The sequence below is a fragment of the Ensifer sp. LBL genome (assembly GCF_050435225.1).
Taxonomy (GTDB): domain Bacteria; phylum Pseudomonadota; class Alphaproteobacteria; order Rhizobiales; family Rhizobiaceae; genus Ensifer.
This window is the reverse complement of the sequence record NZ_JBNDJY010000006.1, coordinates 337893-394603: the sequence shown is the minus strand read 5'-3', so window position 1 is coordinate 394603 and position 56711 is coordinate 337893. Positions and strand designations below refer to the sequence as shown.

Here is a 56711-nt window from a genome sequence, read left to right as displayed (position 1 = left end):
CGAAAAGCGCGTCGCCATCGCGAAAGCACGCACCCAGGCCGGCGTGATCGATGAGAGCGACTTCGACGAAACGCGGCTCGGCCGCACGGCGGCGGATCTCTTTGCCGAACTGCAGGCGCGCATGCCCCAAGCCGGCAAGCTCGTCGTCACCCATGGCGACGCCTGCCTGCCGAACATCATCGAGAAGAACGGCCGGTTTTCCGGCTTCATCGATTGCAGCCGGTTGGGCGTCGCCGACCCCTATCAGGACATCGCACTCGCCTGCCGCAGCGTCGCCTACAATCTCGGCGAGGAATGGGTTCAGCCGTTTCTGACCCGCTACGGTATCGACAAGGACGATCCCGAGAAACGCGACTTCTACTGCCTGCTCGACGAGTTCTTCTGATCGCGTAGATGCGCAGATAGCGAAAGGCCCGCAACGCCTCAGGCGGCGTTGCGGGCCTCGATGCTCAGGTCGACGATATCGGCATCTTCCATGGCATTGAACAACGCCCAGATATGGCCGAACGGATCGATGAAGGCGCCGACGCGGTCGCCCGTCGACAGGGTTTCGGCCGCATTGCGAAGGCTTGCTCCGGCGCCGATCGCCCGGCCGATGACGCGATCGACGTCGCGCACATGCAGTTCCAGGATCACCGCCGTGGTGCCGAGCGCATGCGGCGAGCGCGGCCCGCCAAGCTTGGGCTCGGCATCGCGGCGCGGGTTGGCCCCGGCAATCCGAAACACCGATTCCCCGATCCTCAAGTCCGCACTCGTCAGAATGCCGCTCGGCCATTCATGCCGCTGCAGCAGTTCGGCACCGAGCGCTTCGCGATAGAAGGCGATGGCGCGGTCTTCGTCGCCATGCCTGACGAACAGCTTCACACAGATCTGCCGATCGGCAAGCCTGCCGCCATTGGCAACCATGACATCCTCCATCTTGGGTGAGGCGGCCATCATAGCGGAACATGAGAACAAAGCAAGAACAATTCGACTCCGAGAGGCATTTTCCTCGCCGGTTCGAGCCGCCCGAAACCTTCAGAAGGCGCCGGTCATCTTGCTGGTTTTCAACAGAATATTCGTCTCCGTGACGGTGATGCCGTCGATCAGACGGATGCGCCGCAGCGTCTCGTCGAAGGAGACGAGATCGCGATCCTGAAGCTCGGCGATAAAGTCCCAGCGGCCATTGGTGCTGTGCAGCGCCCGCACCTGCGGCAGGCCGCGCAACTGCTCGGCGACACGGTCGGCCATCTTGCCGTGCACCTCGATCATGACCACGGCACGAACCCCCGAAGCCGGGATTTCCGCACCGGTGCGGATGGTAAAGGCGGCGATCGTGCCGTTGGCCACCAGCCTGTCGATGCGGGCAGCGACCGTCGCCCGCGACACGCCCGTCATTTCCGATAGCGTCGAAACGGGAATGCGCGCATTCTGGCGCAGCGCGCTGATGAGCGCCTGGTCGAGATCATCCATTACCTGTCACTTTGTAAAATGGGGCTTATCAATTTGTCGAATTTAGCTCACTAATCGGCAGTTTTCCATCTTTTTGCTGACGCCCATTTTCGCCATAATCCACGCATCCCGAACGGGATCAGATGAGAATTATCTTGAGAAGGAATCGGGCGGACATGACGACCATCACGCTGATCGGCGCACCCATCGAGGAAGGTTCTGGACGGCGCGGCGCGGCCATGGGCCCGACGGCCCTGCGCATCGCCGGCATCGACACGGTGCTGCGCGACCTCGGCCATACCGTTCACGACGAAGGCGACGTCAAGCCGCTGCCGGCCCGCGACCTTGCCAACCATCCGGGCGCCAACAACCTGCAGATCGTCGCAGCCTTCGCCCGTGCGCTGCACGATTCGGTGCACGACACGGTACGCAAGGGCCACTTCCCGATCATCCTGGGTGGCGACCACGCGCTCTCCATGGGCAGCGTCTCCGGCATGGCGCGCTACGCCGCCGACGTCGGCCGGCCGCTCTTCGTGCTCTGGCTCGACGCCCATGCCGACTTCAACTCGCCGTCGACCTCGCCCTCCGGAAACATGCACGGCATGCCGGTCGCCTTCTTCTGCGGCCAGGCGGAATTCGCCCCGATCCTGCCGTCCGACCGTCCGCTCGTCGATCCGACCAAGGTCTTCCAGGTCGGCATCCGCTCGGTCGACGACCGCGAGCGTGAAGAGATCGCCGAGCATGGCGTCCGCGTTTATGACATGCGCGCCGTCGACGAACTCGGAATGGCCCATATCATGCGCCAGATCCTCGAAGAGGTTCGCGCCGCCAACGGCCTGCTGCATGTCAGCCTCGACGTCGATTTCATGGATCCAGACCTTGCGCCCGGCGTTGGCACCACCGTTCCCGGCGGCGCCACCTTCCGCGAAGCGCACCTGATCATGGAAATGCTCTGGGAAAGCGGGCTCGTTTCCTCGCTCGACGTCGTCGAGCTCAACCCCTTCCTCGACGACCGCGGCAAGAGCGCGCGCGTCCTGGTCGAACTGACGGCAAGCCTCTTCGGCCGCCGCGTTCTCGACCGGCCGACCCGCAGCGCCTGAGAAAAAAAGACAAACGGAGGACGATGTATGAACACGACGGCAGCCCTGATCGAAACCGAATACCGGCTCGGCGCCCATAACTACAAGCCGCTCGACGTGGTGCTCTCGCGTGGAGAAGGCGTCTATGTCTGGGACATGGAGGGCAATCGCTATCTCGATTGTCTCTCGGCCTATTCCGCCGTGAACCAGGGCCATTGCCACCCGAAGATCCTGCAGGCGATGATGGAGCAGGCGCAGAAGCTGACGCTGACCTCCCGCGCCTTCCGCAACGACCAGCTGGCGCATTTCTACGAAGAGATCGCAGCGCTCACCGGCTCGCACAAGGTGCTGCCGATGAACTCCGGCGCGGAAGCCGTCGAGACCGCCGTCAAGGCGGTGCGCAAGTGGGGCTATGAGGTCAAGGGCGTTGCCGAGAACAAGGCCGAGATCATCGTCTGCTCCAACAACTTCCACGGCCGCACCATGGGCATCGTCGGCTTCTCCACCGACCCGGACGCCCGTACCGGCTTCGGCCCGTTCGCGCCCGGCTTCCGCGTCGTGCCTTTCGGTGACATCGACGCCTTCCGCGCGGCGATCAACGAAAACACCGTCGCCTTCCTCGTCGAACCGATCCAGGGCGAAGCCGGCGTCATCGTACCGCCGGTCGGCTACTTCACGACGGTGCGCGAACTCTGCACCAAGCACGGCATCACGCTGATCCTCGACGAGATCCAGACCGGTCTCGGCCGCACCGGCAAGCTGCTTGCCGAAGAGCATGAGGCGATCGAAGCCGACGTGACGCTGATCGGCAAGGCTCTATCCGGCGGTTTCTACCCGGTCTCGGCCGTGCTTTCGAATTCCGAAGTGCTCGGTGTCCTGAAGCCCGGCCAGCACGGCTCGACCTTCGGCGGCAATCCGCTCGCCTGCGCCATTGCCCGCGCGGCGCTGAAGGCGCTGACGGAAGAAGGCATGATCGAGAATTCGGCCAAGATGGGCGAACGCTTCCAGAAGGGCCTCACCGACATCCGTTCCAACATCATCAAGGAAGTGCGCGGTCGCGGCCTGATGCTGGCGGTGGAACTGGTGCCGGAAGCCGGTGGCGCCCGCAAGTATTGCGAAGCGCTGAAAGGGCTCGGCATCCTCGCCAAGGACACCCACGGCGACACCATCCGCATCGCGCCGCCGCTCGTCATCACTGCCGAGCAGGTGGATTGGGCGGTCGAGCAGTTCGCCAAGGTTCTCGCTTCCGCCTGATCGTCGTGGTTCCGACGCCTTCAATCGCGCCCCGGCTTCAACCGGGGCGCAATGTCTTTAAGCTCTTGCAAAAGCAAGTCTTAACGAATCCCGGCCTATAGTCCTTTCCCAAAGCGCAAAGCGGTTCCTCCGCGCATGATGCAGCTGCGCCCTGCCGGATGTGATCGGCGGACTGGAAGGATCTCTCCTTTACGGATCATTGGCCGCGCCTCACGCGCCGTCAGCCATGCGGAGAGATCTGGAGTTTGGCGGTGTCGCGCCCAGAGGCGTCGACCGGAAAGCTGGAAGGACCTTCGATGACAAGCACACTCAGGACGGCCGGGTTCGACGGCGAGACGCTGGAAATCATTGCGTTCCGCCTCCACGATCAGGAATTCTGCGTCAAGACGACGACGATCCGTGAAATCCGCGGCTGGGCGCCCTCGACGCCCATCCCGCATTCGCCGCCGGAAGTGATCGGCGTCATGAACCTGCGCGGCACGGTGATCCCGATCATCGACCTTGCCCACAAGCTCGGCATGAAATCGACCACCGCCAACGAGCGCAGCGCCATCGTCGTCGCCGAAGTGCACAACATGGTGATCGGCCTCGTCGTCGACCGCGTGTCGGACATCCTCACGGTCCAGGGCAGCCAGGTGCAGCCGGTGCCGGAAGTCACGGCCTCCTTCGACAAGAGCTTCGCCGAAGGCATCATTGCCAACGAAACCGGCATGATCTGCTTCCTGAACCTCGCCCGCATGTTCAAGGAACGCGAGGTCGAGGAACTGGCCGCCTAAAGCAACAGGTCAAGCGACATTCAAGGCCGTCCGACGTCTCGTCGGGCGGCTTTTTTGTTGGTTATTTGCTCAGCCAGAGAGCAATACTTTAGAAAAACAGGAGAAACTAATTCAACTAAAATTGGGATCTATGAGTTCTTACAACTGAAATTTGATAGTTGCTATTTTAACACCTGCTTAATAGTCATATCACTAACCTAGATTGCATAAGCACGGCGCCTTGGGCATGAAGCCCGACAGTTCGAACTCCCCTCACGAAGCACGAAATCGCTGACCCTGCGGGCCGGCGCGGGACGACCAGACATTTTTCGGCAGGCCGGCATTTGTCTTAGTCCGGGCGTTGCGCCGCTTCGGCCCCGCAAGCCCTGTCAAAGAAGGCACGAAGCCCCCGGCTTGAGCCAACAAACGAGAAGAGGGTTACAATGTTCGCTCTCGGAAAAATTGCAGACGCGAACCAGATCATCGCCGCGCTCTCGAAGTCGCAGGCCATCATCCAGTTCGACCTGACCGGCAAGATCCTGACTGCCAATGAGAATTTCTGCCAGGCCCTTGGTTACAGCCTCAGCGAAATCGTCGGCCAGCACCACCGCATGTTCTGCTCCGCCGACTACGCCCAGACGCAGGAATACCGCGACTTCTGGGCCCGGCTCGGCCGCGGCGAATTCGACGCCAACGCCTACAAGCGCGTCGCCAAGGGCGGCCGCGAAATCTGGATCCAGGCGACCTACAACCCGGTGCTTCGCAATGGCAAGCCCTACAAGGTGGTCAAGTTCGCCAGCGACATCACCGCCGCCAAGGCAAGGGCCACGGAAGATGCCGGCAAGCTGGATGCGATCTCCCGCTCCCAGGCAGTGATCGAGTTCACGCCATCGGGCGAGATCCTGACCGCCAACGAAAACTTCTGCGCCGCGCTCGGCTACAGCCTCCAGGAAATCCAGGGCAAGCACCACAGCATGTTCTGCGAGCCGAACTATGCCCGCACCACCGAATATGCCGACTTCTGGAAGCGGCTCGCCGCCGGCGAGTTCTTCTCCAACGAGTTCGTGCGCTACGGCAAGGGTGGCAAGGAAATCTGGATCCAGGCAGCCTATAACCCGATCCGCGACTTCAGCGGCAAGGTCTACAAGGTCGTCAAGTTCGCGACCGATGTCAGCGAGCGCATGAGTGCCATCAACAGCCTCGGAGCCGGCCTGCGGGCGCTCGCCGAAGGCGATCTGACGCGAAACCTCGACACGCCCTTCGTGCCGAGCATGGAAGCGGTGCGCACAGACTTCAACGACGCGACCGCCAAGCTGCGCGGGGCGATGCGGACCGTCGGCGACAATGCCAGCGCGATCGCCTCCGGCGCCCGCGAAATCCGGGCCGCCGCCGACGACCTGTCGAAACGCACCGAACAGCAGGCCGCGTCCGTGGAAGAGACCGCCGCGGCGCTCGACGAGATCACCACGACCGTCTCGGACTCCAGCCGCCGCGCCGAGGAGGCGGGAGGCCTGGTCGCCAAGACCAAGGCCGGCGCCGAACGCTCCGGCAACGTGGTCAAGAGCGCGATCGGCGCCATGGACCAGATCGAACAGTCGTCCCGCGAAATCTCCAACATCATCGGCGTGATCGACGACATCGCCTTCCAGACGAACCTCTTGGCGCTGAACGCCGGCGTCGAAGCGGCGCGGGCTGGTGAAGCCGGTAAGGGCTTCGCGGTTGTCGCCCAGGAAGTGCGCGAACTGGCGCAGCGCTCGGCGAGTGCCGCCAAGGACATCAAGGCGCTGATCGGCACCTCCACCGAGCACGTCAAGAACGGCGTGTCGCTGGTCGGCCAGACCGGGGCGGCGCTCGAGGAAATCCTCGTCCAGGTTCAGGAGATCAACGCCAACGTATCGGCGATCGTCGAAGCCGCCCGCGAACAGTCGACCGGCCTCAAGGAGATCAACCAGGCGGTCAACTCGATGGACCAGGCGACCCAGCAGAACGCCGCGATGGTCGAGGAAAGCACGGCGGCCAGCCACGCCATGGCCCGCGAGGCGGAAGCGCTGCACGAATTGCTCCGCCAGTTCCGCTACGGCGAGCAGGCCCAGGTCGTCGACGCAAACCGCCATATCGAAGATCGCGCGCAACCGTCACGCCTGCACGCCACCGCCCGCGCCTTGCGCGGCGGCCAACGAACGAGCCTCGCTGCGGCACCGGCCGCGGATGGCTGGCAGAATTTCTGAGCGCACATCCCTGCACCCCGCGCTCGGGAATGGGGAAGGCGGCGACCGGTAGCCGCCTTCCCTTAGATCTTTTCGGAAGAGTACCCGCTTAAGAAAACGCGCTGCCGATGAGCGCGCAGCTCTGGCGGGTAAAGGAGACAGTCTAAGCCGCTTCCGGACGCTTGATCTTTGCGGCCGCCTCCAACACCAGCGGCGTCAGGCCCTCGCCGCCCTTGTCGATGTGCTCGAACAATTTGCGCCGCATGCGCGGCTCCCAGTACCTGTTGATATGGGTGGCAACGCCCTGCGCCGCCTCGCTCGACGGCTGGCTCTTGAAGAAGGTGGCGATCTGGTTCGCCATGTAGATCAGCTTGGCGTTGGTATTGTCATGCGACATCGACGGCAGCTCCGGACTTGATGCGTTCGGCATGGGTGAAAATCTCGAACTCGTCGCCGCGCACGAGCGCAATCAGCGTCATGCCTGCAGCTTCGGCCGTGCGGATGGCAAGCGCCGTCGGCGCCGAGATGGCAATGATCACGGGGCTACCGACGACCGCCGTCTTCTGCACCATCTCGACGGAGACTCGGCTGGTGACGACGACGGCGCCCTCGCTGCCCTTGAAACCGGCGCGTGCCGAAGCACCGATCAACTTGTCGAGCGCATTGTGGCGGCCGACATCCTCGCGCACCGCAATCAGCCCGCGGCCAGGCACATAGAAAGCGGCACCGTGCACGGCCCGCGTCTCGAAATGCAGCGGCTGCTGACCATTAAGCAGCGACACGGCCGAAACCACATCCTCCTGCGACAGCGTCAATCTCGAACGGGACACGTCCGGCGTCGGCCGCACCGCCTGTTCGATCGATTCGATGCCGCAAAGACCGCAGCCGACTGGCCCCGCCATGTGCCGTCGGCGCCGGCGCAGCATGTCGTTCTCTTCGTCCTGAAGCACGATCTGCAGGTCGATGCCGAGATTGCCGGCGACCGTCTCCGAGACGATCTCCACCGTTTCGATCTGGCCGGGATCGGTGATAATGCCCTCGGTCAGGCTGAAGCCGACGGCGAAATCCTCGAGATCGCCGGGTGTCGCCATCATCACCGCATGGGTCGAGCCGCCATAGCTGAACGCGACCGGCGTCTCCTCCGGCACAGCGCGCGCACCGTCCTGAAGCGCGCCGTTGCGGCGGGCGGCCTCGGGAACGGTCTTGGATGTCTTAAATGTCGCCATGATCGATCGCAGTGCGGGCCATCACTCCGCCGCCTCCAGCTTGCCGGAAATCCGGCGCGACTGGCGGGCCTGCTCGTCATAGTCCACCTGCCAGTCCGAAGGACCGTTCGACGGCATCACCTGCACTGCCGTCACCTTGTATTCCGGGCAGTTGGTCGCCCAGTCGGAGAAGTCGGTCGTGATGACGTTTGCCTGCGTCGATGGATGGTGGAAGGTGGTGTAGACGACGCCGGGCGCGACGCGATCGGTGATCAGCGAGCGCAGCGTCGTCTCGCCAGCGCGGCTTGCCAGCCGGATCCAGTCGCCGTCACGGATGCCGCGCTGTTCGGCGTCGTGCGGATGGATCTCCAGCCGGTCTTCCGCATGCCAGACGACGTTGTCGGTGCGCCGCGTCTGGGCGCCGACATTGTACTGGCTGAGGATACGGCCGGTGGTCAAAAGCAGCGGGAAGCGCGGGCCGGTGCGTTCGTCGGTCGCAACATATTCGGTGCGGATGAATTTGCCCTTGCCGCGCACGAAGCCGTCGACATGCATGATCGGCGAACCCTCGGGATGCGCCTCGTTGCAGGGCCACTGCACAGAGCCCATCTTTTCGAGATAGTCGTAGGAGACGAGCGCGAAGCTCGGCGTCGTCGCGGCGATCTCGTCCATGATCTGCGAGGGGTGGCGGTAGTTCCAGTTGAGCCCCATGGCCTGGGCGAGCTTCTGCGTGACCTCCCAGTCGGCATAGCCGTTCTTCGGCGTCATCACCTTGCGCACGCGGTTGATGCGGCGCTCGGCATTGGTGAATGTGCCGTCCTTTTCGAGGAAAGTCGAGCCCGGCAGGAAGACATGCGCGTAGTTGGCAGTCTCGTTGAGGAAGAGGTCGTGCACGACGACGCATTCCATCGCGGCGAGACCGGCTGCCACGTGCTTGGTATCCGGGTCGGACTGCAGGATGTCCTCGCCCTGGATGTAGATGCCCTTGAAGGTGCCGTCGACGGCGGCATCGAGCATGTTGGGGATGCGAAGGCCCGGCTCGTTGGAAATCTCGACGCCCCAGAGCTTTTCGAAGGTCTCGCGCGTCGCATCGTCCGACACGTGGCGATAGCCCGGCAGTTCGTGCGGGAACGAGCCCATGTCGCAGGAGCCCTGGACGTTGTTCTGGCCGCGCAGCGGGTTCACGCCGACGCCCGGCCGGCCGATATTGCCGGTGACCATGGCGAGGTTGGCAATCGCCATGACCGTGGTCGAGCCCTGGCTGTGCTCGGTAACGCCGAGACCGTAATAGATCGCGCCATTGCCGCCGGTGGCGTAGAGCCTTGCGGCACCACGCACCAGGTCGGCCGGTACGCCGGTATAGGCCTCGGTCGCCTCGGGGCTATGGTAGGGCTCGGCGACGAAGCTCGCCCAATCCTCGTATTCCGACCAGTCGCAGCGCTCGCGGATGAACTTCTCGTTGGCGAGGCCTTCGGTGACGATCACATGGGCGATCGAAGTCAGGATCGCGACATTGGTGCCGGGCTGCAGCGGCAGGTGATAGGCCGCCTCCACATGCGGCGAGCGCACGATGTCGGTGCGGCGCGGATCGATGACGATCAGCTTGGCGCCTTCGCGTAAGCGCTTCTTCAGCCGCGAACCGAAGACCGGATGGCCGTCGGTCGGGTTGGCGCCGATGATGACGGCGACGTCGGTGAACTCGACCGAATCGAAGTTCTGCGTACCGGCAGAGGTGCCGAAAGCCTGGCCGAGGCCGTAGCCTGTCGGCGAGTGGCAGACGCGAGCGCAGGTATCGACGTTGTTGTTGCCGAAGCCGGCGCGCACCAGCTTCTGCACCAGGTAGGTCTCTTCATTGGTGCAGCGCGACGAGGTGATGCCGCCAACGGAATCGCGGCCGTACTGATACTGGATGCGCCGGAACTCGGAGGCCACATGCGCATAGGCCTCTTCCCAGGTGACCTCGCGCCAGGGATCGGAGATCTTCTCGCGGATCATCGGATTGAGGATGCGGTCCTTGTGGTTGGAATAGCCATAGGCGAAGCGGCCCTTGACGCAGGAATGGCCGCGATTCGCCTGGCCGTCCTTCCACGGCACCATGCGGACCAGCTCTTCGCCGCGCATTTCCGCCTTGAACGAGCAGCCGACGCCGCAATAGGCGCAGGTCGTCACCTCGGAATGCTCCGGCTGGCCAATCTCGATCACCGACTTTTCGGTCAGCGTCGCCGTCGGACAGGCCTGCACACAGGCGCCGCAGGAGACGCATTCCGACGACAGGAAGTCTTCCGCCATGCCGGCCGAAACGCGGCTGTCGAAGCCACGGCCGCCGATCGTCAGCGCAAACGTGCCCTGCACTTCCTCGCAGGCACGCACGCAGCGCGAGCAGACGATGCACTTCGCCGGATCATAGGTGAAATAAGGATTGGACTCGTCCTTCGGCATCCACTTGGCGTTGATCTCGCCATTGTTGCGCGCCGTGACGTGGTTCTCGCCCTCATAGCCATAGCGCACGTCGCGCAGGCCGACGGCACCGGCCATGTCCTGCAGCTCGCAATCGCCATTGGCAGCGCAGGTCAGACAGTCGAGCGGATGGTCGGAAATATAGAGCTCCATCACCCCGCGCCGCACATCCTTCAACCGCGGCGTCTGGGTGGAGACCTCGATGCCAGCCGCAACCGGCGTCGTACATGACGCCGGCATGCCGTTGCGCCCCTTGATCTCGACGAGACAGAGCCGGCAGGAGCCGAAGGCATCCATCATGTCCGACGCGCAGAGCTTCGGCACCTCGATGCCGGCATCCATCGCCGCGCGCATGATCGAGGTACCCTCGGGCACCGTGACCTCGCGGCCGTCGATCGTAAGCGTCACCAGCTTTTCGGATTTCGAAGCGGGAGTGCCGTAGTCGATTTCATGAATGAGAGACATGTCAGCCCTCCTGAGAATTCTTGTTCAAGGGGGCGGTGTTACCCCCCTCTGGCCTGCGCGACACAAACAACGGCCCCTCATCCGGCTGCCGCCACCTTCTCCCCGCCAGCGGGGAGAAGGGATATGCCGCACCCGTCCCCCATGCGTCAGAGACAGCGTGAGCCGCGTCCCCTCTCCCCGCCAGCGGGGAGAGGGTTAGGGTGAGGGGCAATTGCCGATGTACAGCAAGCATCATTCCGCAGCCTCCACCACTGGTGCCGGCTGAAAATCATCCGGGAAATGGGTCATGGCGCTCAAGACCGGATAGGGTGTGAAGCCGCCCAGCGCACAGAGCGAACCGAACTTCATCGTGTTGCAGAGATCGGCGAGGAGCTCGCGGTTCTTCTCCGGCTCGATGCCGGCGGCGATCTTGTCGGCGACCTCGACACCGCGGGTCGAACCGATGCGGCACGGCGTGCACTTGCCGCAGCTTTCAACCGCACAGAACTCCATCGCGAAACGCGCCTGGTTGAGCATGTCGACCGTATCGTCGAAAACGACGATGCCGGCGTGGCCGATGAGGCCGTCGCGCGCCGCAAAGGCCTCATAGTCGAACGGCGTATCGAACAGCGCCCTGGGGAAATAGGCGCCGAGCGGGCCGCCGACCTGCACGGCCTTGACCGGCCGGCCGCTTGCCGTGCCGCCGCCGATGTGGTCGATGATCTCGCCAAGCGCCAGGCCGAAGGCGGTCTCAAAGAGGCCGGCATGTTTGACGTTGCCGGCGATCTGGATCGGGATCGTGCCGCGCGACCGGCCCATGCCGAAGTCGCGGTAATAGGCAGCGCCCTTGTCCATGATGATCGGGACGGAGGCAAGCGATATCACGTTGTTGATCACGGTCGGACAGTCGAACAGGCCCTTATGGGCCGGAAGCGGCGGCTTGGCGCGCACGATACCGCGCTTGCCTTCGAGGCTGTTGAGAAGCGCCGTTTCCTCGCCGCAGACATAGGCGCCGGCACCCTCGCGCACTTCCATATCGAAAGCCCTGCCGGAGCCGAGCACCGAAGGCCCGAGTACGCCGGCCTTGCGGGCGATCTCGATCGCTTCGGCCATCGCCGCGATCGCATGCGGGTATTCGGAGCGGGTATAGATGAAGCCCTTGGTGGCGCCGGTCGCGATGCCGGCGATCGCCATGCCCTCGATCAAGACGAAGGGATCGCCTTCCATGATCATCCGGTCGGCAAAGGTGCCGCTGTCGCCTTCGTCGGCGTTGCAGACGATGTATTTGCGCGCGCCCGCCGCATCGAGAACGGTCTTCCATTTGATGCCGGTCGGAAAGCCCGCGCCGCCACGGCCGCGAAGGCCGCTTTCGGTCACCTGCGCGACGATGTCCTGCGCCGCCATGGCAATGGCGTTGCGCAGGCCTGCGAGCCCGCCATGGGCCTGGTAATCGTCGAGCGACAGCGGATCGATGATGCCGCAGCGCGCAAAGGTCAGACGCGTCTGCTGCTTGAGGAAGGGGATCTCCTCGGTCTTGCCGAGACAGAGTGCATGATCGCCGCCCTCGAGCAGGCCTGCATCGAGCAGAGAGGGAACGTCACGTGCCTTGACCGGGCCATAGGCCACGCGGCCGCCAGCGGTTTCCACCTCGACCAAGGGTTCCAGCCAATGCATGCCACGCGAACCGTTGCGAACGATCACGGCGTCAAGGCCGCGGGCTGTGACCGCCTCGGTCATCGCCTTTACGACCTTCTCGGCGCCGAGCGCGATCGCTGCCGCATCGCGCGGGATGTAGATCTTCACCGTCATCGCCGCGCCTCCTGAACGAGTGCTTCGAGATCAGTGGCGTCGACCCGGGCATGCACCTCTCCGTCCAGCATGGCGGAGGGTGCGCAGGAACAGAGCCCGAGACAGTAGACCGGCTCCAGCGTCACGGCTCCGTCAGGCGTCGTCTGGTGAAAATCGATGCCGAGCAGCCGCTTGGCGCGTTCGGCAAGCGCGTCGCCGCCCATCGACTGGCAAGCCTCGGCGCGACAGAGCTTCAGCACGTGGCGCCCGGCCGGATGCTCGCGGAAGTCATGGTAGAAGCTCATCACGCCGTAGACTTCGGCGCGAGAGAGGTTGAGTTCGCGGGCAATCACCGGAAGACATTCCTGCGGCACATAGCCGAACTCTTCCTGCAGCTCGTGCAGGATCGGCAGCAAGGGCCCTTCGAGCCTCTTCAGCTCCTCGACGATGGCGAGCGTAGTCTCCGCGATATCGGCACGCGGCTGATGGATGTTCAACGGGAGCCCTCCCGGCTCGTGGGCGAGACGGCGGCACCCGATACGGGCGACCGGCCCAGCCGACATTTCACCTCTGGCGAAGGCCGTTCCTCGGCGGTCTCCGGCCATGATCAAAAAGCTTCGCGCTTATGGCCGCATGGGTCAATAAGGCTGTTCCGTCGGTCGATAGAAAAAATCTATTGAACCTGATTTCGCTCGCCGAGAATGCGTGCTTCGTGCAGCAAGGCCGAGACCAGCGGCGTAAACGGCTCACGATGCGTCGCAACCAGACCGACGGTGTGACGGGCGTCCGGATCGACGATCGGGATCATCCGGATATCTTCGTGAAAACCGAATGATTTCGCGACGTTGAACGGCATGATGCTGGCCCAGCGACCGGTGCGCACATGGGAAAAAAGCACGATCATCGAGTTCGATTCGAGCGTCGGCTTGGCGACAGCACCCGCTTCGGAGAAATGCTGGTTGATGATGCGGCGGTTCTGCATATCGGCCGTCAATAGACAAAGCCGAACGTCGCTAACCTCTTTCCACGTCACGCTTTCCCGCTCCGAAAGCGGCGTTCCGGCGGCGGTGACGAGGTGATAGCGCTCGACCTGGAGCGGAACGCTGGTCACCCGGCCGAGCGGCTCGTTCTCCAGATAGGTGAGCCCCGCATCGATCTCGAGATTTTCGAGCAGTGCCAGGATCTGCACCGATGTCGTCGACAGCACGGAAAAGGTAACATCAGGGTGCTTTTCCTGGAACGGCGCGGTGATCATCGGCACCATGGCAAGCGTCGTCGGTACCGCTGCCAGTCGGATATGCCCGGAAAGACCCTTGCGTGCCGCCCGCATCTCCTCGCGCATGGTGCGGGCATCGCCGACGATGCGGCGCGCCCATTCGAGCACGCGCTGCCCCTCGGGCGTCAGGCCCTGAAAGCGCGATCCGCGGCTGACGAGCATGACGCCGAGCTGATCCTCGAGCTGACGAATGGCCGCCGACAGCGTCGGCTGCGTCACGCCGCACTCCTCCGCCGCCCGGCCAAAGTGCCGTTCGCGTGCAAGGACGAGGAACATTTCCAGCTTGTCGATCATGCGTAGCCTTCGTTGTTGTGGCTCTTCCCCTCACCCTAGCCCTCTCCCCGCTCGCGGGGCGAGGGGACTTGGCGCTTCGCGAGATCGCCTCTTTATGACGTAGGTCCCGAATGGAGTGGGGGACGCGAACGGGCGCGGCATCGTCCCTTCTCCCCGCCTGCGGGGAGAAGGTGCCGGCAGGCGGATGAGGGGCGACGCTGAACACGCACTCATGCAATCAGCTGCCCGCCATTCACTTCCAGCACCTGACCGGTGATGTAGCCCGACAAGGCATACGAGGCGAGGAAGAGATAGACCGGCGCGCAGTCTTCCGCAGTCCCGAGCCGCCCGAGCGGAATGGTCTTGCGGGTCGCCTCCAGCTTCTCCGGCGACGAGTAGCGCTCGTGGAAGTCGGTGGTGATCGTGCCCGGCGAAACACAATTGACCCGGATGCCCTCGGGCGCAAGTTCCCGCGCCAAGGCCTTGGAATAGGTGGAGACGAAGGCCTTCGTCGCCGAATAGATCGACGACCCGGCGCTGCCGCCGGTCAGTGCCGAGATCGACACCGTGTTGACGATCGCCGGGTGCGTACCCTTGCGCAACAGCGGCAGCATCGCCCGCGTCATCTCGACGACGGCGGTCTGGTTGAGCTGGACGACGGTCTGGTACTGCTCGTCGGTCAGTTCCGCCGCCGGGAAGCGGCCGACCATCGTGCCGGCATTGTTGATCAGGATATCGACACTCTCGAACCGGCTGCGCACGACATCGGCGAGCCCCTCGACACCATCCGGCGCGAGAAAGTCCGCTGTCGCCACATAGGCCCGCCCTTCCGTCGCCGCCGTTTCGAGAAAATCGGGCAGGTCGCCGATCGACCGGCCGGCATGGACGAGCACATGCGCGCCGCAATCCAGGAACTGGCGGGCAACCTCCAGCCCGATGCCGCGCCCGGCACCGGTGATTACGACGGTCATGCCCTTGAACAAGGCCGGATGAAACATGTCTTTCCCCTCTTCACTCCTGAGGCAGGGTCGCCTATCGCCGTAGCGAATGCAACGCGCGCCGACACCCTGGCCTCGCTGCGAAAGCGATTTCGCCGCAAACGCCGATTCTGAAATTGCACGGCTTTCGTTTTTGCATATTATGAAACAAAACGAAAATGGGGAGGACGGAATGTATTTGACCGGTCGGCAGGAGGAGATCCTGGAACTGGCAAAAAGCGAGGGTCGGGTGCTGGTCGAGGAGCTGGCGCAGCGCTTTTCCGTCACGCCGCAAACCATCCGAAAGGACCTGAACGATCTCTGCGACGCCAAGATCCTGAACCGCATTCATGGCGGTGCCATCTTCCCGAGCGGCAAGGAAAACGTCAAATACGACGCCCGCCGCCAGATCGCGGCACCGGAGAAACAGGCAATCGGCAAGGCCGCCGCCGAGCTCATCCCCGACAACGCGTCGCTCTTCATCAACATCGGCACGACGACCGAAGCCGTGGGTGAGGCTCTGCTCGACCACAAGGAACTGATGGTCATCACCAACAACATCAATGTCGCCAACCGCTTACGCGTCTTCCCCTCGATCGAGGTGGTGATCACCGGCGGCGTCGTGCGCGGTTCGGACGGCGGCATCGTCGGCGAGGCCGCCGTCGACTTCATCAAGCAGTTCAAGGTCGACTTCGCTGTCATTGGCGCGTCGGCGATCGACCATGACGGCGCCCTGCTCGATTTCGATTTTCGCGAAGTGAAAGTCGCCCAGGCGATCATCGCCAATGCCCGCCATGTCATCCTGGTTTCCGACTCGACAAAGTTCGAAAGAACCGCGCCTGTTCGCATCGGCCATATATCGCAGGTTCAGACCTTCATCACCGATCGCTGTACGCTCGAAAATGTCAGGAAAATCTGTGCCGAACAGGATGTTCGGCTGATCGAAACCGACGCCTGAAACCGGAGATTTAGACACCCCTTAAGATTCGCAGTGCATTCGTTTGACATTCGATATGTTTTCGTTTTAACTGATTTCACTTTCGCTGATGCATCAATTTGTGCATCGCGAAATGTGGAGGGGAAACAGCAGTGTCAGAGCAGGCAATCTACGACGTCTTCGTCATCGGCGGCGGCATCAACGGATGCGGCATCGCGCGCGACGCGGTCGGCCGTGGATACTCGGTCGCCTTGGCCGAAATGAACGATTTCGCCTCCGGCACGTCCTCCGGCTCCACCAAGCTCATTCACGGCGGCTTGCGCTACCTCGAACATTACGAATTCCGCCTCGTGCGCGAAGCGCTGATGGAGCGCGAAGTGCTCTGGGCGATGGCGCCGCACGTCATCTGGCCGATGCGCTTCGTACTGCCCTATCACAAGGGCGGCCTGCGCCCGGCTTGGCTGATCCGCCTCGGCCTCTTCCTTTATGACCATATTGGCGGCCGCAAGCTGCTGCCGGCAACGGCGACGCTGGACATGAACCGCGATCCCGCCGGCAAGCCGCTGAAGCGCCTGTTCAACAAGGCGTTCGAATATTCCGACGGCTGGGTCAACGACGCTCGCCTCGTGGTCTTGAATGCCCGCGACGCCGCCGATCGCGGCGCCGTCATCATGGCCCGCACCCGCGTCGTCGCCGCGCGTCGCGACGACGCTCTCTGGACGATCGAAACCGAAAACCAGGCAACCGGCGAACGCAAGACGCTCAAGGCCCGCATGCTCATCAACGCTGCCGGCCCCTGGGTCGACGCGGTTCTCTCGGGCGCACTCGGCAAGAACGATGTGCACAATGTCCGCCTCGTGCAGGGCAGCCATATCGTCGTGAAGAAGAAGTTCGACGATCCGCGCGCCTACTTCTTCCAGAACCCGGATGGCCGCATCATGTTCGCCATCCCTTACGAAGAAGATTTCACGCTGATCGGCACCACCGACCGCGACTATACCGGCAACCCGGCCGATGTGCGCATCAGCGACACCGAGGTCGATTATCTCTGCCAGGCAGCAAGCGAATATTTCCTCGAGCCGGTGACGAAGGACGATATCGTCTGGACCTATTCGGCCGTTCGCCCGCTCTACGACGACGGCGCCAGCAAGGCGCAGGAAGCAACGCGCGACTACGTGCTTCGGGTCGAGGGCGACAAGGGAGCGGCACCGCTGCTCAACGTCTTCGGCGGCAAGCTCACGACCTATCGCCGTCTCGGCGAGTCCGCCCTCGAAAAGATCGGCGAGGCGATCGGCGTCAAGGGGTCGAAATGGACGGCCGGCTCCAGGCTTCCGGGCGGTGACTTTCCTGCCCAGGGCTACGGCGACGAAGTCGCAAGACTGCAGAAGCAATATCCCTTCCTTGCGCCCCAGCATGCGCGTCGCCTCGTGCGCCTCTATGGCACGCGCGCCGCAGCGCTGCTCGGTTCGGCGTCGAACGAGGCCGCTCTTGGCCACCATTTCGGCGCCGATCTCTATGAGGCCGAGGTCAAGTGGCTGATGACGCAGGAATGGGCACGGCACGCCGAGGACGTGCTGTGGCGGCGCACGAAACTGGGATTGAAGCTGACGCCGGGCGAGGCGGTAGCGCTGGAGGAATACATGCGGGGCGCGGCCAACGCAGCCGCCTGAGGACGCTCGCATGCAATGCATTTCCAGAACGGGCGCGCGCGTCCGGAAATGCAGAAGACCGATGAGATAGAGCGTTTCCGCGCTGGGGTGGAAAACGCTCGGACTGCCTTAGGGCTGGGTGGAGAATTCAATGCTTGAAATGAAGAAGATATCCAAGGTCGTGGGCGGGGAGACGCATATCTACCCGACCGACCTGGTGCTGGAGAGGGGGTCGCTGAACGTTCTGCTCGGCCCGACCCTTTCCGGCAAAACGTCGCTGATGCGGCTGATGGCTGGCCTCGACAAGCCCGCCTCCGGTTCGCTCATTTTCGACGGTGCCGACGTCACCGGCCTGCCGGTGCAGAAGCGCTCGGTCGCCATGGTCTACCAGCAGTTCATCAACTATCCGGCGATGACGGTCTATGAGAACATTGCCTCGCCGATGCGCATCAGCGGCGCCGACGCCGCCACGATCGACCGCGAAGTGCGCAAGGCCGCCGATCTCTTGAAGCTGACGCCCTACCTCGACCGCACGCCCCTGAACCTCTCGGGCGGCCAGCAGCAGCGTACGGCACTTGCGCGCGCCATCGTCAAGAATGCCGATCTCGTGCTACTCGACGAACCGCTCGCCAACCTCGATTACAAGCTGCGCGAGGAACTGCGTGAAGAACTGCCGAAGATCTTCGCCGCCTCCGGCGCGATCTTCGTCTACGCCACCACCGAGCCCTCGGAAGCGCTGCTGCTCGGCGGCAATACGGCTGCCATGAGCCAGGGCCGCATCACCCAGTTCGGCAGGACGATCGACGTCTATCGTCGCCCGGTTGACCTGATCACCGCCCGCACCTTTGCCGATCCGCCGCTCAACTGCATCGAACTGGTCAAGTCGGGCGCGGCCTTCACGCTCGACGGCAAGCCGGTGCTGACGGTGCCTTCGCACCTTGCCGGCATCGCCGACGGCCCCTGCACCGTCGCCTTCCAGCCGCACCATATTTCGTTCGACCGCCCGCATGGCGGCGGCGATGCGCTCACCGTCAAGACCGCAATCTCCGAGATCGCCGGCTCGGAAAGCTTCATTCACGTCGGCTTTGCCAATGCGCGCTGGGTGATGCTGGCGCCGGGCATTCACGACATCGAACCCGACGCGACCCTGGATGTCTTCGTCGATACCCGCCACCTCATGGCCTTCGGGCCGGACGGACGCGCCATCGGCGGCGCGGCCTAAAGGGGGCGCTGGGAGGAAAACATGGCACGCATCAATCTCAACCATATCCGCCACGCCTATGGCGCCAAGCCGAAGTCGGAAAACGACTACGCGCTGAAGGAAGTGCACCACGAGTGGAACGACGGCGGCGCCTATGCGCTGCTCGGTCCCTCCGGCTGCGGCAAGACCACCCTGCTCAATATCATCTCCGGCCTGATCAATCCGTCCGAAGGAGAGATCCTCTTCGACGGCAAGGACGTGACGCATCTGTCGACCCAGGAACGCAACATCGCCCAGGTGTTCCAGTTCCCGGTCATCTACGACACGATGACGGTCTACGACAATCTCGCCTTCCCCCTGCGCAACCGGCATGTGCCGGAGGCCGAGGTCGACCGCCGCGTCAAGGAAACGATCGAAATGATCGGCCTTGGCGGCTGGGCGAAGAAGACGGCTCGCGGACTTACCGCCGACCAGAAGCAGAAGATCTCGCTCGGTCGCGGCCTCGTGCGCAACGACGTCAGCGCCATCCTGTTCGACGAGCCGCTGACCGTCATCGACCCGGAAATGAAATGGGTGCTGCGCTCGCAGATCAAGCGGCTGCACAAGCAGTTCGGCTTCACCATGGTCTACGTCACCCACGACCAGACCGAGGCACTGACCTTCGCCGACAAGGTCGTCGTCATGTATGACGGCCAGATCGTGCAGATCGGCACGCCTGCAGAGCTCTTCGAGCGCCCGCGCCACACCTTTGTCGGCTACTTCATCGGCTCGCCGGGCATGAACGTGTTGCCGGTCAAGCTCGACGGCGGCACGGCGACGATCGGCGGCGAGAAATTGGGCCTCACCTTCCAGCCCAAGGTCAAGGCCGGCGCCAAGACCGAGCTCGGTATCCGCCCGGAATTCGTCTCGCTCGGTCGCGAAGGCATGCCGGTCGCGATCACCAAGGTCGAGGATATCGGCCGCCACAAGATCGTGCGCGCCCGTTTTGCCGACCAGCCGATCTCGATCATCGTCGATGAAGACGGTGAGATCCCCGCCGAACCGCGCGTCACCTTCGATCCGAAAGCCATCAACATCTACGCCGATTCCTGGCGCGTCGGCGAGGAGGCCTGACCATGGAGAAAACCTGGAACAACAAGGCCTGGTTCATGGTGCTGCCGGTCCTCGTGCTGGTCGCCTTCTCGGCCGTCATCCCGCTGATGACCGTCGTCAACTATTCGGTCCAGGACACCTTCGGCAACAACCAGTTCTTCTGGGCCGGCACCGACTGGTACGTCCAGGTGCTGACCTCCGACCGCTTCTGGGACGCGCTCAGCCGCAACCTGATCTTCTCGGCGATCATTCTCGCCATCGAAATCCCGCTCGGCATCATCATCGCGCTCAACATGCCGAAGAAGGGTCTCGGCGTGCCGGTGTGCCTCGTCCTGATGGCGCTCCCGCTCCTGATCCCGTGGAACGTCGTCGGCACCATCTGGCAGGTCTTCGGCCGCGTCGACATCGGCCTGCTCGGCCGCACGCTCGAAGCGATCGGCATCAACTACAACTACGTGCAGAACCCCGTTGCCGCCTGGGTCACGCTGATCGTCATGGACGTCTGGCACTGGACGAGCCTCGTCGTGCTGCTCTGCTATGCCGGCCTCGTCTCGATCCCCGACGCCTATTACCAGGCGGCCAAGATCGACGGCGCTTCGCGCTGGTCGGTGTTCCGCTACATCCAGTTGCCGAAGATGAAGCGCGTTCTGCTGATCGCCTTCCTGCTGCGTTTCATGGACAGCTTCATGATCTACACCGAGCCCTTCGTCGTCACCGGCGGCGGCCCGGGCAACTCGACCACCTTCCTGTCGATCGACCTCGTCAAGACGGCCATCGGCCAGTTCGACCTCGGTCCGGCGGCAGCGCTATCGATCATCTACTTCCTCATCATCCTGCTGCTCTCGTGGATCTTCTACACCGTGATGACCACGAGCGACGCGCAGGGCTGACAAAGGCGGGAGGAGAAACAAAATGCAAAAACAACCGCTTACCGAACGCCTTTCCTGGCTGGTGCCGACGATCTACATCGTCTTCCTGCTCCTGCCGATCTATTGGCTCGTCAACATGAGCTTCAAGGAAACGAGCGAGATCCTGAGCACCTTCTCGCTCTGGCCGGTCAATCCGACGCTCCGGAACTATGAGGTGATCTTCACCGATCCCTCCTGGTACAACGGCTACATCAACTCGATCATCTACGTGGTCATGAACACGGTGATCTCGGTGACGGCAGCGCTGCCGGCGGCCTATGCCTTCTCGCGCTACCGCTTCCTCGGCGACAAGCACCTGTTCTTCTGGCTCTTGACCAACCGCATGGCGCCGCCGGCCGTCTTCGCGCTGCCCTTCTTCCAGCTCTATTCGGCCTTCGGCCTGATCGACACGCACATCGCAGTGGCGCTTGCACACTGCCTGTTCAACGTGCCGCTCGCCGTCTGGATCCTGGAAGGCTTCATGTCGGGCGTGCCGAAGGAGATCGACGAAACCGCCTACATCGACGGTTACTCGTTCCCGCGCTTCTTCGTGAAGATCTTCATGCCGCTGATCGCCTCCGGCATCGGTGTCGCCGCCTTCTTCTGCTTCATGTTCTCGTGGGTCGAACTCTTGCTTGCCCGCACGCTGACGACCACGGACGCCAAGCCGATCGCCGCCACCATGACCCGCACGGTTTCCGCCTCCGGTCTCGACTGGGGTGTGCTCGCCGCGGCCGGTGTGCTCACCATCATCCCGGGGGCATTGGTGATCTATTTCGTTCGCAACTACATCGCCAAGGGCTTTGCCCTGGGGAGGGTATGATGACCGCTCAACCCGTTCGCAAGGCCCGCTGGCAGCTGCCGTTTGCCGCCGTTCTCGTCGTCTACGCCACCGTTGCGGGGCTGCTCTTCAGCATGCTGCCGATCAAGGACGGCGCGCGCGACTGGTTCGCGCCGCTCATCCCCGGTGGCTGGATGGCCTGGTCGTTTCCGTCGGCCATGTTCTTCCTGACGATCTTCGCACTGCTGTCGATGATGGCGGTCTGGGAATATGCCTCGCCCGGTGGCAACCCGCGCGTCGGCATCCTGCGCTTCGAGACGACACGGGGCGATCGCCTCTTCGTGTCGCTGCTCGGCAGCGCCTTCATTCACCTCGCATGGCTCGGCTTCGTCGGTGGGCAGAACCTGTGGTGGGCGCTCGCGCTCTCCCTGGTCTATGCCGTCGGCGTCTTCCGCTACGTCTGAGGCGAACCGATTTGAGGGGCCGCTAAACCAGCGACCCCTCGAAAGCCAAAGAACCGCATTCGCAAACCTAAGGGAGGGAATTATGCGACGGCATCTTTTGACTACGACGGCAGCTATGCTGCTGGCATTCACCGGCAGCGCTTTTGCCGGCATGGACGAAGCCAAGAAGTTCCTCGACAGCGAGATCGGCGACATGTCCTCGCTCGACCGCGCGGCCCAGGAAGCCGAAATGCAGTGGTTCGTCGATGCGGCGAAGCCCTTTGCCGGCATGGAAATCAAGGTCGTTTCCGAAACGATCACCACCCATGAATACGAATCGAAGACGCTGGCCAAGGCCTTCTCCGACATCACCGGCATCAAGATCACCCACGACCTGATCGGCGAAGGCGACGTCGTCGAAAAGCTGCAGACGCAGATGCAGTCGGGCGAGAACGTCTATGACGCCTATATCAACGACTCGGATCTGATCGGTACCCATTGGCGCTACCAGCAGGCCCGCAGCCTGACCGACTTCATGGCCAATGAAGGCAAGGACGTCACCAACCCGAACCTCGACATCGACGACTTCATCGGCAAGTCCTTCACGACAGCACCGGACGGTAAGCTCTACCAGCTGCCCGACCAGCAGTTCGCGAACCTCTACTGGTTCCGCTACGACTGGTTCAACGACGAGAAGAACAAGGCGGACTTCAAGGCGAAGTACGGCTACGACCTCGGCGTTCCGGTCAACTGGTCCGCTTACGAAGACATCGCCGAGTTCTTCACCGGCCGCGAAGTCGACGGCAAGAAGGTCTATGGCCACATGGACTACGGCAAGAAGGACCCGTCGCTCGGCTGGCGCTTCACCGACGCCTGGCTGTCGATGGCCGGCAACGGCGACAAGGGCATCCCGAACGGCAAGCCGGTCGACGAGTGGGGCATCAAGGTCGACGAGAACTCGCGTCCGGTCGGTTCCTGCGTTGCCCGCGGTGGCGACACCAACGGCCCGGCTGCCGTCTACTCCATCCAGAAGTACCTCGACTGGATGAAGGCTTACGCTCCGGCTGCCGCCCAGGGCATGACCTTCTCGGAATCCGGCCCGGTTCCGTCGCAGGGCGAAGTCGCCCAGCAGATGTTCACCTACACGGCGTTCACCGCCGACTTCGTGAAGCCGGGTCTTCCTGTTGTCAACGAGGACGGCACGCCGAAGTGGCGTTTTGCTCCGAGCCCGCATGGCGTCTACTGGAAGGACGGCATGAAGCTCGGTTACCAGGACGCCGGTTCCTGGACGCTGCTGAAGTCCACGCCTGACGACCGCGCCAAGGCCGCCTGGCTCTATGCGCAGTTCGTCACCTCGAAGACTGTCGACGTGAAGAAGAGCCATGTCGGCCTCACCTTCATCCGCCAGTCGACGCTCGACCACAAGAGCTTCACGGACCGCGCGCCGAAGCTCGGCGGTCTGATCGAGTTCTACCGTTCGCCGGCCCGCCTGCAGTGGTCGCCGACCGGTACGAACGTTCCTGACTATCCGAAGCTGGCTCAGCTGTGGTGGCAGGCGATCGGCGATGCATCCTCGGGTGCCAAGACCGCTCAGGAAGCCATGGACTCGCTGTGCGCGGAGCAGGAGAAGGTTCTCTCCCGTCTCGAACGCTCGGGCGTTCAGGGCGACATCGGTCCGAAGCTCGCCGAAGAGCACGATCTCGAGTACTGGAACAAGGACGCCGTTTCCAAGGGCAACCTCGCTCCGCAGCTGAAGATCGAGAACGAGAAGGAAAAGCCGCAGACCGTCAACTACGACGATCTGGTCAAGAGCTGGCAGAAGTAACAGGAAGGCCGCCCCAAACCGGGCGGCCTTTTCCTTTCAGGAGATGCGGCACCGGGGTCGGCAACGGCCCCGGTATTTCTTTGCCGGCATGCGCGAGAGCCCGACCACGCCTACATGTGGGCAAGCCGCAGGCGCCCGGACTTCTCTAACCGGCGCTTGTCGAAGATTGCCCTGATGGCCTGCGTCGAGCCGTCATCCATCCGCACGCTCATGTCCATGTAGAGATGCTCGTCGACGATCGTGATGCGGATGTCGAAAGGCTTGCCGCGATAAAGGCTGGCGCCATCCTCGTTCCAGCGACCGATGCCTTCGGCACTCGAACCCTCGACCCGGCCGAGATGGGTCACCGCGAACCATCCGTCCCTGCCCGTCACCTTGAGCACGGGGCCGTTCCGCCGGATCTCGACCGAGCAGCTCTCGCAGTCACCGGCGCCGGAGACCACCTGCTGCCATTGCCCCTGGAAGCTCACGCCGCTCGCCCCGGCAACCGCCGGCCAGAGAACGATCAGCAGCGCGAGAAGCGCACGACCGGGAGACGAAAAGGCCAATCTGCAAGATTTCATCGACATGATCCCAAACGAGCCGTGGCGGAACCTTCGCACCCGGCGCGACGAACCATCGTCGTTTCGCATTGCAGCAACGTTGCATCGTTGCTAGGATCACCTCGTTCTTCGCCACGCCTTGGGGCTTTCTTCGGCAAGACCTGCCCGGTCAGAGCCGTTCGACGGTCAAATCCGGACCTTCCCCCCCAATCATCCCTCGACAATTCCCCCCGGAATCCGGAAAGTGTTTTCGTTCCGGCAAGACTTGCGACATTCTGTCTCGACAACCGAAGATAGCGGTTCCCCTGTTGGAGGACGGGGGCCGGACTGGTCGATGCAATGGGAGGAGGAACCATGAGCGACGTTTCCAGCATACACCCCGTGGACGAAAGGCTGCCCGTGGGCAGGCTTGCGACCCTCGGGTTACAGCATGTCCTTGTCATGTATGGCGGCGCCGTCGCGGTGCCCCTGATCGTCGGCCGCGCCTTGCAGCTCAGCCCTCAGGACGTCGCTTTTCTGATTTCGGCCGATCTTTTCGTTTGCGGTCTCGTCACCATCATCCAGTCGCTGGGCGTCGGCCGCAGCATCGGCATCCGGCTTCCGGTCATGATGGGCGTCACCTTCGCCTCGGTCGGCCCGATGGTGTCGATGGCAGCGATGACGCCTGGACAGGAGGGTGCCCGGATGATCTTCGGCGCGATCATCGGCGCCGGCCTCGTCGCGCTGCTGCTTGCCCCGGTCATGGGCCGGCTCCTGAGGTTCTTCCCCCCTGTCGTTACCGGCACGATCATTCTCGTCATCGGCGTTTCGCTGATGCGCGTCGGCGTGAACTGGATCTTCGGCAACCCCTTCGGCCCGACCGCACCCAAGCTCGTCGATCCGACCCATGCGGAATGGCTGGCGGAGCTCAAGAAGGCCGCGGCCACCGGAGGCCCGGCGGTTCCGGATGGCCTGGTGCTTGGCGCCAGCGTGCCGAACCCGCTCTACGCCGAGCCGAGCCACATTGCGCTTGCCGGCTTCGTGCTCCTCTCCATTCTCGTGATTGCCCGCTTCGGCCGCGGATTGATCAGCAACATCGCGGTACTGACAGGCGTCGTCGTCGGCTGCGTCGTCGCCGCAGCACTCGGCATGATGCATTTCGACCGGGTGGCCGATGCCGGCTGGTTCGCCGTCGTCACGCCGCTGCGCTTCGGCATGCCGATCTTCGATCCGGTGCTGATCGCGACGATGTCGCTGGTGATGATCGTCGTCATGATCGAATCGACCGGCATGTTCCTGGCGCTCGGCGAAATCACCAACCGCGAAGTCTCGCGGCAGCAACTGACGGCCGGCCTTAGGGTCGATGGCCTCGGCACCATGATCGGCGGCCTGTTCAACACCTTCCCCTATACGAGCTTCTCGCAGAATGTCGGCCTTGTCGGCGTCACCGGCGTCAAGAGCCGCTACGTCTGCGTGATGGGGGGCGTCATCATGATCGCGCTCGGCCTGATCCCGAAGATGGGCGCACTGGTCGAAGCGGTTCCGACCTTCGTGCTCGGCGGCGCCGGCCTTGTCATGTTCGGCATGGTTGCTGCGACCGGCGTGCGCATCCTGTCGACCGTCGATTTCAAGTCGTCGCGCAACAACCTCTTCGTGGTCGCCGTCTCGGTCGGCTTCGGCCTGATCCCGCTGATCGCGCCGAACTTCCTGATCTGGCTGCCGCATGCGATCCACCCGATCATCGAGTCCGGCATCGTGCTTGCTTCAATCTCGGCGGTCGTGCTCAACGCCTTCTTCAACGGTCTCAGCTTCGAAAGCACAGCCAGCGTCAATGCTGCCAAGCTTGCCGACAGCCATTGAACCCTTTACAATCGCGAAACCCCGGCTTTCCCACGAAAGCCGGGGTTTCGCTTTTCACACGGCAAGATCCCGATACTTCGACCACCAACGAAGCATCCGCCGCCAGCGTCGCGTTAGAACGATGGCAACAATGACGACGCAAGGATGCGACCCCGATGGCCAAGACCAACCTCTCCCTCGAACTCCTGTTGCTTCTGGCGCTCGCAACGCTTTGGGGCGCCTCCTACACCTTCATCAAGATCGGCATCGAGACCATTCCGCCGGTCACGCTGATTGCCGCGCGCACCCTGATTGCCGGCACGCTTCTTCTTGCCGTTCTGCGCTGGCGCGGCCTTAGCCTGCCGCGTGACGCGGCAACCTGGCGGCGCTTCCTGTTCCAGGCCTGCCTCAACAGCGTCGTGCCGTTCACGCTGATCGCCTGGGCCGAGCAGACGATCGATGCCGGCATCGCCTCGATCCTCAATGCGACGACGCCGATCTTTGCCTTCCTGATGACGGCGCTGATCACCCGCCACGAGGCGGTCACGGCCCGCAAGCTCGTCGGCATCCTCGCCGGCATGACCGGCATCAGCCTGATCATCGGCATGGAGGCCTTCGGCGGGCTCGGCGAACAGTTGCTGCCGCAGCTCGCCGTCGTGCTCGCCACCGTCTGCTACGCGGGTGCGGCCATCTTCGGTCGCGGCTTCAAGGGGCTCGACCCGATGATGCCCGCCGCCGGATCGTTGATTGCCGGTACTGCGCTGCTGATCCCGGTAAGCCTCGTCGTCGACAGGCCCTGGACGCTGGCACCATCGGCGGGGTCGTTGCTGGCGCTCGTCGGCCTCGCCGTGTTCTCGACCGCCCTTGCCTTTGCCATCTACTTCCGGCTGATCCAGACGCTGGGCTCGGTCGGCGCCACGGCCCAGGCCTATCTGCGCGTGCCGATCGGCGTTGCCATCGGTGCGCTCTTTCTCGGCGAACGGCTGTCCGACACCGCCTGGATCGGCCTTGGCTGCGTCATCGTCGGGGTCGCGGCCATGACCATCCCGGCGCGGCAACGCGCCGCTGCGATCGCCGACCGCGGCTGAGCCCACTTACGGATAAAGAAAAGAGATTGCGCGCGCCGTCTGGCGCGCCATTACCGAGGCCTCAGTCCTTGCGCTTGCGGCAGTAGAGTTCCAGCCGGTGACGCACGAGGTCATAGCCGAGTTCGGCGGCGATTTCCGCCTGAAGCTGTTCAATCTTGTCGGAGCGGAACTCGATCACCGCGCCGGTGTCGATATCGATCAGGTGGTCATGATGCGGCGCGTCGGCGGTCTCGAAGCGAGCGGTCGCACTCTCGAAGGCATGGCGCTGCACCACGCCCTGTTGCTCAAGCGCTGACAAGGTCCGGTAGACCGTCGACAGCGAGACGGTGGCGTCGATTTCCTTCGCCCGGCGATGCAGTTCGTTTGCATCCGGATGGTCTTCTGCGGTGGCGAGGATCTTCAGGATTGCGGCACGCTGGCGCGTCACGCGCACGCCACCATCCCGCAACACGCCTTCCAGTTCTTCGACACGATTCTTGTTCTGTTTCATGGCCGTACACTAGCCAAGGGCACGGCCTTTGAAAATAGCCAGTTGCGAATGCTTCTCATTTGCATTGACTTATGCAAATCATTCCCCTACTCCTGCTGATATCAACATCTGGGAGTAGAGAATGATCGATCAGACGAGGCGCGCGATCCTGGCGGCAATGACGGCCGTCGCAGCCATTGCGCTCGTTCCAGGCGCCGCTTACGCGCAGGAGAAATTCAAGGCCGTGACGACCTTCACGGTCATTGCCGACATGGCAAAGAATGTCGCAGGCGACGCAGCCATCGTCGAATCGATCACCAAGCCGGGCGCCGAGATCCACAACTACCAGCCGACGCCGCGCGATATCCTGAAGGCGCACGACGCCAAGCTGATCCTCTGGAACGGCCTGAACCTGGAGCGCTGGTTCGAAAAGTTCTTCCAGAACTTCGACGATGTTCCCGGCGTCGTCGTCTCGACCGGCATCGACCCCATGGGCATTGCCGAGGGCCCCTATAGCGGCAAGCCCAATCCGCATGCCTGGATGTCGCCATCGGCCGCGTTGATCTATGTCGACAACATCCGCGACGCCTTCGTGAAGTACGACCCTGACAATGCCGAGACCTACAAGGCCAATGCCGAGGCCTACAAGCAGAAGATCGAGGCAACCATTGCACCGATCCGCGCCGAGATCGCCAAGATCCCCGAGGACAAGCGCTGGCTGGTCTCGAGCGAAGGCGCCTTCAGCTACCTGATCCGCGATTTCGGCATGAAGGAACTCTACCTCTGGCCGATCAATGCCGACCAGCAGGGTACCCCGCAGCAGGTCCGCAAGGTGATCGACGCCGTCAGGGCGAACCATATCCCGGTCGTCTTCTCCGAAAGCACGATTTCGCCCGATCCGGCAGAGCAAGTGGCGCGCGAGACCGGTGCAAAATACGGCGGCGTGCTTTACGTTGATTCCCTGAGCGAAGCGGACGGCCCGGTTCCAACCTATGTCGACCTGCTGCGCGTCACATCGGAAACCATCGCCAAGGGTCTTGCACAATGAACCTTCAGGTGAAGACCCGCTCCGGCCCGGCACCTACTTCCGGCGAGCAAGGAAGCGGCATCCGCGTTGCCGGCGCCACCGTCACCTACCGCAACGGCCTGCGGGCGCTGCGTGACGCTAGCTTCGAGATCCCGACCGGCACGATCACAGCACTCGTCGGCGTCAACGGCAGCGGCAAGTCGACACTGTTCAAGGCGATCATGGGCTTTGCCCGCCTGTCGCGCGGCGACATCTCGATCCTCGGTCTTTCCGTGCCGGAAGCGCTGAAGAAGAACCTCGTCGCCTATGTGCCCCAAGCCGAAGAAGTCGACTGGAACTTCCCGGTGCTGGTCGAAGACGTCGTCATGATGGGCCGATATGGCCACATGAACATGCTGCGCATCCCGAAGAAGATCGATCACGAGGCGGTCGAGGCAGCCCTTGCCCGCGTCGGCATGAGCGACTACCGCAAGCGCCAGATCGGCGAGCTCTCCGGCGGCCAGAAGAAGCGCGTCTTCCTCGCACGCGCCCTTGCCCAGGACGGCAAGGTCATCCTGCTCGACGAGCCCTTCACCGGCGTCGACGTCAAGACCGAGGACGCGATCATCCGGCTGCTCATCGGGCTTCGCGACGAGGGCCGGGTCATGCTGGTCTCGACCCACAATCTCGGCAGCGTGCCGGAATTCTGCGACCGCACCGTGCTGCTGAAAAACACCGTGCTCGCCTACGGCCCGACCGAGACGACCTTTACCCGCGAAAACCTCGAACTCGCCTTTGGCGGCGTGCTCCGGCATTTCGTGCTCGGCGGTGAAAACCTGCACGACGATGCCGATCCCCGCCAGCTTGCCGTCATCACCGACGACGAGCGTCCGCTCGTCATGTATGGCGACAAGGACCGCATGGTGGCCCAGCCGGCAAAGCCTGAAGCGAACACGGAGCCGAACGGCAAATGACCGCCACGCTTCTCGAACCCTTCACCTACGGCTACATGCTCAACGCCATGTGGGTGAGCGCGCTGGTCGGCGGCGTCTGCGCCTTCCTGTCTTCCTATCTGATGCTCAAGGGCTGGTCTCTGATCGGGGACGCGCTCTCGCACTCGATCGTGCCCGGCGTCGCCGGCGCCTACATGCTCGGCCTGCCCTTCTCGCTCGGCGCCTTCTTCTCCGGGGCGCTCGCCGCCGGCGCCATGCTCTTCCTCAACCAACGCACAAGGCTGAAGGAAGACACGATCATCGGCCTGATCTTCACCTCCTTCTTCGGCCTCGGCCTGTTCATGGTGTCGCTGTCGCCGACGTCGGTGAACATCCAAACGATCGTGCTCGGCAATATCCTGGCGATCACGCCGGCCGACACGCTGCAGCTGGCGATCATCGGCATCGTCTCGCTGATCATTCTGACGGCCAAGTGGAAGGACCTGATGGTCACCTTCTTCGACGAGAGCCATGCCCGCTCGATCGGAATTCCGACGACCTTCCTCAAGGTCCTGTTCTTCACGCTGCTTTCGGCCTGTACGGTCGCGGCGCTGCAGACCGTCGGCGCCTTCCTCGTCATCGCCATGGTGGTGACGCCGGGCGCCACCGCCTACCTGCTGACGGACCGTTTCCCGCGGCTGATCCTGATCAGCGTCGCCATCGGTACGCTGACGAGCTTCTTCGGCGCCTATTTCAGCTACTTCCTCGATGGCGCCACCGGTGGCATCATCATCGTGCTGCAGACGCTGATCTTCCTCACGGCCTTCGTCTTTGCCCCGAAACACGGACTTCTCGCCGCGCGCCGGCGTGGCGCCGAACCGGCGGAGGCTGGCCGATGATCTCGCTCGACATGATGCTTGCCGTGTTCGAATTCGAGTTCATGCGCAACGCGCTTCTGATCTCGGTGCTGGTGGCGATCCCGACCGCGATGCTCTCCTGCTTCCTGGTGCTGAAGGGCTGGTCGCTGATGGGCGATGCGATCTCGCATGCCGTCTTTCCCGGCGTGGTGATCTCCTACATCGTCGGCCTGCCGCTCGCCGTCGGCGCCTTTGCCGCCGGCATGTCCTGCGCGTTGCTGACCGGCTATCTCAAGGAGAACAGCCGCATCAAGCAGGATACGGTCATGGGCGTGGTCTTTTCCGGCATGTTCGGTTTCGGCCTGGTGCTCTACACCAAGATCCAGAGCGACGTGCACCTCGATCACATCCTCTTCGGCGACATGCTCGGCATTGGTTGGCCCGACATTGTCGAGACCGGCGTGATCGCGCTCGTCGCCGCCGGCATCCTCGCGGTCAAGTGGCGGGATTTCCTGCTGCATGCCTTCGACCCGGCCCAGGCCAAGGCCGTCGGCCTGCCGGTCAACTGGCTGCACTACGGGCTGCTGGCGATCCTGTCGCTGACGATCGTCGGCGCGTTGAAGGCGGTGGGGCTGATCCTCGCCATCGCCATGCTGATCGCGCCGGGCGCCATCGCCTTCCTGATCACCCGGACCATGGGCGCGATGCTCGTCGTCGCCGTGCTGGTCGCGATGACGGCGTCGTTTACCGGCGTCTATCTGTCCTTCTTCATCGACAGCGCGCCGGCGCCGACCATCGTGCTGCTGATGACCGCGATGTTCCTGATGGCCTTCGCCTGGTCGTCCTGGCGGACCTACCGCAACGAAGCCCGGCGCACGGCGGCCGAATGAGAAAGAGGCTCCCCTTGCAGGGAGCCTCTTTGCCTTTGTCAGTGGCTCGGGTGCAGCGCGTCGTTGAGATACATGCAGGTCAGCATGGTGAAGATGTAGGCCTGGATGAGCGCCATCAGCAGTTCGAGCCCGGTCAGCGCCACAGTCATCAGCAGCGGCATCACCGCCGCCAGCATCCCGAGCGCACCAAAACCGCTAAGCCCCACGACGAAGCCCGCGAAGACCTTGAGCGTGATGTGACCGGCGAGCATGACCGCGAACAGACGCACCGAGTGGCTGACCGGGCGCGAGAGGTACGAGACCACCTCGATCGGGATGATGATCGGTGCCAAGATCAGCGGCACGCCCGACGGCATGAACAGCCGCAGGAAGCCGAGGCCATGCCGGTAGAGGCCATAGAGCGTGACCGTCAGGAAAACGAGCATCGCCAGCGCGAAGGTGACGGCGATGTGGCTCGTCACCGTGAAGGCATAGGGGAACATGCCGATCAGGTTGGCGGTGAGGATGAACATGAACAGCGAGAAGACGAGCGGGAAGAAGCGCATGCCCTTCTCGCCGGCATTGTCGCGCAGTGTCTTTGCCGCGAACTCGTAGAGGATTTCGGCCGCCGACTGCGCCCTGTTCGGCACGAGGCCGCGCCTCCTGGTCGACAGGATCAGGAAGAGGCTGGCGATCGCGATCGTCAGCACCATATAGGCGGCAGAGTTGGTAAAGCTGATCTGGTGGCCGCCGACTTCGGCGATCGGGAAGAGCGACTTGATCTCAAATTGTTCGATGGGTCCGGCCATCATCAACCTCGTGCGTTGGTGACGAAACGTCGGCGGCGCGCGCGGGCGGCCACCTGCGCGCTTCAATATGTTGGGAAAGCGATCGGCGGCCGGGATCGTTCCACGAAACGATGGCGTCCGGCGGGGTGATCGGGCTGCTCGATGAAGGAAATGGTCACGCGGGCGTGCCGCGGGCTACGGGGCTGCATGGTACGATCGTCTCCAATATCTCGGTCGAGATAATGGGGCCGTCCCCAGGCGAAACACCGACGCGGGTCGTCCCGCGTGCGCCTGACCTAGAGGCAATTTGCGCCGGGGTCAAGTCGGCGCCCGGCCGGCGCGCAACCGGTCTCAGCCGTAGCGACGGTGATCCGCAAGAACCTCGTCGATCACCACGCGCTGCTTTGCCTTTTCGCTCGCCGGCGCGCCAGCCATGCCGGCAAGCACGATCAACGCCTTCCACAGCGTCCAGCCGCGGCCCCGCGCCCAGGCGCCGTGATCGAGAGCCATGCCGTCGCGGAAGACCTCGCGGCTCTCGCCGCCGAAAAACGTCCAGGCAATCGCCAGATCGCAGGCGGGATCCCCGACGCCGGAAGTGCCGAAGTCGATGACGCCGCTCAGGCTGCCGTTCTCGACCAGCAGGTTGCCCCAGGCGATATCGCCGTGAAACCAGAGGGGCGGTCCCTCGAACCGTGCGGCAAGTGCGGCTTCCCATACCTCCCCTGCCGCCGTCGTGTCGACATCGCCCGCAAGCAGCGTGAGCGCCCGGCGCGTCTGCGCGTCGTAGAAGGCGGGCGGTCCACCGCGATGGAAATTGTGATCGCCGGGCACGGGCCCTCCAGCGGTATCCGCTTGCATCAGCGCGCGCAGGAACCGCGTCAGGTCCTTCGCGACCTGCCTGACATCGTCGACCCGCTCGGCAGCCAGTGTTTCCCCGGGGAGATAACGATAGACCGACCAGGGCCAGGGAAAACCTTCTCCCGGCACGCCCTTGCCGAGAGGCACAGGAATGGGCAGCGGCAGTTGCGGCGCCAACAGCGGCAGCCAGCGATGTTCCTTTTCCACCTGCAGAACGTAGTGTTCGGCGCTCGGCAACCGGACGGTCATCCGGTCGCCGAGGCGAAACGTCCTGTTGTCCCAGCCGCCCGGTTCGATCGGCCTTATGTCGAGTTCCGACCACTGCGGAAACTGCACCGCGAGTAGCCGGCGCACCAGTGCTACGTCGATCGACGGCGTTGCGGATGTCGGCTCTGTCATGACGAACATGCGCTCCGGTTTGAATGTCTGCGGACGCTAGTTAGGCAATCGCTTCCGGATTTCAACTTTTTAGTTCACGCCGGCGATGGTTCACCGGCGCGTTGTGCCGGGATGCAACAGTCGCCTCGCGGTTATCGGCGGTTGCATATTGCCGCCGCGACGGATTTCGAGGATGAAGAAGGCTTGGACATCTTGCTAGCCTGAGATCATGGAAACCCGGCAGACCGACCGCCCTTCGCTGGAGGCTCCGCAACTCATCGCCCGTCATCGGGCGAGCGAGGCTGCATGAGCACGGCCAAAGGCAAGACGCCGGCCGGCAAGCCGGCCCGCAGCACCGGTCTGCGCTTCTTCATCGTGGCCCTGCTGCTGATCGTCACCGCCATCGTCGCGACGGCCCTGCTCGCCAACGAGCAACGCAATCTGAAGAAGGTTCTGCTCGCACTCGGCCTGCCGACGACCTTTCTCGAAAGAGGGAGACCAGACGAGACGACGGGCACGAAGCGCGAGAGGCGCGTGCCGCCGCGCATTGCGTTGCCCGCCTGGACCTTCCAGGATCTGCAGACGCCGGAGCAGCAGTTCCTGCGCGTCATCCGCAGCGACCCAAAGGCGCTTTGCGACGAGTTGCGCGATGCCGGATTTCGGGAACTCGAATGGAAATCGAGCGCCGGCGAACGGGCCCAGTGGGAATGCTCCTCGCTGATTTCCTTGCCCCGGCCGGGCGAAGACAAACCCTCTTCGATCTTCATCTTCGTCAAGGGCAGCGGCGAGGAAGAAATCTCGTCGTTCCGCGTCAAGCTCAACATCGAGCGCCAGGAGGACAGCCAGGCGGTGACGACGGCTGCGGCGCGGGCGGCATCCGTCTTCCTCGATCACGTGCGCTGGGCGGATGCGGCCAGCGTCACCTTGCAGATCCAGGCGCTGAGGGAATTCGACCTCAAGCGCTTTGGCAGCCGCATTCAGCTCAAGCGTGAATCCGACGAGGAGACTCAGCGCTACAATTTCCTGGCCAACCAGGCCGCCCGTGCCCGCCCGAAGAGCATTGCCGAGCAATATTTCGATCGCAGCAAGTGGCTCGCCTATGGCGATGGCAGCCTGCGCAGTTTCGTTCGGGGACCGAGTGCCTGGAACGCCCCGGCCAAGGTTCCGGACGGAACGGGCACGGGCAAAGAGGAATCCGCACCGGCCGCCAGCCCGCCCTGACGATCGCGCCGCCTATCGCTCGAACCGAAGGACGGTCTAGCGATCGATCCGCGTCGAGAGGATGATCGACGACAGCGTCCGGTCGACGCCGTCGATCTCGCCGATGCGATCGATCAGCAGGTCGAGTTCGCTGATCGACGTCGCAGCGACCACGGCAATCAGGTCGAAGCTGCCGCTGACCGAATGCAGCGTCTGGATTTCCCGGATGGCGCTCAGCTCCGGGGTCACGCGCGAGAGCGCCCGCGGCGCAATCGTGATCAGCACATGCGCCTTGACCAGCCCCTTCTCGTAGCTTTCCGACAGGCGCACGCCATAGCCGGCGATGATGCCTTCGCGCTCCAGCCGCTCGATGCGGGCCTGCACCGTCGTGCGCGACAGGCCGAGCCTTCGGGCAATCGTCGCCGTCGGCATGCGGGCGTTTTCGCTCAAGATGGCGAGGAGCTCGCGATCCTTGTCCGTGATCTGCATTTCGTCGGTCCAGTTGGGCAATCTGCCGAATTTAGATAGGCGATTTAGTCACATCAGCGCTTCAAATCAACAGCCCCTCCCACAACAATAGAGACACAAACAGTTCTCATGCCCTGGGGGAAAGAATGAAGAATATCGTCGTCATCGGAGCAGGCAAGATCGGCTCCACCATCGCTCGCATGTTGGCACACACCGGCGACTACAGCGTCTGCGTCGCCGACCGCGCCGCCGAGCAGCTGGAGCAGGTCGAAAAGCATGCCGCGATCACGACGGCGACCGTCGACATCGGCGACAAGAAGGCGCTCGTCGCTCTTCTCTCCGGCAAGTTCGCGGTTCTGAGTGCGGCTCCGTTCCACCTGACGGTCGCGATCGCCGAAGCCGCTGCCGAAGCCGGCATCCACTACCTGGATCTTACCGAAGACGTCGAATCCACCCGCCAGGTCAAGGCGATCGCCGCCAAGGCGAACACCGCCTTCATCCCGCAGTGCGGCCTCGCACCGGGCTTCATCTCGATCGTCGCCAACGATCTCGCCAGCCGTTTCCAAACGCTGGAAAGCGTGCGCATGCGCGTCGGCGCCCTGCCGCAGTACCCGTCGAACGCTCTGAACTACAACCTCACCTGGAGCACCGACGGCGTCATCAACGAATACATCGAGCCCTGCGAAGCGATCGTTGAGAGCAACCTGATCGAAGTGCCGGCTATGGAAGAGCGCGAAGAATTCTCGCTCGACGGCGTAACCTACGAAGCCTTCAACACCTCGGGCGGCCTCGGCACGCTGTGCGAAACGCTGAAGGGCAAGGTCCGCACGCTGAACTACAAGACGATCCGCTACCCGGGTCACGCCGCCATCATGAAGGCGCTCCTCAACGACCTCGGCCTGCGTCACCGCCGCGAAGTCCTCAAGGACATCTTCGAAAATTCCCTGCCGACCACCACCCAGGATGTCGTCGTGATCTTCGTCACCGTTTCGGGTTTCCGCGACGGTCGCCTGATCCAGGAAACCTACGCCAACAAGGTCTATAGCGGCGTCGTTGCCGGTCGCATGCAGAGCGGCATCCAGATCACCACCGCCGGCAGCATCTGCGCCGTGCTCGATCTGCTTGCCGAAGGCAAGATCGCCCAGAAGGGTTTCGTTCGCCAGGAAGACATCGGCCTCGATACCTTCCTCGCAAACCGCTTCGGCCACTACTACGCCCAGAAGGGCGAGAGCGCGCGCGTCGCCGGCTGAGCCAATCAGCCCTGATGCGCCGACTTCAATGCCCGGGTTTCGCCCGGGCATTTTTCGTTTCGCCGTCCGACAACGATGCGATGCGCCTATTTACGGCCGAATTCGTCCTCGATGCGGACGGTGTCGTCGTCGCCGAGATAGGAACCGGTCTGCACCTCGATCAGTTCCAGCGGGATTTTGCCCGGATTGTGCAGCCGGTGCACCGTGCCCTGCGGAATGAATACCGACTCGTTCTCGTGGAGCAGCCGCGTCTCGCCACCCATGGTGATCTCCGCCGTGCCGCGCACGACGACCCAGTGCTCCGCACGGTGATGGTGCTTCTGCAGCGAGATCTTCTTGCCGGGCGTCACGCGTAGGCGTTTCACCGAGAAGCGCTCACCGTCGGAAAGTGCGGCCACCGCGCCCCAGGGACGGTAGGAGGTCGGATGCACTTCCGTCAGCGCCGCGGTTTTGGGAGAGCGGGCGAGCGCCTTGACGATATGGCCGACGCTCTGGCTGTCGTCCAGCCGCCCGACATAGACGGCGTCCTCTCCGGCAATGACGGCCACGTCTTCCAGACCCTGCACCGCCAAGTGAATGTCGCGTGACAGCACCAGCGAGTTGCGGGTGTTCGACACCGTCGCTCGGTCCGTGACGACATTGCCGTCGGCATCCTTGCGTCCGGTCTTCCACACCGCATCCCAGCTTCCGAGATCCGACCAGGGGAAGGACGAGGGTACCACCGCGGCATGCTCGGTCTTTTCGAACACCGCATAGTCGACGGAAATATCAGGTGCTGCAGCAAAGCTCTCGCTATGCAGCCGGATGAAGTCGAGATCTTTGTAGGCGCCTTCGACCGCAGCCTTCGCTGCGTCGAAAACCTCCGGCGCAAACCGCTTCAACTCGTCGAGAAAGAGTGTCACCGGCAGCATGAACAGGCCGGAGTTCCAGAGATAGCGCCCGGTCGCGATCATCGCCTCGGCTTTCACCCGATCCGGTTTCTCGACGAAGCGCGCCACCCGGTTCGTGCCTTCGGCCAGTTCGTCGCCGCATTCGATATAGCCGTAGCCGGTGGCCGGTTCGGTTGGGGTGATGCCGAACGTTACCAGCTCTCCCCGCCTGGCGGCCGCCTGCGCTCTCAAGATGCAGTCCTCGTAGAGGACGCCGGCGTCGATCTCGTGATCAGAGGCAAGCACCTGCATGATCGCGCCTTCGCCGTAACGGCCAAGCACTGCGAAGGCGGCGGCGGCAAGGGCCGGTGCGGTGTTGCGCGCCACCGGCTCCAGGAGAATGTCGCCGAGCTCGGCCTCGATCGTGCGCGCCTGCTCGGCGACGATAAAGCGAAAGTCGCTGTTGGTGACGACGATCGCCGGCTCGTAGCGCGTCCGGTCGCCGACACGCTCGAGCGTCTGCTGGAACAGCGATCGCTCGGAAAGGATCTGCAGGAACTGCTTCGGCGCGGAGGAGCGCGAGAGCGGCCACAGTCGGGTGCCCTTTCCACCGGCCATGATGACAGGAACAATCTTCGACGTCATGCCAGCGGTCTTTCCTCGTGGGCTGCGTAATCATCGATGAATACAGGATCGACGATGAAGAATAGCTAAAGTCGCCGATGGGAGCCACCAGCTGCGTTGCAGCGGGAGCGGCCCGGATGAACGCATAAAAAAACCCCGCTCGAAGGCGGGGCTTTGTTTCTGCGCTTCACCCTTCCGGGTGTCCCTTTCAGGCCGGGATGACGATCTCGCCGAGCTTCGTCAGTTCGGCGACAAACTGCTCCAGACGGGTCTTCTTCTCGTCACCGGCGCCTTCCAGCTCGGCGCGAACCGCGTCGATGCGGCTTTCGAGAGCCGTGCGGTCGAGTTCATCGACATGAACGGCGGATTCGGCGAGCAGCGTGCAGCCGGTCGGCAGGATGTCGGCAAAGCCGCCAAACACCGCAAAGCGCTCCGTCTTGCCGTCGGCCAGCTTCACCGTGACCACGCCGGGCTTCACCGTCGTCATCGTCGGCGCGTGATTGGCCATCACGGTCATCTCGCCCTCGGTCGCCGGAATGACGACTTCCGTCACCTTTTCGGAGACGAGCAGGCGCTCGGGGGAAACAAGCTCAAAGTTGAAATCGGCCATGACCATTCACTTCTTGTGGGCGCGCCACCTGAGAGGCGGCTGTGCATGTCTTCCCTATCCTTGCGAAAGGACAGGATGAAAGCCTCGGCGCTTGTGCAGCGCCGAGGCTTAACAGTGCTATCAAGCGGCTTCAGCAGCCAGCTTCTTGGCCTTTTCAATCGCTTCTTCGATCGAGCCAACCATGTAGAAGGCAGCTTCCGGCAGGTGGTCGTACTCGCCGTTGACCAGGCCCTTGAAGCCCTTGATCGTGTCTTCGAGAGCGACGAGCTTGCCCGGCGAACCGGTGAAGACTTCGGCGACGAAGAACGGCTGCGACAGGAAGCGTTCGATCTTACGAGCGCGGGCAACGGCCAGCTTGTCTTCTTCAGACAGTTCGTCCATGCCCAGGATGGCGATGATGTCCTGGAGAGCCTTGTAGCGCTGCAGGGTCGTCTGCACCTTACGCGACACTTCATAGTGCTCTTCGCCGACGATCATCGGGTCGAGCATGCGCGAGGTCGAGTCGAGCGGGTCAACGGCCGGGTAGATACCCTTTTCGGCGATCGAGCGCGACAGAACGGTCGTTGCGTCCAGGTGGGCGAACGAGGTTGCCGGCGCCGGGTCGGTCAAGTCGTCGGCCGGAACGTAGATGGCCTGAACCGAGGTGATCGAGCCCTTGGTCGTGGTGGTGATGCGTTCCTGCATCTGACCCATGTCGGTCGCCAGCGTCGGCTGGTAACCCACGGCCGACGGGATACGGCCGAGCAGAGCCGACACTTCGGAGCCTGCCTGGGTGAAGCGGAAGATGTTGTCGACGAAGAACAGAACGTCCTGGCCCTTGTCGCGGAAGTCTTCAGCGATCGTCAGACCGGTCAGAGCGACGCGAGCGCGGGCGCCCGGCGGTTCGTTCATCTGGCCGTATACGAGGGCAGCCTTGGAGCCTGCACCGCCGCCGTGCTTGTTAACGCCGGACTCGATCATTTCGTGGTAAAGGTCGTTGCCTTCGCGGGTACGTTCACCCACGCCTGCGAACACCGAGTAACCACCGTGCGCCTTGGCGACGTTGTTGATCAGTTCCATGATGAGAACGGTCTTGCCGACGCCTGCGCCGCCGAAGAGGCCGATCTTGCCGCCCTTTGCGTAAGGAGCGAGAAGGTCGACGACCTTGATGCCGGTGACGAGGATCTGCGCTTCCGTCGACTGCTCGACGTAGGACGGCGCTTCCTGGTGGATGGCGCGCTTGCCGGAGGTGACGAGCGGACCGGCTTCGTCAACCGGCTCGCCGATGACGTTCATGATGCGGCCGAGCGTTTCGTCGCCAACCGGAACCGTGATCGGTGCGCCGGTGTCGGTAACCGACTGGCCGCGAACCAGACCTTCGGTCGAGTCCATGGCGATCGTGCGAACGGAGTTTTCGCCGAGGTGCTGTGCGACTTCGAGAACGAGGCGGTTACCGTTGTTGTCGGTCTCCAGCGCGTTCAGGATCTGCGGAAGCTGGCCTTCATCGAACGCGACGTCGACGACGGCGCCGATGACCTGCGTTACGCGACCGACAGCGCCGGTTGCGGCTGCTGCTGCGGTCTTGGCGGAAGCTGCCTTCCTCGGTGCAGCGGGCTTCTTCTCCGCTGCGGTTTCTTTCGGGGTAGCTGCCTTAGCCATAATCCTTACCCTCTTCTCGTGACCTTAGAGCGCTTCCGCGCCCGAGATGATTTCAATGAGTTCCTTGGTGATCTGAGCCTGGCGCTGACGGTTGTAGTTCAGCGTCAGCTTGTTGATCATCTCACCAGCATTGCGCGTCGCGTTGTCCATCGCGCTCATCTTGGCACCCATTTCGCCTGCGACGTTCTCGAGCAAGGCCCGGAAGATCTGCACCGAAATGTTGCGCGGAATGAGATCGCTGAGGATCGCGCCCGCGTCCGGCTCATATTCGTAGACAGCCGAAGCATCCGATGCTTCCGCTGCGACCGGGCCGGCCGAAGCGGGGATCAGCTGCTGAGCCGTCGGAATCTGGGCGATAACGGACTTGAACTCAGAATAGAACAGCGTGCAGACATCGAACTCGCCCTTTTCGAAGAGCGCGATGACCTTGTGGCCAATCTGGTCGGCGTTTTCAAAGCCGATCTTCTTGACCTCACGCAGGTCGACACGATCGATGATCAGCGACGCGTATTCGCGGCGCAGAATATCGAAGCCCTTCTTGCCGACGCAGATGATCTTGACCGTCTTGCCGGCTGCAAGCAGCTTGCGAACGTGGTCGCGGGCATGACGGGCGATCTGCGAGTTGAAGCCGCCGCAAAGGCCGCGTTCAGCCGTGCAGACGACCAGAAGGTGCGTATCGTCCTTGCCGGTTCCGGTCATCAGCGCAGGCGCGCTGTCGTCCGCGCCAACCGCCTGGGCGATGTTGGCGAGAACGGCAGCCATACGCTGCGAGTAAGGCCGGGCGGCCTCAGCCGCCTCCTGCGCACGCCGAAGCTTCGCCGCGGCGACCATTTTCATCGCCTTGGTGATCTTCTGCGTCGCCTTGACGGAGGCGATCCGGTTCTTCAGATCCTTAAGTGAAGGCATCCGTTATCCGTCCTAACTGAAATCCGCTCAGGCGAAAGACTTGGCGAAGCTGTCGATTGCAGCCTTCAGCTTGCCCTTGACGTCGTCGGAGATCGCCTTGTCCTTGCGGATGGTTTCCAGGATGTCCTTGCCTTCCGAACGCATGTACGAAAGCAGGCCCTGCTCGAACTTGCCGACCTGGTTGACCGGCAGCTTGTCGAGGTAACCGTTGACACCTGCGAAGATGACAGCGACCTGCTCTTCCGTCTTCAGCGGCGAGAACTGCGGCTGCTTCAGGAGTTCGGTCAGGCGGGCACCGCGGTTCAGCAGGCGCTGCGTAGCGGCATCGAGGTCCGAGCCGAACTGCGCGAAGGCGGCCATTTCGCGATACTGGGCGAGTTCGCCCTTGATCGAGCCGGCAACCTGCTTCATCGCCTTGATCTGCGCGGCCGAGCCAACGCGGGAAACCGACAGACCGACGTTAACGGCCGGACGGATGCCCTGGTAGAACAGGTCGGTTTCAAGGAAGATCTGGCCGTCGGTGATCGAGATCACGTTGGTCGGAATGAATGCCGAAACGTCGTTGCCCTGCGTTTCGATGACCGGCAGAGCCGTCAGCGAGCCAGCGCCCATGTCGTCGTTCAGCTTTGCAGCGCGCTCGAGCAGGCGGGAGTGCAGGTAGAAAACGTCGCCCGGGTAAGCTTCGCGGCCCGGCGGGCGGCGCAGCAGCAGCGACATCTGACGGTAGGCAACAGCCTGCTTGGACAGGTCGTCGTAGCCGATGAGAGCGTGCTTGCCGTTGTCACGGAAGTATTCGCCCATCGCGCAGCCGGCGAACGGTGCGAGGTACTGCATCGGAGCCGGATCGGAAGCCGTTGCAGCAACGATGATCGAGTACTGCAGGGCGCCGCGCTCTTCCAGAACCTTCACGAACTGGGCAACCGTCGAACGCTTCTGGCCGATTGCGACGTAGACGCAATACAGCTTGTCACCATCCGGACCATTGTCGTGAATGGCCTTCTGGTTGAGGATCGTGTCGAGGATGATCGCGGTCTTGCCGGTCTGGCGGTCGCCGATGACGAGCTCGCGCTGGCCACGGCCAACCGGGATCAGAGCGTCGATGGCCTTAAGGCCGGTCGACATCGGCTCATGAACCGACTTGCGCGGAATGATGCCCGGAGCCTTGACGTCAACGCGTGCGCGCTGCTTGGCGTTGATCGGGCCCTTGCCGTCGATCGGGTTGCCGAGCGCGTCGACGACGCGGCCGAGCAGCTCCGGACCAACCGGAACGTCCACGATGGCGCCAGTCCGCTTGACGGTGTCGCCTTCCTTGATGTCACGGTCCGAACCGAAAATAACGACACCGACGTTGTCGGCTTCGAGGTTCAGCGCCATGCCGCGAATTCCACCCGGGAATTCGACCATTTCGCCTGCCTGGACATTGTCGAGGCCGTAGACGCGGGCAATACCGTCACCGACGGAAAGCACCTGACCGACTTCGGAGACTTCTGCTTCCTGGCCGAAATTTTTGATCTGATCTTTAAGAATTGCGGAAATTTCCGCGGCGCGGATATCCATCAGCCGACCTCTTTCAGTGCAAGCTTAAGGCTAGAGAGTTTGGTGCGAAGGGAAGTGTCAATCTGGCGGGACCCGACCTTGACGATCAGACCTCCAAGAATAGACGGGTCGACGGTGACGTTGACCGCCACGTCTTTGCCGGTGACGCTCTTCAGCGTCGCCTTCAATTCAGTTTCCTGCGCTGCGGAGAGCGCATGGGCCGACGTGACGTCGGCGGAAATTTCGCCACGATGGCGCGCGGCGATCAGGCGGAACGCCTTGATCATGCCCGGCAGCGCGAAGAGGCGGCGATTGCGGGCAACGACCTTGAGGAAGTTGCCGACGAGCCCGGAGATGCCAGCTTTCGCTGCAACAGCCGAAATGGCCTTGAACTGGTCGTCTGCAGAAAAGACCGGGCTGGCGATCAGCCGCTTCAGATCGTCGCTACCGTCGATCAGGGTCTGGACGCGGGTGAGATCCGCACCGACTGCCTCGACCGAACCGGCACTGAGCGCAAGTTCAAAAAGCGAGGACGCATATCTTTCTGCAACACCGGAAATAAGCTGGGATGTGTCTGCCACGGGCACAAGCTTCTCTCAATTTCATCCAAGAACGGTGCTGGCGGTGGGCCGTCAACTTAAGCTCTTGAATTTGCTGCAATAATTTGCAGGATATCGAGGCCTGGCGACCCACTTCCCCCGCAATTCGCGGTTCGTCTAGCATAGGATGTTTGGACTCGCAACACGCGAACGGCAGGAATGCGGCATAAGTCGGCCACCTTTGGCCGAATTTTGCCGTAAATTCGGTCCTGCGCTGTGAATCGCGGGGATGCCCGCAATCGCAATCAGATCATGCCGAAGACATAGCCGAGCGGAAGGATGGCGAGCGCCGCCTGAACGATGAGCGCCGCCCAGTTGTAGAGCGTGCTGCCATTGTCGCTCATCATGGAGAGGATTCGGCCGAAGGCGGCGAGCGCAAAGGCAGCCCCGACAGCCAGATAAACCATCGGCTGGGCGAGCAGAATGGCTGCAAGGCCGAGTCCCAGATGCATGCCGCCCATGGTCGAGCGCGCCTCGGCAAGCCCGCCCCGCCGTCCCTCGGCAATGCCGATGCCGGCCAAGCGAAAGGTCAGCCGCGGAGCAAACAGCATGACGACGCCGATCAGCGCTGCCGCCGCCGCCGCACAGAAGGCGAGGAACTCGCCGGTTTCCGTCGGAATATAAAACTCCATGCCCGTTCCCGCAGATGAGCCCGTTGTCATGCCGCCCCGTCGTCGGCCGGAGCGATGCGTCCCTGACCTCTAGCGCATGTCGCCCCGGTTGTGAATCGCCCACGGGCGCTTGAACGCAACGATCACAGGAAACTTGAACTACAGGAAGCTTTGGGGATCGATGTCGAGCTGGACGCTGATCGAGCCGCGCTCCTTGGGGCCGGCGGCGATCATCGCCTTGACGAAGGCCTGCATGTCGCTGTTGCGCCGGCCATGCACCAGGAGCCGGAAGCGATGCCGCCCACGCACCAGCGCCAGCGGCGCCTCGGCTGGACCGAGGATGGAAATGCCATCCGTCCTTGGCGCTGCCATCCGCAAGCCGCGCGCATGGCCCTCGGCATCCTGCCGGGTGTCGGCCGAAACGATCAGCGAAGCGAGCCGGCCGAACGGCGGCAGCAGCGCCTTTTCGCGCTCGGCGATCTCACGATCGTAGAAAGCGTCGGCATCGCCGGACACGATCGCCTGCATCACCGGATGCTGCGGCTGATAGGTCTGCAGCAAACCGAGGCTTTTGAGACCCGTTCGGCCCGCACGGCCGGTCACCTGCGAGAGCAGCTGGAAGGTCCGCTCCGCCGCGCGCGGATCGCCGTTCGCAAGACCCAGATCCGCATCGACGATGCCGACCAGTGTCATCAGCGGAAAGTTATGGCCCTTGGCGACGAGCTGGGTGCCGATGACGATATCGGCCTCGCCACGCGTGATGGCTTCGAGCTCCAGTCTCAGCCGTTTGACGCCCATCAGGTCGGAAGAAAGCACGATGGTGCGCGCCTCGGGAAAATGCCGCTCCACCTCTTCGGCGATGCGTTCGACCCCCGGCCCGCAGGCGACCAGATGATCGAGCGTGCCGCATTCTGGGCAGGCTTCCGGCGTGCGCTCGGAATAGCCGCACTGATGGCACTGGATCTGCCCGCGGAAGCGATGCTCTACCAGCCAGCTCGAACAATCCGGGCACTGGAAGCGATGGCCGCAGACGCGGCACAGCGTCAGCGGCGCATAGCCGCGACGATTGAGGAACAGCAGCGCCTGTTCGCCGCGCTCGATCGCCTTGCCGACCTGGTTCAAGAGCACCGGCGAGAGAAACCCGCCGCGTGCCGGCGGATGCTGGCGCATGTCGACGACGCCGAGCCGCGGCAGCGCCGCATCGCCGAAACGGGTCGGCAGGTGGATCGGCTTGTAGCGCCCGACGTCGCCATTGACCCGGCTTTCGAGCGACGGCGTCGCCGAGACGAGCACGACGGGAAAGCCGGTGATGCGACCACGAACGACCGCCATGTCGCGCGCATTGTAGAAGACGCGGTCTTCCTGCTTGTAGGCAGGGTCGTGCTCTTCGTCGACAATGATAAGACCCAATTCCTCGAAGGGCAGGAACAGCGCCGAACGGGCGCCGGCAACGACGCGGACCGTGCCGGTCGTCACCTGGCGCCAGACCTTTTCACGGGTGCGGGGAGCCAAGTCCGAATGCCACTCGGCGGGCTTGGAGCCAAAGCGATCCTGGAAGCGTTCGAGGAAGCTCGACGTCAGCGCGATTTCCGGAAGCAGGATCAGCACCTGCTTGCCCGCCCGAAGGGTCGCGGCGATCGCCTCGAAATACACCTCGGTCTTGCCCGAGCCGGTAATGCCGTCGATCAGCGATACCGAGAAGCCGCCCTCCTCGACCGCTGCCAGCAGATCGGCCGCCGCATCCTTCTGCGGGCCTTCGAGCCGGGGGGCGGTAAAATCGGGATCGGGCAAGGCGACGACCGGCGGCGGCGCCATGAAGACGGTCTCGAAGACGCCTTGCTGGGTCAGCCCTTCGATCACGCTCGACGACGTGCCGGCTGCGTGCGCCAGACCCGAGCGTGTCCAGGAAAAGCCGTCGCTGGCGGCAGCGATCACCCGTTCGCGCGCCGCCGTCATGCGCTCCGGTCGCATCTCCGTGAGACGCAGCGCCTCCACCATCGGCTCGGGATCGAACGCGGCGGGTGCGCGAAGCGCCATGCGCGCGACCAGCCCCGGCGGCGTGACGGTGTAGGCGGCCACCCAATCGAGAAAGGTCCGCATGTCGCGCGTCAGCGGCGGGCAGTCGAAAGCCTTCTCGATCGTCTTGAGTTTCTTGGCGTCGACGCTCCCGTCATCGTCGCCATCCCAGACCACGCCGACGACGAGGCGGGGGCCGAGCGGCACCTGCACGATCGAGCCCGGCTCGACCGCCATGCCGTCGGGAACCGCATAGGAATAGGCTTTCGGCGCCGGCATGGGCACCAGGACCGGCACGACGCGACGGGCCGAAACGGGCCCGAGCAAATCGCCGAATAAATCGGTTGAATCGCGAGTCATTTTGCCGTGACCTTGCCACGTGTTTCGGTTAAAGAAAACTGCGCTGCGAACCGCAGCCTTGCAGGCCGCAGGGTTTGTCACGGTTCCACCAGAGTTTCAACGCGCGCGATCTCTGCCAACGGAATTCCTCCCCGGTAGATATGCGCCGAACGGCAATCGTGCCCCAAGGGAGTGACCCCATGAAATTTTTCGTTGATACCGCCGACGTCAAGGAAATCCGCGAGCTGAACGATCTCGGCCTTCTCGATGGCGTCACCACCAACCCGTCGCTGATCCTGAAGTCGGGCCGCGACATCACCGAAGTCACCAAGGAAATTTGCTCGATCGTCGACGGCCCGGTTTCGGCTGAAGTGACCGCGACCGAATATGCCGAGATGATGAAGGAAGCGGCCGTTCTCGCGAAGATCGCCGACAACATCTGCATCAAGCTGCCGCTGACGCTCGACGGCCTCAAGGCCTGCAAAGCGCTGACCTCGGACGGCCACGAGACCAACGTGACCCTGTGCTTCTCGGCCAACCAGGCACTGCTTGCCGCAAAGGCCGGCGCCACCTTCATCTCGCCCTTCGTCGGCCGCCTCGACGACATCGCGTTCGATGGCATGGACCTGATCCGCGAGATCCGCCACATCTACGACAACTACGGCTACGAGACCGAGATCCTTGCAGCTTCGATCCGCACCGTGAACCACGTCAAGGAAGCCGCCCTCATCGGCGCCGACGTCGTCACCGCGCCGCCGGCAACGCTGAAGGCGCTGGTCAAGCACCCGCTGACCGACAAGGGCCTTGAAACCTTCCTGGCCGACTGGGCCAAGACCGGCCAGAAGATCGCCTGATTGTTTCGGGAATGAACAAGAAAACCCCGCAGCGATGCGGGGTTTTTTGTTGCCTACTCGTCGTCGTCCATCAGCCCTGTCAGCCGCATGCCGTCGATCCAGGTGGCGCTGTCCTTGCGGATCACCCGGCGCGGACGGATACCGGAGCGCTGGCGCACTTCTTCCGCCAGTCTTTCCGAATGGGTGACGATCCAGATCTGGCTCTCCCTGGAAGCGCTGACGATCATGTCGGCAAGCGCGGGCAGCATGTCCGGATGCAGGCTCGTCTCCGGTTCGTTGAGCGCAATGAAGCGCGGCCGACGGTAGGAGAGCAGTGCGGCCGCGAGCGCGAGAAAACGCATCTGCCCGTCGGAAAGCTCACGCGGCGAAAACGGCCGGCTGGGAAAATCCGGAAAGACCAGCGAGAACTCGGCGAACTGGCCGGGATCCGGAACATCGAGGTAAGCGCCGCCGAACGCGTCGGCGATCGCCCGGTCGAGGTCGACCGTATCCTCGCGCGTGTGGCGGAGCGTCGCAAAGACGGCCGCCATGTTGACGCCGGTCTCGTCGAGCATCGGCGCGGTCACCGCAAGGCAGGGCAGCCGCAGCGGCGAATCGCGGTCGGTGCGGAAGCCGTGAAAGAAGCGCCACTGCTCGACCGCACGGCGGAAAGTGCCGACCTCCGGGTAGTGGCCGGCGTCGCCGAGCAGCGAGATCGCGGTCTCGGACGTCAGCGCCTGTTCGGGATAATCCTCCATCCGCCCGCGTTCGCCGCGCACGAAGATGCCGGGGCCGGATCGTTTCATCATCGTCACCGGACGGCGGCCGGTTTCGACCGTCAGTTCCTCTTCCTTGACCTGCGGCTCATAGGCGAACCCGGCCGCAGCCTTCGGCGGACGCAGCCCGGCCTCGATGCGGTAGCGGAAGGTGATCGCCCGCTCCTCGTCCAGAAGCTCGGTTTCGAGCCTTATGCGCGCCGGCTTGTCGGCACGCCGACGGCCGCTCCAGAGCGCCGACGACATGCCGCCCTCCTCGGCAATCTCACGCGCCAGCGTGCCGCGCGTGGCGGCCTGCACGAGTTGAAGCGCGCGATAGAGATTGGACTTTCCGACGCCGTTTTCGCCGATGAACAGGTTGACCCCGGTCAGATCCATGCGGATCGACTTCAGCGAACGGTAGTTTTCCGCAAACATGGATTGAAGCTGCATGGCTCAGACCTAGCCGATCCGCCGCGCGGGGTGAAGCCCGACGGCGTATGCGTGAACCACGACGGGCGCTAGAGCGCGGCCGCCGTTTGCAGCCGGGGCTTGAACGCCGCGTCGGCATCCATCGCCAGATCGAAGACAGTGTGCCGTTCGAGCGCCTTCGTCACCTCGCCAGCTTCCCCTTCCAGCGCTTCGGGCGGGATCATGTTGCCGATGCGAAAGTCGAAGAGATCGCCCTTCTTGTTCAGCAGCTCGTGGAACACGGTCATGTCACGCAGTTCGGTCGACCATTTGGCGAACCAGTAGAACAGGCCGGAATTGCGGGCGCTCATATGCACCGGCAGGATCGGCAGGCCGTATTTGCGCGCAAAGCCCACGGCCGACGTCTTCCATGGCCGCTCGTTGAGGCAGCCATCGGCCCAATAGGCGATGCGTCCGGAAGGAAAGAGTACGGTCGCCTTGCCCTCGCCGATCGCCCGGTTGGTCACCTGCAGCGTCTCGCGCGCCTTCAGCTTGCTCTTGTGTTCTTCACGCCATTCGACCGGTATGACCATCTCGACGAAGCGCGGATTGACGCGGATCGCGTCACGATTGGCGAAGAACATCATGTCCGGCCGCCGGCTCTTCAAGAGATCGAAGACGGCGATCCCGTCGGCAATGCCGGTCGGGTGATTGCTGACGAGCAGGAAGCCACCCTTGGCAGGAATGCGCTCGGCCCGGTCGACCCGCACCTCCAGCGACAGCAGCGAGCTCAGATGCTCGAAGGCCTGGAAACCCGGCATGTTGGCGACCGCATCGGCAAACTCGTGCGCCTTGCGGTAATTCAGCAGCGTATAGAGAAAAGGCCGCATGAGCGGCCAGAGAGGGCTCTTGACGATCCGCTGACCACGCTCCGCGATCAGGGTGTCGACGATGTGGCCAGGCTGCCCCTGGGAGACCAGGGCGATCACTTCAGCAAAATGCGCGATTCCGTTCACCGAATCCCGTCCCGCCATAGTCCGATCCGTTTGTTTGCGGCTGACCATCGCAATTCTATATGATCGAAGAATGACAAATTCCAAGGGTGCATTAGCAAAAACCTAAGACGCGCCAGGGCATTGTCGCGGGCGGACCATCAATGGAAATCGACAATGAACGAGCTCCTCGTCATCGGCCATCCGGAGCTTCTTGCCGAGCGTCAGCGCTGGCTCGACGGGCTCATGCGGGAGCGCCGCCTCTCCGACAACACCGTCGAGGCCTATGAGCGCGACACCCGGCAATTCCTGACATTCCTCACCGGCCATCTCGCCGGGCCGCCGCGGCTTTCCGACATCCGTACACTGAGGCCAGCCGACCTGCGCGGCTTCCTCGCCCAGCGTCGCAAGGGCGGCGCCGGCGCCCGCACGCTCGGCCGCGGGCTGGCCGGGCTTCGCTCCTTCCTGCGCTATCTCGAACGCAATGGCCTTGCCAATGCGGCCGGTGCGGCCGCGGTGCGCTCGCCCAAACAGCCTAAATCCCTGCCGAAGCCGCTCACCGATCGTGACGCGCTGACTGTCGTAACGTCGCAGGCGCAGCTTGCCGAGGAGCCCTGGATCGCCGCACGCAACGCAGCGGTGCTGACCCTGCTCTACGGCTGCGGCCTGCGCATTTCCGAGGCGCTCGGCCTCACGCCGTCGGAATTTTCCGGCGCACCCACGTCGCTGCGCATCGTCGGCAAGGGCGACAAGACGCGGATCGTGCCGCTGATCGAAGCGGCGCGTGCGGCGGTCGCCACCTACTTGAAGCTCTGCCCCTACCCGGTCGCCGCGGATGCGCCGCTGTTCCTGGGCGCGCGCGGCGCCAAGCTGCAGCCGGCGATCATCCAGCGTGAAATGCAGAAGCTGCGTGGCGCGCTCGGCCTGCCCGAGACCGCAACGCCGCATGCGCTGCGCCACTCCTTCGCCACGCATCTGCTGGCCGGCGGCGGCGATCTCAGGACCATTCAGGAACTGCTCGGCCATGCCAGCCTGTCGACCACCCAGGTCTATACCGGCGTCGATTCGGCGCGGCTTCTGGAGATCTACGACCGCGCCCACCCGCGCGCCTGATTTTTGGCGAAAGGGCGGATTAACCATGCCCGTTAAGGAAGCCGTGACCGGCCCGGGCCTAGGGTCGGTTATCGACCATGCGACTGTCGGGGAAGAACGATGACCGCCTTTGCGAGACCTCAGCAAAACCTGCCGCGGCACCCGCTTGCACGGCTCGCCGACGGCGCACTTTGGCTGGTCGCCCTGCTGCATGTCCTGCTCGCCGCCTGCCTCATCGTCGCTCTCGTCTTTGTCGCCGAGGCCGATGCCGCAGAGGTGGAATGCGGCGGCACGAACGTTCTGACCGCGCTTGCAAAATCCGACCCGACGAAACTGGCCGCGCTCGAAGCGGAAGCCGCCGCGATCCCGAACAGCAAGGGCATCTTCTGGAAGATCGAGAAGGACGGTGTCGCGCCGTCCTGGCTGCTCGGCACGATGCATGTCACCGATCCGCGCGTGCTGGCCCTGCCGACCGAGGCGCCCGCCGCCTTCGAGGCAGCCTCGACCGTCATCGTCGAATCGGACGAGATCATCGACGAGAAGAAGTCGGCCGCCGCGATCCTGATGCGGCCCGATCTCACCATGCTTCCGGACAACAAGACGATCGCCGACTTCCTGAAGCCCGGCGACCGCGAACAGCTCGAAACCGGCCTCAAGGCACGCGGCATTCCGTTGCCCCTGGTGTCACGCATGAAGCCCTGGATGATCGCGAGCTTCGTCGCGCTGCCCGCCTGCGAAATGAGCCGCAAGGCCGCGGGCGCCTCCTTCCTCGACAAGAAGATCGCCGAGGATGCGGTCAGTCAGGGCAAGACGCTGAAGGGTCTGGAAACGCTGGTCGAACAGCTCGCCGCCATGGACTCGCTGCCGACCGAACTGCACCTGCGCGCCCTCATCGAGACGCTCGCGCTCGGTAAGACCATCGACGACGTCTTCGCGACGATGACCGATCTCTATCTCGCAGGCGACACCGGCATGATCATGCCAATGATGAAAGCCGTGTCGGACAAGAGCGCCGAGGATTTCGGCTATGCCGACTTCGAGCAGCGCATCATCGTCGACCGCAACAAAACCATGGCGACGCGCGCCCAACCGATCCTGAAGGACGGCGGCGCCTTCATGGCCGTCGGCGCACTGCACCTGCCGGGCAAGGAAGGCCTGGTCGAACTGCTGCGCGGCCAGGGCTTTACGGTCACGCGCGCCAACTGACGGACAGGCCGGCAACGGACGCTGCCGGCACGATATCTCGCCTCAGCCCTGCGCACCGGCGCGCGAAACGACCTCGGCTGCGCCTGCGGTGGCACCATCGGCCTCAATCCGCGACAGGCCGCGATAGCCCCAGAACGCAGCGCCAAGGATCAGGACACCAGCGGCGAGCGCAATGGTGAAGCCGGCAGACACGCCGAAGCGCGCGACCACGCTGCCCGACACCGCCGCACCCGCCGCAACCCCGATGCCGAGACCGGTGGTCAACCAGGTCAGCCCTTCCGTCAGCTTCGACGGCGGCACGGCGGTTTCGCCGATGCTCAAGGCGACGATCATCGTCGGCGCGAAGAACACGCCCGAAATGAACATCATCGTCGCAAGGCTGCCAATCCCGCCGGCAAAGAGCAGCGGCAATGTGGTGGCGGCCGTCATGCCCGCCCCGATCAGGAACAGCTTCGCCAAAGGCAGGCCGATCCTGACCGCACCGAACGCCAGGCCGGCGATGCAGGAACCGAGCGCATAGAGGGAGAGCACGAGGCTCGCTGCCGCCGGTCGCCCTTCGGCCTCGGCAAAGGCGACGCTGACCACGTCGATCGTGCCGACGATCACGCCCATGCCGGCAAGCGCGACGATCAGGACGCGCAGCGCAGGGTAGCGAAGGACCGAACCGGGCGCCATCGTCTCCGCCGGCTTGACCGGTGGCTCGGTGCCCTTCTGCAGGACGAAGGCGGTGACCCCGATAGCGAGGCACGCAGCGGCGGCCAGCGGCCCGGCCTCGGGAAACAGACCGACGCTTAAGCCCACTGCGATGGGCGGGCCGACGATGAAGCAGATCTCGTCGAAAACCGATTCGAGCGAAAAGGCGGTCTTGAGCTCCGGGCGGCCGCGATAGAGCTCGGTCCACCGCGCCCGGGTCATTGCCGACATGCTCGGCGTGCACCCGGCAATTACTGCAAAGACGAAGAGCGTCCAGTCCGGCGCCCGCCAATGGGTCGAGGCGAGGAGGGCCGACGTGCCGAGAAGGCTGAGCACTGCGGCAACCGGCAGCACGCGGCTCTGGCCGAAGCGATCGACGAGCCGGGAAACCTGTGGCGCCAGCAGTGCCGAGGCCAGCGTAAAGGCGGCGGCCATACCGCCGGCCAGGCCATAGCTGCCGCGGGACTGGGCGAGCATGGTGATGATGCCGATGCCCATCATCGACAGCGGCAGGCGTGACACCAATCCCGCCAGGGTGAAGCCCACCGTGCCTTTGGCGGCAAAGATCTGTGCGTAGGGATTGGCCATGGAAGCTCCTGCAATGGGTGTTTTAGCGCCGTCGCATTAACATACGCAGCGTATGCAAGTGATATTGACATACGTCACGCATGTCAATTAACATACGCACCGCATGCAAATGGAGTTGCCGATGACGCGGCGCGCGCGCAGCGACATGATCGCGGAAACGAGAGCAAAGCTGATCGCCGCTGCCCGGGAAGCGTTCACCCGAAGCGGCTACGCGCAGACGTCGATGGACGATTTCACCGCCGCCGCCGGGCTCACGCGCGGCGCGCTCTATCATCACTTCGGCGACAAGAAGGGCCTGCTGCGGGCGGTCGTGGAGACCCTGGACGGCGAGATGGATACACGGCTCGACGCAGCCTCCGCGACCCCGGACCCGTGGGACGGTTTCGTGCGCCGCTGCAGGCTCTATCTGGAGATGGCGCTCGAGCCGGAAATCCGGCAGATCGTCTTGAAGGATGCCCCGGCCGTACTCGGCGCAAGCATGCTGGAACCGAGCCGGCGCCAATGCCTCGCATCGCTTGCCGCCAGGCTTTCGGCGATGATGGCCGTCGGCGTCGTGCGGAAAGGAGACGCCGAGACATTGGCGCGGCTGATCAATGGCGCGCTCACCGACGCGGCGCTCTGGATTGCCGAGGCGGACGATCCGGCCCTGCGCCTCACCAGCGCACGCGACAATCTCGACCTGCTTTTGTCTGGGCTGAAAACCGAAGTCCGGGCTTAGGGACCTGCCACCCGCGAAAGAAGTGTCGGCACGATCGCCTTGTGAAACGGCGTAACGGCCATGAGGTAAACCCGTCCGAGCGTGTTGTGCCTGCGCACGAGCGTGGTGACGCCGACGATCTGGTTAACCGCGGATCCCGCCCTGACATCGACGACGATGCGGAAATCGAGATGCTTGTCGTCGAAGCCGAGCACCACTTCGTCATCGCTCTTCGATACGACAGGAAACGCCCCGATCAGCCCCAGGCGGCTGGAGGGCGCCGCCGACTTCAGGCCGACGACCGAGACGATGCGGTTGCGCAGGCCTAGCAGCACGCGGACCCACCGCGGCGACCGGCCAAGCGAACGTTCGGCGGCTTCGGCCGCGGTCACGCCCTTGCCGTCAAGCGCAAGCTCGAAGCGGTCGGCCCAATCGGCATCCGGTAGGTGCCGGCTCGGCAACGATATGGCCACGGCTCTCGGTTTCATCTTTCCTCTTTCCTCCTGACGCGCGCGTCGTCTGTCCTTGCGGACATGATTGCGCCCTCCCCCGTGCCTGGACAGAAGACCGCTTGTCGCAGCCCTCGGGCCAATCGTCACATGCCCTCGTCCAGAGCCCCCACTCCGCCCCTTCCCTTCGCTCCGGCAAGCTGCATAACTCAGGCGGAACGCTGCAAATCTGGAGATGGACAATGGAAACCAGCTACGACACACGCGAACTGGAAATGGTCGTGCTGATGACGCCCGATATGGCGAACTTCAGCGGCAAGGTCCATGGCGGCGCGCTCCTCAACCTGCTCGACCGCGTGGCGTTCTCATGTGCCTCGCGCTATTCGCAGCAATATGCCGTGACACTCTCGGTCGACCAGGTCACCTTCCGCCAGCCGATCCATGTCGGCGAGCTCGTCACCTTCCGCGCAGCCGTCAACAATGCCGGCCGCACCTCGATGGAAATCGGCATCCGGGTCGAGGCCGAAAACATCCGCAGCGGCGAACGCCGCCACACCAATTCCTGCTATTTTACCATGGTCGCCGTCGATGCCGACGGCAGCCCGACACCGGTTCCGACCCTTGTCACCGACACGGCCGACCGCAAACGCCGGCAGCGCGCTGCCGAGGCACGGCGCAGCCTGAGGCGCGAGTTCGAGGAGCGTTTCCACGCCCTCAGGTCTGCTTCAGAAGAATGATACGGTCGCTTGGCGAACAGGAATGCCGATGGCGACAATGTCAGCGGGCGCTGACGCGACAGAGGTGAGCAATGGCCACAAGGGCCAGCCGGCACACACGAAACGCGGCCGGAAACAGGGGGCCGCGTGATCGCAGCCCCCGCATGATCCTTACATGTGGATCGGCTTGAAGAACGTCGAAAGTGCCGCTTCCTTGACCGCTTCCGACATGGTCGGATGCGCATGGCAGGTGCGGCCGAGGTCTTCCGACGAACCGCCGAATTCCATCAGCACGGCAATCTCGTGGATCATCTCGCCGGCGCCGAAGCCGACGATATGGCCGCCGAGTACCTTGTCTGTTTCCTTGTCGGCCAGGATCTTCACGAAACCGTCTGTCACCTGCATCGCCCGCGCGCGGCCGTTGGCCGTGAACGGGAACTTGCCGACCTTGTAGGCAACGCCCGCGGCCTTCAGCTCTTCCTCGGTCTTGCCGACGGAGGCGACTTCCGGCTGGGTGTAGACGACACCAGGGATGACGTCATAGTTCACGTGACCGGCCTGGCCAGCGAGGATCTCGGCAACCGCCACACCTTCGTCTTCCGCCTTGTGGGCGAGCATCGGGCCGCGCACGACGTCGCCGATCGCGTAGACGCCGGCGACGCTCGTCTGGAAGTGATTGTCGATCTCGACGCGGCCGCGCTGGTCCATGACGACGCCCGCTTCCGCAAGGCCAAGACCGTCGGTGTAGGGCTTGCGGCCGGTGGCGATCAGCACGACGTCGGCATCGAGCGTCACGGCGTCACCGCCCTTGACCGGCTCGAAGGTCACCTTGGCGCCCTTGCCGTCCTTGACGACGCCGGTCACCTTGGCGCCGAGCTTGAAGTCCATGCCCTGCTTGGCCAGCATGCGCTGGAACTGCTTGGAGACTTCGCCGTCCATGCCGCCGAGGATCGAATCGAGATACTCGACAACGGTGACCTTGGCGCCGAGACGGGCCCAGACCGAGCCGAGCTCGAGACCGATGACACCGCCGCCGACGACGATCATGTTGGCCGGAACCTTTTCGAGCGCGATGCCGCCGGTGGACGAGATGATGACCTTCTCGTCGATGTCGACCTTGACGCCCGGAATGCCGGCAACGTCGGAGCCGGTGGCGATCACGATGTTCTTGGTTTCGAGGATCTGTTCCTCGCCCTTGTCGTTGGTGACGGAGACTTTGCCCTGGCCGAGCACCTTGCCGGTGCCCTGGATGCCGTCGATCTTGTTCTTCTTGAACAGGAACGAGACGCCGTCGACATTGGCCTTAACGGTCGCGTCCTTGTGCGCCATCATCTTTTCGAGGTTCAGCTTCGGTGCTGCGACTTCGACACCAAGCGTATCGACGCCGTGAGCGACCTGATGGAACACCTCGGAAGCATGCAGCAGCGCCTTCGACGGGATGCAGCCGATGTTGAGGCAGGTGCCGCCATAGGTGGCGCGCTTCTCGACGACGCCAACCTTCAGGCCGAGCTGAGCCGCCTTGATGGCGCAGACATAGCCGCCGGGGCCACTGCCGATAACGATGAGATCATAAGCCATTAGAATATCCTTCCTTCAGGACGGTTACCGTCCGCCGCTGACATTGAGAATTGCCCCCGTCACATAAGTCGCCTTATCCGACAGGAGGTAGAGAACCGCGTCAGCGACTTCCTCGGCCGTGCCGGGTCGCTGAACGGGAATGGTGGAGGCGAGATCACGCGCCCGGTCCGGCAGACCGCCAGAGGCATGGATCTCGGTATCGATGATGCCGGGGCGGATCGCGTTGACGCGGATGCCCTCGGTCGCGACCTCGCGTGCGAGGCCGATGGTAAGCGTGTCGATCGCGCCCTTTGAGGCGGCATAGTCGACATATTGTCCTGGCGAGCCGAGCGTGGCGGCAACCGAGGAGATGTTGACGATGACGCCGCCGTTGTGCCCGTAACGTGTCGACATCCGCCGGACGGCTTCCGCCGCGCAGCGGATGGAACCGGTGACGTTGATGCGGAAC

The 56711-nt window shown here is 63.5% G+C and carries 54 protein-coding genes (2 of these 54 cut by a window edge); 26 read left to right on the top strand and 28 right to left on the bottom strand.

Annotated elements, in window-relative coordinates:
• On the top strand, window positions 1–385 hold the end of the coding sequence (locus tag OKW20_RS24970) for an APH(3') family aminoglycoside O-phosphotransferase (RefSeq protein WP_429176492.1). 407 nt of this gene lie to the left of the window's left edge; only the last 385 of its 792 coding nucleotides appear in the window; its start codon lies beyond the left edge, outside the window; it ends in the stop codon at window positions 383–385.
• 38 nt (window positions 386–423) lie between these two features.
• On the opposite strand, the gene OKW20_RS24965 is transcribed toward OKW20_RS24970, so the two are convergent.
• Window positions 424–906 carry a VOC family protein gene (locus tag OKW20_RS24965; RefSeq protein WP_043614772.1) on the bottom strand — a complete coding sequence of 161 codons (483 nt, stop codon included), beginning with the start codon at window positions 904–906 and terminating at the stop codon, window positions 424–426.
• 111 nt (window positions 907–1017) lie between these two features.
• Window positions 1018–1452, bottom strand: a complete 435-nt coding sequence (locus OKW20_RS24960) for an Lrp/AsnC family transcriptional regulator (RefSeq protein WP_043614769.1) — start codon at window positions 1450–1452, stop codon at window positions 1018–1020.
• Window positions 1453–1607: 155 nt separating this feature from the next.
• Between OKW20_RS24960 and rocF the strand changes: the two genes are divergently transcribed.
• The 4 genes from rocF to OKW20_RS24940 all read left to right on the top strand — a co-directional run bounded on the left by rocF (window position 1608) and on the right by OKW20_RS24940 (window position 6747).
• Window positions 1608–2531, top strand: a complete 924-nt coding sequence (gene rocF / locus OKW20_RS24955) for an arginase (RefSeq protein ID WP_043614767.1) — start codon at window positions 1608–1610, stop codon at window positions 2529–2531.
• Between the two features lie 27 nt (window positions 2532–2558).
• A complete protein-coding gene (gene rocD, locus OKW20_RS24950; RefSeq protein ID WP_043614764.1) occupies window positions 2559–3764 on the top strand; it encodes an ornithine--oxo-acid transaminase in 1206 nt (401 codons plus the stop codon).
• Window positions 3765–4060: 296 nt separating this feature from the next.
• Window positions 4061–4540, top strand: a complete 480-nt coding sequence (locus OKW20_RS24945) for a chemotaxis protein CheW (RefSeq protein WP_034803080.1) — start codon at window positions 4061–4063, stop codon at window positions 4538–4540.
• Between the two features lie 422 nt (window positions 4541–4962).
• Window positions 4963–6747 (top strand): methyl-accepting chemotaxis protein, encoded by a 1785-nt coding sequence (locus OKW20_RS24940; RefSeq protein WP_429176489.1) that lies wholly within the window; start codon window positions 4963–4965, stop codon window positions 6745–6747.
• 142 nt (window positions 6748–6889) lie between these two features.
• Here the strand turns inward: OKW20_RS24940 and OKW20_RS24935 are convergent, their stop codons facing one another.
• From OKW20_RS24935 to OKW20_RS24905, 7 genes are all read right to left on the bottom strand, one after another.
• Window positions 6890–7123, bottom strand: coding sequence for a formate dehydrogenase subunit delta (locus OKW20_RS24935; RefSeq protein ID WP_429176487.1), 234 nt, complete (start codon window positions 7121–7123; stop codon window positions 6890–6892).
• Window positions 7113–7952, bottom strand: coding sequence for a formate dehydrogenase accessory sulfurtransferase FdhD (gene fdhD / locus OKW20_RS24930; protein ID WP_429176485.1), 840 nt, complete (start codon window positions 7950–7952; stop codon window positions 7113–7115). The genes OKW20_RS24935 and fdhD overlap by 11 nt, the downstream gene beginning before the upstream one ends.
• A 21-nt stretch (window positions 7953–7973) precedes the next feature.
• The gene (fdhF, locus tag OKW20_RS24925) at window positions 7974–10853 is read right to left on the bottom strand and encodes a formate dehydrogenase subunit alpha (protein ID WP_429176483.1); all 2880 of its coding nucleotides are present in this window, start codon (window positions 10851–10853) and stop codon (window positions 7974–7976) included.
• A gap of 231 nt (window positions 10854–11084) precedes the next feature.
• Window positions 11085–12641 carry a formate dehydrogenase beta subunit gene (locus OKW20_RS24920; protein ID WP_429176480.1) on the bottom strand — a complete coding sequence of 519 codons (1557 nt, stop codon included), beginning with the start codon at window positions 12639–12641 and terminating at the stop codon, window positions 11085–11087.
• Window positions 12638–13117 carry a formate dehydrogenase subunit gamma gene (locus tag OKW20_RS24915; protein ID WP_205237606.1) on the bottom strand — a complete coding sequence of 160 codons (480 nt, stop codon included), beginning with the start codon at window positions 13115–13117 and terminating at the stop codon, window positions 12638–12640. The genes OKW20_RS24920 and OKW20_RS24915 overlap by 4 nt, the downstream gene beginning before the upstream one ends.
• A 176-nt stretch (window positions 13118–13293) precedes the next feature.
• Window positions 13294–14190: a LysR family transcriptional regulator gene (locus OKW20_RS24910; RefSeq protein WP_043626325.1), complete on the bottom strand. Its 897-nt coding sequence runs from the start codon at window positions 14188–14190 to the stop codon at window positions 13294–13296.
• 209 nt (window positions 14191–14399) lie between these two features.
• Window positions 14400–15167: an SDR family NAD(P)-dependent oxidoreductase gene (locus OKW20_RS24905; protein WP_043619088.1), complete on the bottom strand. Its 768-nt coding sequence runs from the start codon at window positions 15165–15167 to the stop codon at window positions 14400–14402.
• Between the two features lie 172 nt (window positions 15168–15339).
• On the opposite strand from OKW20_RS24905, the gene OKW20_RS24900 reads away from it, so the two are divergent.
• The 8 genes from OKW20_RS24900 to OKW20_RS24865 all read left to right on the top strand — a co-directional run bounded on the left by OKW20_RS24900 (window position 15340) and on the right by OKW20_RS24865 (window position 23982).
• On the top strand, window positions 15340–16104 hold the full coding sequence (locus OKW20_RS24900) for a DeoR/GlpR family DNA-binding transcription regulator (protein WP_429117216.1): 765 nt from the start codon (window positions 15340–15342) through the stop codon (window positions 16102–16104).
• 131 nt (window positions 16105–16235) lie between these two features.
• Entirely contained in the window at window positions 16236–17753 is a 1518-nt protein-coding gene (glpD, locus tag OKW20_RS24895) for a glycerol-3-phosphate dehydrogenase (RefSeq protein WP_429176476.1), read from the top strand.
• 130 nt (window positions 17754–17883) lie between these two features.
• Window positions 17884–18954: an ABC transporter ATP-binding protein gene (locus OKW20_RS24890; RefSeq protein WP_429176474.1), complete on the top strand. Its 1071-nt coding sequence runs from the start codon at window positions 17884–17886 to the stop codon at window positions 18952–18954.
• Between the two features lie 21 nt (window positions 18955–18975).
• The gene (locus OKW20_RS24885) at window positions 18976–20046 is read left to right on the top strand and encodes an ABC transporter ATP-binding protein (RefSeq protein ID WP_043619104.1); all 1071 of its coding nucleotides are present in this window, start codon (window positions 18976–18978) and stop codon (window positions 20044–20046) included.
• Window positions 20047–20048: 2 nt separating this feature from the next.
• On the top strand, window positions 20049–20915 hold the full coding sequence (locus tag OKW20_RS24880; protein ID WP_034802451.1) for a carbohydrate ABC transporter permease: 867 nt from the start codon (window positions 20049–20051) through the stop codon (window positions 20913–20915).
• Between the two features lie 22 nt (window positions 20916–20937).
• Window positions 20938–21756, top strand: coding sequence for a carbohydrate ABC transporter permease (locus OKW20_RS24875; RefSeq protein ID WP_043619107.1), 819 nt, complete (start codon window positions 20938–20940; stop codon window positions 21754–21756).
• Window positions 21756–22178, top strand: a complete 423-nt coding sequence (locus OKW20_RS24870) for a DUF2160 domain-containing protein (RefSeq protein WP_043619110.1) — start codon at window positions 21756–21758, stop codon at window positions 22176–22178. The genes OKW20_RS24875 and OKW20_RS24870 overlap by 1 nt, the downstream gene beginning before the upstream one ends.
• Window positions 22179–22260: 82 nt before the next feature.
• The gene (locus OKW20_RS24865) at window positions 22261–23982 is read left to right on the top strand and encodes an ABC transporter substrate-binding protein (protein ID WP_043619113.1); all 1722 of its coding nucleotides are present in this window, start codon (window positions 22261–22263) and stop codon (window positions 23980–23982) included.
• A gap of 110 nt (window positions 23983–24092) precedes the next feature.
• Here OKW20_RS24865 and OKW20_RS24860 read toward each other — a convergent pair whose 3' ends face one another.
• Window positions 24093–24545: a hypothetical protein gene (locus OKW20_RS24860; protein WP_156134131.1), complete on the bottom strand. Its 453-nt coding sequence runs from the start codon at window positions 24543–24545 to the stop codon at window positions 24093–24095.
• Window positions 24546–24878: 333 nt separating this feature from the next.
• On the opposite strand from OKW20_RS24860, the gene OKW20_RS24855 reads away from it, so the two are divergent.
• Together OKW20_RS24855 and OKW20_RS24850 are read left to right on the top strand one after the other, a co-directional pair.
• A complete protein-coding gene (locus tag OKW20_RS24855; RefSeq protein ID WP_192450949.1) occupies window positions 24879–26363 on the top strand; it encodes a nucleobase:cation symporter-2 family protein in 1485 nt (494 codons plus the stop codon).
• 155 nt (window positions 26364–26518) lie between these two features.
• Complete coding sequence (locus OKW20_RS24850; RefSeq protein ID WP_429176467.1) at window positions 26519–27430, top strand: DMT family transporter; 912 nt, start codon at window positions 26519–26521, stop codon at window positions 27428–27430.
• A 61-nt stretch (window positions 27431–27491) separates the two neighbouring features.
• On the opposite strand, the gene OKW20_RS24845 is transcribed toward OKW20_RS24850, so the two are convergent.
• Complete coding sequence (locus OKW20_RS24845; RefSeq protein ID WP_034802472.1) at window positions 27492–27920, bottom strand: Fur family transcriptional regulator; 429 nt, start codon at window positions 27918–27920, stop codon at window positions 27492–27494.
• A gap of 121 nt (window positions 27921–28041) precedes the next feature.
• Between OKW20_RS24845 and OKW20_RS24840 the strand changes: the two genes are divergently transcribed.
• Genes OKW20_RS24840 through OKW20_RS24825 form a run of 4 tightly spaced genes read left to right on the top strand, consistent with a single transcriptional unit; the run spans window position 28042 to window position 31584 of the window.
• Entirely contained in the window at window positions 28042–28947 is a 906-nt protein-coding gene (locus OKW20_RS24840; protein WP_192450951.1) for a metal ABC transporter substrate-binding protein, read from the top strand.
• On the top strand, window positions 28944–29879 hold the full coding sequence (locus OKW20_RS24835) for a manganese/iron ABC transporter ATP-binding protein (RefSeq protein ID WP_429176463.1): 936 nt from the start codon (window positions 28944–28946) through the stop codon (window positions 29877–29879). The genes OKW20_RS24840 and OKW20_RS24835 overlap by 4 nt, the downstream gene beginning before the upstream one ends.
• On the top strand, window positions 29876–30736 hold the full coding sequence (locus OKW20_RS24830; RefSeq protein WP_192450952.1) for a metal ABC transporter permease: 861 nt from the start codon (window positions 29876–29878) through the stop codon (window positions 30734–30736). Before OKW20_RS24835 ends, OKW20_RS24830 begins: the two co-directional genes overlap by 4 nt.
• On the top strand, window positions 30733–31584 hold the full coding sequence (locus OKW20_RS24825; RefSeq protein ID WP_429176459.1) for a metal ABC transporter permease: 852 nt from the start codon (window positions 30733–30735) through the stop codon (window positions 31582–31584). Before OKW20_RS24830 ends, OKW20_RS24825 begins: the two co-directional genes overlap by 4 nt.
• Window positions 31585–31622: 38 nt before the next feature.
• On the opposite strand, the gene OKW20_RS24820 is transcribed toward OKW20_RS24825, so the two are convergent.
• Both OKW20_RS24820 and OKW20_RS24815 read right to left on the bottom strand, forming a co-directional pair.
• A complete protein-coding gene (locus OKW20_RS24820; RefSeq protein ID WP_429176456.1) occupies window positions 31623–32372 on the bottom strand; it encodes a F0F1 ATP synthase subunit A in 750 nt (249 codons plus the stop codon).
• A gap of 330 nt (window positions 32373–32702) precedes the next feature.
• Complete coding sequence (locus OKW20_RS24815; RefSeq protein WP_429176453.1) at window positions 32703–33608, bottom strand: aminoglycoside phosphotransferase family protein; 906 nt, start codon at window positions 33606–33608, stop codon at window positions 32703–32705.
• Between the two features lie 285 nt (window positions 33609–33893).
• Between OKW20_RS24815 and OKW20_RS24810 the strand changes: the two genes are divergently transcribed.
• The gene (locus tag OKW20_RS24810) at window positions 33894–34808 is read left to right on the top strand and encodes a DUF6030 family protein (RefSeq protein ID WP_429176450.1); all 915 of its coding nucleotides are present in this window, start codon (window positions 33894–33896) and stop codon (window positions 34806–34808) included.
• 36 nt (window positions 34809–34844) lie between these two features.
• On the opposite strand, the gene OKW20_RS24805 is transcribed toward OKW20_RS24810, so the two are convergent.
• Window positions 34845–35276 carry an Lrp/AsnC family transcriptional regulator gene (locus OKW20_RS24805; protein WP_043619168.1) on the bottom strand — a complete coding sequence of 144 codons (432 nt, stop codon included), beginning with the start codon at window positions 35274–35276 and terminating at the stop codon, window positions 34845–34847.
• Window positions 35277–35401: 125 nt separating this feature from the next.
• Here OKW20_RS24805 and OKW20_RS24800 point away from each other — a divergent pair, with 125 nt between their 5' ends.
• Complete coding sequence (locus OKW20_RS24800; protein ID WP_034802496.1) at window positions 35402–36505, top strand: saccharopine dehydrogenase family protein; 1104 nt, start codon at window positions 35402–35404, stop codon at window positions 36503–36505.
• A gap of 86 nt (window positions 36506–36591) precedes the next feature.
• On the opposite strand, the gene OKW20_RS24795 is transcribed toward OKW20_RS24800, so the two are convergent.
• The 8 genes from OKW20_RS24795 to OKW20_RS24760 all read right to left on the bottom strand — a co-directional run bounded on the left by OKW20_RS24795 (window position 36592) and on the right by OKW20_RS24760 (window position 46274).
• Window positions 36592–38019, bottom strand: coding sequence for a mannose-1-phosphate guanylyltransferase/mannose-6-phosphate isomerase (locus OKW20_RS24795; RefSeq protein WP_429176447.1), 1428 nt, complete (start codon window positions 38017–38019; stop codon window positions 36592–36594).
• A 187-nt stretch (window positions 38020–38206) separates the two neighbouring features.
• Window positions 38207–38608 (bottom strand): F0F1 ATP synthase subunit epsilon, encoded by a 402-nt coding sequence (locus OKW20_RS24790; protein WP_034803086.1) that lies wholly within the window; start codon window positions 38606–38608, stop codon window positions 38207–38209.
• 120 nt (window positions 38609–38728) lie between these two features.
• On the bottom strand, window positions 38729–40246 hold the full coding sequence (gene atpD, locus OKW20_RS24785; RefSeq protein ID WP_043619145.1) for a F0F1 ATP synthase subunit beta: 1518 nt from the start codon (window positions 40244–40246) through the stop codon (window positions 38729–38731).
• A 24-nt stretch (window positions 40247–40270) separates the two neighbouring features.
• Window positions 40271–41152, bottom strand: a complete 882-nt coding sequence (locus tag OKW20_RS24780) for a F0F1 ATP synthase subunit gamma (RefSeq protein WP_043619147.1) — start codon at window positions 41150–41152, stop codon at window positions 40271–40273.
• A 27-nt stretch (window positions 41153–41179) separates the two neighbouring features.
• A complete protein-coding gene (gene atpA, locus OKW20_RS24775) occupies window positions 41180–42709 on the bottom strand; it encodes a F0F1 ATP synthase subunit alpha (protein WP_043619148.1) in 1530 nt (509 codons plus the stop codon).
• Window positions 42709–43269, bottom strand: a complete 561-nt coding sequence (locus OKW20_RS24770; protein ID WP_305728137.1) for a F0F1 ATP synthase subunit delta — start codon at window positions 43267–43269, stop codon at window positions 42709–42711. Before OKW20_RS24770 ends, atpA begins: the two co-directional genes overlap by 1 nt.
• A 263-nt stretch (window positions 43270–43532) precedes the next feature.
• Window positions 43533–43919 (bottom strand): hypothetical protein, encoded by a 387-nt coding sequence (locus OKW20_RS24765; RefSeq protein WP_043619162.1) that lies wholly within the window; start codon window positions 43917–43919, stop codon window positions 43533–43535.
• 138 nt (window positions 43920–44057) lie between these two features.
• Window positions 44058–46274, bottom strand: coding sequence for a primosomal protein N' (locus OKW20_RS24760; RefSeq protein ID WP_429176443.1), 2217 nt, complete (start codon window positions 46272–46274; stop codon window positions 44058–44060).
• A gap of 179 nt (window positions 46275–46453) precedes the next feature.
• Between OKW20_RS24760 and fsa the strand changes: the two genes are divergently transcribed.
• A complete protein-coding gene (fsa, locus tag OKW20_RS24755; protein ID WP_043613920.1) occupies window positions 46454–47107 on the top strand; it encodes a fructose-6-phosphate aldolase in 654 nt (217 codons plus the stop codon).
• Between the two features lie 53 nt (window positions 47108–47160).
• Here fsa and OKW20_RS24750 read toward each other — a convergent pair whose 3' ends face one another.
• Both OKW20_RS24750 and OKW20_RS24745 read right to left on the bottom strand, forming a co-directional pair.
• Window positions 47161–48294 (bottom strand): AAA family ATPase, encoded by a 1134-nt coding sequence (locus OKW20_RS24750; protein WP_429176440.1) that lies wholly within the window; start codon window positions 48292–48294, stop codon window positions 47161–47163.
• A gap of 68 nt (window positions 48295–48362) precedes the next feature.
• Complete coding sequence (locus tag OKW20_RS24745; RefSeq protein ID WP_402325779.1) at window positions 48363–49286, bottom strand: GNAT family N-acetyltransferase; 924 nt, start codon at window positions 49284–49286, stop codon at window positions 48363–48365.
• A 135-nt stretch (window positions 49287–49421) separates the two neighbouring features.
• Here OKW20_RS24745 and OKW20_RS24740 point away from each other — a divergent pair, with 135 nt between their 5' ends.
• A complete protein-coding gene (locus tag OKW20_RS24740) occupies window positions 49422–50357 on the top strand; it encodes a tyrosine recombinase XerC (RefSeq protein ID WP_429176438.1) in 936 nt (311 codons plus the stop codon).
• 99 nt (window positions 50358–50456) lie between these two features.
• Window positions 50457–51542 carry a TraB/GumN family protein gene (locus OKW20_RS24735; protein WP_429176435.1) on the top strand — a complete coding sequence of 362 codons (1086 nt, stop codon included), beginning with the start codon at window positions 50457–50459 and terminating at the stop codon, window positions 51540–51542.
• 42 nt (window positions 51543–51584) lie between these two features.
• Here the strand turns inward: OKW20_RS24735 and OKW20_RS24730 are convergent, their stop codons facing one another.
• Window positions 51585–52823, bottom strand: a complete 1239-nt coding sequence (locus tag OKW20_RS24730) for an MFS transporter (protein ID WP_429176433.1) — start codon at window positions 52821–52823, stop codon at window positions 51585–51587.
• Between the two features lie 121 nt (window positions 52824–52944).
• On the opposite strand from OKW20_RS24730, the gene OKW20_RS24725 reads away from it, so the two are divergent.
• Complete coding sequence (locus tag OKW20_RS24725) at window positions 52945–53541, top strand: TetR/AcrR family transcriptional regulator (protein WP_429176430.1); 597 nt, start codon at window positions 52945–52947, stop codon at window positions 53539–53541.
• Here the strand turns inward: OKW20_RS24725 and OKW20_RS24720 are convergent.
• Window positions 53538–54008: a DUF2867 domain-containing protein gene (locus OKW20_RS24720; RefSeq protein WP_043613936.1), complete on the bottom strand. Its 471-nt coding sequence runs from the start codon at window positions 54006–54008 to the stop codon at window positions 53538–53540. The genes OKW20_RS24725 and OKW20_RS24720 overlap by 4 nt on opposite strands.
• A gap of 203 nt (window positions 54009–54211) precedes the next feature.
• On the opposite strand from OKW20_RS24720, the gene OKW20_RS24715 reads away from it, so the two are divergent.
• Window positions 54212–54706 (top strand): acyl-CoA thioesterase, encoded by a 495-nt coding sequence (locus tag OKW20_RS24715; RefSeq protein ID WP_034802542.1) that lies wholly within the window; start codon window positions 54212–54214, stop codon window positions 54704–54706.
• Window positions 54707–54856: 150 nt separating this feature from the next.
• On the opposite strand, the gene lpdA is transcribed toward OKW20_RS24715, so the two are convergent.
• Together lpdA and OKW20_RS24705 are read right to left on the bottom strand one after the other, a co-directional pair.
• Window positions 54857–56263 carry a dihydrolipoyl dehydrogenase gene (gene lpdA / locus OKW20_RS24710; protein WP_429117171.1) on the bottom strand — a complete coding sequence of 469 codons (1407 nt, stop codon included), beginning with the start codon at window positions 56261–56263 and terminating at the stop codon, window positions 54857–54859.
• 24 nt (window positions 56264–56287) lie between these two features.
• A protein-coding gene (locus tag OKW20_RS24705; protein ID WP_429176428.1) for an SDR family oxidoreductase crosses the window boundary here: on the bottom strand, window positions 56288–56711 show its 3' portion. The gene runs 329 nt beyond the window's last position; 424 of the gene's 753 nt are visible here — the last part of the coding sequence; the start codon falls outside the window, past its right edge; the stop codon is at window positions 56288–56290.

Coding starts and splice junctions, on each gene's coding strand:
- OKW20_RS24730 (WP_429176433.1), bottom strand. CDS start 52,823: ATGGCCAATCCCTACGCACAGATCTTTGCCGCCAAAGGCACGGTGGGC.
- fdhD (WP_429176485.1), bottom strand. CDS start 7,952: ATGGCGACATTTAAGACATCCAAGACCGTTCCCGAGGCCGCCCGCCGC.
- OKW20_RS24820 (WP_429176456.1), bottom strand. CDS start 32,372: ATGGCCGGACCCATCGAACAATTTGAGATCAAGTCGCTCTTCCCGATC.
- OKW20_RS24865 (WP_043619113.1), top strand. CDS start 22,261: ATGCGACGGCATCTTTTGACTACGACGGCAGCTATGCTGCTGGCATTC.
- OKW20_RS24810 (WP_429176450.1), top strand. CDS start 33,894: ATGAGCACGGCCAAAGGCAAGACGCCGGCCGGCAAGCCGGCCCGCAGC.
- OKW20_RS24870 (WP_043619110.1), top strand. CDS start 21,756: ATGACCGCTCAACCCGTTCGCAAGGCCCGCTGGCAGCTGCCGTTTGCC.
- atpD (WP_043619145.1), bottom strand. CDS start 40,246: ATGGCTAAGGCAGCTACCCCGAAAGAAACCGCAGCGGAGAAGAAGCCC.
- OKW20_RS24965 (WP_043614772.1), bottom strand. CDS start 906: ATGGTTGCCAATGGCGGCAGGCTTGCCGATCGGCAGATCTGTGTGAAG.
- OKW20_RS24855 (WP_192450949.1), top strand. CDS start 24,879: ATGAGCGACGTTTCCAGCATACACCCCGTGGACGAAAGGCTGCCCGTG.
- OKW20_RS24830 (WP_192450952.1), top strand. CDS start 29,876: ATGACCGCCACGCTTCTCGAACCCTTCACCTACGGCTACATGCTCAAC.
- fsa (WP_043613920.1), top strand. CDS start 46,454: ATGAAATTTTTCGTTGATACCGCCGACGTCAAGGAAATCCGCGAGCTG.
- OKW20_RS24910 (WP_043626325.1), bottom strand. CDS start 14,190: ATGATCGACAAGCTGGAAATGTTCCTCGTCCTTGCACGCGAACGGCAC.
- OKW20_RS24765 (WP_043619162.1), bottom strand. CDS start 43,919: ATGGAGTTTTATATTCCGACGGAAACCGGCGAGTTCCTCGCCTTCTGT.
- OKW20_RS24945 (WP_034803080.1), top strand. CDS start 4,061: ATGACAAGCACACTCAGGACGGCCGGGTTCGACGGCGAGACGCTGGAA.
- OKW20_RS24890 (WP_429176474.1), top strand. CDS start 17,884: ATGCTTGAAATGAAGAAGATATCCAAGGTCGTGGGCGGGGAGACGCAT.
- fdhF (WP_429176483.1), bottom strand. CDS start 10,853: ATGTCTCTCATTCATGAAATCGACTACGGCACTCCCGCTTCGAAATCC.
- OKW20_RS24860 (WP_156134131.1), bottom strand. CDS start 24,545: ATGAAATCTTGCAGATTGGCCTTTTCGTCTCCCGGTCGTGCGCTTCTC.
- OKW20_RS24880 (WP_034802451.1), top strand. CDS start 20,049: ATGGAGAAAACCTGGAACAACAAGGCCTGGTTCATGGTGCTGCCGGTC.
- OKW20_RS24940 (WP_429176489.1), top strand. CDS start 4,963: ATGTTCGCTCTCGGAAAAATTGCAGACGCGAACCAGATCATCGCCGCG.
- OKW20_RS24760 (WP_429176443.1), bottom strand. CDS start 46,274: ATGACTCGCGATTCAACCGATTTATTCGGCGATTTGCTCGGGCCCGTT.
- OKW20_RS24780 (WP_043619147.1), bottom strand. CDS start 41,152: ATGCCTTCACTTAAGGATCTGAAGAACCGGATCGCCTCCGTCAAGGCG.
- OKW20_RS24745 (WP_402325779.1), bottom strand. CDS start 49,286: ATGGCGGGACGGGATTCGGTGAACGGAATCGCGCATTTTGCTGAAGTG.
- OKW20_RS24835 (WP_429176463.1), top strand. CDS start 28,944: ATGAACCTTCAGGTGAAGACCCGCTCCGGCCCGGCACCTACTTCCGGC.
- OKW20_RS24900 (WP_429117216.1), top strand. CDS start 15,340: ATGTATTTGACCGGTCGGCAGGAGGAGATCCTGGAACTGGCAAAAAGC.
- OKW20_RS24885 (WP_043619104.1), top strand. CDS start 18,976: ATGGCACGCATCAATCTCAACCATATCCGCCACGCCTATGGCGCCAAG.
- OKW20_RS24905 (WP_043619088.1), bottom strand. CDS start 15,167: ATGTTTCATCCGGCCTTGTTCAAGGGCATGACCGTCGTAATCACCGGT.
- OKW20_RS24850 (WP_429176467.1), top strand. CDS start 26,519: ATGGCCAAGACCAACCTCTCCCTCGAACTCCTGTTGCTTCTGGCGCTC.
- atpA (WP_043619148.1), bottom strand. CDS start 42,709: ATGGATATCCGCGCCGCGGAAATTTCCGCAATTCTTAAAGATCAGATC.
- OKW20_RS24845 (WP_034802472.1), bottom strand. CDS start 27,920: ATGAAACAGAACAAGAATCGTGTCGAAGAACTGGAAGGCGTGTTGCGG.
- OKW20_RS24795 (WP_429176447.1), bottom strand. CDS start 38,019: ATGACGTCGAAGATTGTTCCTGTCATCATGGCCGGTGGAAAGGGCACC.
- OKW20_RS24720 (WP_043613936.1), bottom strand. CDS start 54,008: ATGAAACCGAGAGCCGTGGCCATATCGTTGCCGAGCCGGCACCTACCG.
- OKW20_RS24815 (WP_429176453.1), bottom strand. CDS start 33,608: ATGACAGAGCCGACATCCGCAACGCCGTCGATCGACGTAGCACTGGTG.
- OKW20_RS24825 (WP_429176459.1), top strand. CDS start 30,733: ATGATCTCGCTCGACATGATGCTTGCCGTGTTCGAATTCGAGTTCATG.
- rocF (WP_043614767.1), top strand. CDS start 1,608: ATGACGACCATCACGCTGATCGGCGCACCCATCGAGGAAGGTTCTGGA.
- OKW20_RS24735 (WP_429176435.1), top strand. CDS start 50,457: ATGACCGCCTTTGCGAGACCTCAGCAAAACCTGCCGCGGCACCCGCTT.
- OKW20_RS24750 (WP_429176440.1), bottom strand. CDS start 48,294: ATGCAGCTTCAATCCATGTTTGCGGAAAACTACCGTTCGCTGAAGTCG.
- OKW20_RS24790 (WP_034803086.1), bottom strand. CDS start 38,608: ATGGCCGATTTCAACTTTGAGCTTGTTTCCCCCGAGCGCCTGCTCGTC.
- OKW20_RS24715 (WP_034802542.1), top strand. CDS start 54,212: ATGGAAACCAGCTACGACACACGCGAACTGGAAATGGTCGTGCTGATG.
- OKW20_RS24935 (WP_429176487.1), bottom strand. CDS start 7,123: ATGTCGCATGACAATACCAACGCCAAGCTGATCTACATGGCGAACCAG.
- OKW20_RS24800 (WP_034802496.1), top strand. CDS start 35,402: ATGAAGAATATCGTCGTCATCGGAGCAGGCAAGATCGGCTCCACCATC.
- OKW20_RS24805 (WP_043619168.1), bottom strand. CDS start 35,276: ATGCAGATCACGGACAAGGATCGCGAGCTCCTCGCCATCTTGAGCGAA.
- OKW20_RS24725 (WP_429176430.1), top strand. CDS start 52,945: ATGACGCGGCGCGCGCGCAGCGACATGATCGCGGAAACGAGAGCAAAG.
- rocD (WP_043614764.1), top strand. CDS start 2,559: ATGAACACGACGGCAGCCCTGATCGAAACCGAATACCGGCTCGGCGCC.
- lpdA (WP_429117171.1), bottom strand. CDS start 56,263: ATGGCTTATGATCTCATCGTTATCGGCAGTGGCCCCGGCGGCTATGTC.
- OKW20_RS24960 (WP_043614769.1), bottom strand. CDS start 1,452: ATGGATGATCTCGACCAGGCGCTCATCAGCGCGCTGCGCCAGAATGCG.
- OKW20_RS24920 (WP_429176480.1), bottom strand. CDS start 12,641: ATGACGGTGAAGATCTACATCCCGCGCGATGCGGCAGCGATCGCGCTC.
- OKW20_RS24875 (WP_043619107.1), top strand. CDS start 20,938: ATGCAAAAACAACCGCTTACCGAACGCCTTTCCTGGCTGGTGCCGACG.
- OKW20_RS24840 (WP_192450951.1), top strand. CDS start 28,042: ATGATCGATCAGACGAGGCGCGCGATCCTGGCGGCAATGACGGCCGTC.
- OKW20_RS24740 (WP_429176438.1), top strand. CDS start 49,422: ATGAACGAGCTCCTCGTCATCGGCCATCCGGAGCTTCTTGCCGAGCGT.